45 protein-coding genes (1 of these 45 cut by a window edge) are annotated in these 57,671 nt (G+C 70.5%); 20 read left to right on the top strand and 25 right to left on the bottom strand.

Features of this window, described 5'->3' with window-relative positions; all coding sequences use genetic code 11:
• Nucleotides 1–221: 221 nt before the first annotated feature.
• Entirely contained in the window at nt 222–776 is a 555-nt protein-coding gene (locus OG587_RS39510) for a PadR family transcriptional regulator (RefSeq protein ID WP_329083950.1), read from the bottom strand.
• Nucleotides 777–1,008: 232 nt separating this feature from the next.
• On the opposite strand from OG587_RS39510, the gene OG587_RS39515 reads away from it, so the two are divergent.
• The 4 genes from OG587_RS39515 (at nt 1,009) to OG587_RS39530 (ending at nt 5,014) form a co-directional block, all read left to right on the top strand.
• Complete coding sequence (locus tag OG587_RS39515) at nt 1,009–2,151, top strand: Gfo/Idh/MocA family protein (RefSeq protein WP_329083951.1); 1,143 nt, start codon at nt 1,009–1,011, stop codon at nt 2,149–2,151.
• Nucleotides 2,151–3,290: a dihydrodipicolinate synthase family protein gene (locus tag OG587_RS39520; protein ID WP_329083952.1), complete on the top strand. Its 1,140-nt coding sequence runs from the start codon at nt 2,151–2,153 to the stop codon at nt 3,288–3,290. Before OG587_RS39515 ends, OG587_RS39520 begins: the two co-directional genes overlap by 1 nt.
• Nucleotides 3,287–4,141: a sugar phosphate isomerase/epimerase family protein gene (locus OG587_RS39525; RefSeq protein ID WP_329083953.1), complete on the top strand. Its 855-nt coding sequence runs from the start codon at nt 3,287–3,289 to the stop codon at nt 4,139–4,141. The genes OG587_RS39520 and OG587_RS39525 overlap by 4 nt, the downstream gene beginning before the upstream one ends.
• A gap of 126 nt (nt 4,142–4,267) precedes the next feature.
• On the top strand, nt 4,268–5,014 hold the full coding sequence (locus OG587_RS39530; RefSeq protein ID WP_329083954.1) for a hypothetical protein: 747 nt from the start codon (nt 4,268–4,270) through the stop codon (nt 5,012–5,014).
• A gap of 258 nt (nt 5,015–5,272) precedes the next feature.
• On the opposite strand, the gene OG587_RS39535 is transcribed toward OG587_RS39530, so the two are convergent.
• On the bottom strand, nt 5,273–6,271 hold the full coding sequence (locus tag OG587_RS39535) for a LacI family DNA-binding transcriptional regulator (RefSeq protein ID WP_329083955.1): 999 nt from the start codon (nt 6,269–6,271) through the stop codon (nt 5,273–5,275).
• A gap of 200 nt (nt 6,272–6,471) precedes the next feature.
• Between OG587_RS39535 and OG587_RS39540 the strand changes: the two genes are divergently transcribed.
• A complete protein-coding gene (locus OG587_RS39540; protein WP_329083956.1) occupies nt 6,472–7,671 on the top strand; it encodes a thiolase family protein in 1,200 nt (399 codons plus the stop codon).
• A complete protein-coding gene (locus tag OG587_RS39545) occupies nt 7,668–9,770 on the top strand; it encodes a 3-hydroxyacyl-CoA dehydrogenase NAD-binding domain-containing protein (protein ID WP_329083957.1) in 2,103 nt (700 codons plus the stop codon). Before OG587_RS39540 ends, OG587_RS39545 begins: the two co-directional genes overlap by 4 nt.
• Before the next feature lie 43 nt (nt 9,771–9,813).
• Here OG587_RS39545 and OG587_RS39550 read toward each other — a convergent pair whose 3' ends face one another.
• Nucleotides 9,814–11,268, bottom strand: a complete 1,455-nt coding sequence (locus OG587_RS39550) for an amino acid permease (RefSeq protein ID WP_329083958.1) — start codon at nt 11,266–11,268, stop codon at nt 9,814–9,816.
• 97 nt (nt 11,269–11,365) lie between these two features.
• Here OG587_RS39550 and OG587_RS39555 point away from each other — a divergent pair, with 97 nt between their 5' ends.
• Nucleotides 11,366–12,100 (top strand): DedA family protein, encoded by a 735-nt coding sequence (locus OG587_RS39555; RefSeq protein WP_329083959.1) that lies wholly within the window; start codon nt 11,366–11,368, stop codon nt 12,098–12,100.
• A gap of 90 nt (nt 12,101–12,190) precedes the next feature.
• On the opposite strand, the gene dxs is transcribed toward OG587_RS39555, so the two are convergent.
• Nucleotides 12,191–14,110: a 1-deoxy-D-xylulose-5-phosphate synthase gene (gene dxs / locus OG587_RS39560; protein ID WP_329083960.1), complete on the bottom strand. Its 1,920-nt coding sequence runs from the start codon at nt 14,108–14,110 to the stop codon at nt 12,191–12,193.
• A gap of 167 nt (nt 14,111–14,277) precedes the next feature.
• Between dxs and OG587_RS39565 the strand changes: the two genes are divergently transcribed.
• The 3 genes from OG587_RS39565 (at nt 14,278) to OG587_RS39575 (ending at nt 16,855) form a co-directional block, all read left to right on the top strand.
• Nucleotides 14,278–15,129 carry a neutral zinc metallopeptidase gene (locus OG587_RS39565; RefSeq protein WP_329083961.1) on the top strand — a complete coding sequence of 284 codons (852 nt, stop codon included), beginning with the start codon at nt 14,278–14,280 and terminating at the stop codon, nt 15,127–15,129.
• 172 nt (nt 15,130–15,301) lie between these two features.
• The gene (locus OG587_RS39570) at nt 15,302–16,084 is read left to right on the top strand and encodes a neutral zinc metallopeptidase (protein ID WP_329083962.1); all 783 of its coding nucleotides are present in this window, start codon (nt 15,302–15,304) and stop codon (nt 16,082–16,084) included.
• A 276-nt stretch (nt 16,085–16,360) separates the two neighbouring features.
• Entirely contained in the window at nt 16,361–16,855 is a 495-nt protein-coding gene (locus tag OG587_RS39575) for a hypothetical protein (protein ID WP_329083963.1), read from the top strand.
• Between the two features lie 318 nt (nt 16,856–17,173).
• On the opposite strand, the gene OG587_RS39580 is transcribed toward OG587_RS39575, so the two are convergent.
• From OG587_RS39580 to OG587_RS39615, 8 genes are all read right to left on the bottom strand, one after another.
• A complete protein-coding gene (locus OG587_RS39580; protein ID WP_329083964.1) occupies nt 17,174–17,599 on the bottom strand; it encodes a hypothetical protein in 426 nt (141 codons plus the stop codon).
• On the bottom strand, nt 17,569–25,767 hold the full coding sequence (locus tag OG587_RS39585; RefSeq protein ID WP_329083965.1) for a LamG-like jellyroll fold domain-containing protein: 8,199 nt from the start codon (nt 25,765–25,767) through the stop codon (nt 17,569–17,571). The genes OG587_RS39580 and OG587_RS39585 overlap by 31 nt, the downstream gene beginning before the upstream one ends.
• Before the next feature lie 288 nt (nt 25,768–26,055).
• Entirely contained in the window at nt 26,056–27,264 is a 1,209-nt protein-coding gene (locus tag OG587_RS39590; RefSeq protein WP_329083966.1) for an ROK family transcriptional regulator, read from the bottom strand.
• 35 nt (nt 27,265–27,299) lie between these two features.
• Nucleotides 27,300–28,547 (bottom strand): sugar ABC transporter permease, encoded by a 1,248-nt coding sequence (locus tag OG587_RS39595; protein ID WP_329083967.1) that lies wholly within the window; start codon nt 28,545–28,547, stop codon nt 27,300–27,302.
• Complete coding sequence (locus tag OG587_RS39600) at nt 28,544–29,308, bottom strand: ATP-binding cassette domain-containing protein (RefSeq protein WP_329083968.1); 765 nt, start codon at nt 29,306–29,308, stop codon at nt 28,544–28,546. Before OG587_RS39600 ends, OG587_RS39595 begins: the two co-directional genes overlap by 4 nt.
• Nucleotides 29,309–29,503: 195 nt before the next feature.
• Nucleotides 29,504–30,622 (bottom strand): sugar ABC transporter substrate-binding protein, encoded by a 1,119-nt coding sequence (locus OG587_RS39605; protein WP_329083969.1) that lies wholly within the window; start codon nt 30,620–30,622, stop codon nt 29,504–29,506.
• Between the two features lie 558 nt (nt 30,623–31,180).
• On the bottom strand, nt 31,181–33,952 hold the full coding sequence (gene acnA, locus OG587_RS39610) for an aconitate hydratase AcnA (RefSeq protein WP_329083970.1): 2,772 nt from the start codon (nt 33,950–33,952) through the stop codon (nt 31,181–31,183).
• 190 nt (nt 33,953–34,142) lie between these two features.
• Nucleotides 34,143–34,871 carry a metal-dependent hydrolase gene (locus OG587_RS39615; protein ID WP_329083971.1) on the bottom strand — a complete coding sequence of 243 codons (729 nt, stop codon included), beginning with the start codon at nt 34,869–34,871 and terminating at the stop codon, nt 34,143–34,145.
• A gap of 865 nt (nt 34,872–35,736) precedes the next feature.
• Between OG587_RS39615 and OG587_RS39620 the strand changes: the two genes are divergently transcribed.
• Together OG587_RS39620 and OG587_RS39625 are read left to right on the top strand one after the other, a co-directional pair.
• Nucleotides 35,737–36,534 carry a PadR family transcriptional regulator gene (locus OG587_RS39620; protein ID WP_329083972.1) on the top strand — a complete coding sequence of 266 codons (798 nt, stop codon included), beginning with the start codon at nt 35,737–35,739 and terminating at the stop codon, nt 36,532–36,534.
• A gap of 7 nt (nt 36,535–36,541) precedes the next feature.
• Complete coding sequence (locus OG587_RS39625) at nt 36,542–37,096, top strand: DUF1707 SHOCT-like domain-containing protein (protein ID WP_329083973.1); 555 nt, start codon at nt 36,542–36,544, stop codon at nt 37,094–37,096.
• A gap of 94 nt (nt 37,097–37,190) precedes the next feature.
• On the opposite strand, the gene mug is transcribed toward OG587_RS39625, so the two are convergent.
• The 5 genes from mug to OG587_RS39650 form a co-directional block, all read right to left on the bottom strand.
• Entirely contained in the window at nt 37,191–37,775 is a 585-nt protein-coding gene (gene mug / locus OG587_RS39630; RefSeq protein WP_329083974.1) for a G/U mismatch-specific DNA glycosylase, read from the bottom strand.
• Between the two features lie 283 nt (nt 37,776–38,058).
• Nucleotides 38,059–40,557, bottom strand: a complete 2,499-nt coding sequence (locus OG587_RS39635) for a polynucleotide kinase-phosphatase (RefSeq protein WP_329083975.1) — start codon at nt 40,555–40,557, stop codon at nt 38,059–38,061.
• A complete protein-coding gene (locus tag OG587_RS39640) occupies nt 40,550–42,328 on the bottom strand; it encodes a 3' terminal RNA ribose 2'-O-methyltransferase Hen1 (RefSeq protein WP_329083976.1) in 1,779 nt (592 codons plus the stop codon). Before OG587_RS39640 ends, OG587_RS39635 begins: the two co-directional genes overlap by 8 nt.
• 204 nt (nt 42,329–42,532) lie before the next feature.
• Complete coding sequence (locus OG587_RS39645) at nt 42,533–43,690, bottom strand: VLRF1 family aeRF1-type release factor (RefSeq protein WP_329083977.1); 1,158 nt, start codon at nt 43,688–43,690, stop codon at nt 42,533–42,535.
• A 345-nt stretch (nt 43,691–44,035) separates the two neighbouring features.
• Nucleotides 44,036–44,959, bottom strand: coding sequence for an LLM class F420-dependent oxidoreductase (locus OG587_RS39650; RefSeq protein WP_329083978.1), 924 nt, complete (start codon nt 44,957–44,959; stop codon nt 44,036–44,038).
• 148 nt (nt 44,960–45,107) lie between these two features.
• On the opposite strand from OG587_RS39650, the gene OG587_RS39655 reads away from it, so the two are divergent.
• Together OG587_RS39655 and OG587_RS39660 are read left to right on the top strand one after the other, a co-directional pair.
• Complete coding sequence (locus tag OG587_RS39655; protein WP_329083979.1) at nt 45,108–46,169, top strand: hypothetical protein; 1,062 nt, start codon at nt 45,108–45,110, stop codon at nt 46,167–46,169.
• Between the two features lie 86 nt (nt 46,170–46,255).
• Entirely contained in the window at nt 46,256–47,035 is a 780-nt protein-coding gene (locus tag OG587_RS39660; RefSeq protein ID WP_329083980.1) for a Clp protease N-terminal domain-containing protein, read from the top strand.
• Nucleotides 47,036–47,184: 149 nt separating this feature from the next.
• Here the strand turns inward: OG587_RS39660 and OG587_RS39665 are convergent, their stop codons facing one another.
• On the bottom strand, nt 47,185–47,949 hold the full coding sequence (locus tag OG587_RS39665) for a VOC family protein (protein WP_329083981.1): 765 nt from the start codon (nt 47,947–47,949) through the stop codon (nt 47,185–47,187).
• A gap of 155 nt (nt 47,950–48,104) precedes the next feature.
• Nucleotides 48,105–48,305 carry a hypothetical protein gene (locus OG587_RS39670; RefSeq protein ID WP_329083982.1) on the bottom strand — a complete coding sequence of 67 codons (201 nt, stop codon included), beginning with the start codon at nt 48,303–48,305 and terminating at the stop codon, nt 48,105–48,107.
• A gap of 345 nt (nt 48,306–48,650) precedes the next feature.
• Here OG587_RS39670 and OG587_RS39675 point away from each other — a divergent pair, with 345 nt between their 5' ends.
• Nucleotides 48,651–48,911, top strand: coding sequence for a hypothetical protein (locus OG587_RS39675; protein ID WP_329083983.1), 261 nt, complete (start codon nt 48,651–48,653; stop codon nt 48,909–48,911).
• Between the two features lie 171 nt (nt 48,912–49,082).
• On the opposite strand, the gene OG587_RS39680 is transcribed toward OG587_RS39675, so the two are convergent.
• Nucleotides 49,083–50,447: a protein kinase domain-containing protein gene (locus OG587_RS39680; protein WP_329083984.1), complete on the bottom strand. Its 1,365-nt coding sequence runs from the start codon at nt 50,445–50,447 to the stop codon at nt 49,083–49,085.
• A 101-nt stretch (nt 50,448–50,548) separates the two neighbouring features.
• Here OG587_RS39680 and OG587_RS39685 point away from each other — a divergent pair, with 101 nt between their 5' ends.
• Nucleotides 50,549–50,710, top strand: a complete 162-nt coding sequence (locus OG587_RS39685; protein WP_329083985.1) for a hypothetical protein — start codon at nt 50,549–50,551, stop codon at nt 50,708–50,710.
• A gap of 118 nt (nt 50,711–50,828) precedes the next feature.
• Here OG587_RS39685 and OG587_RS39690 read toward each other — a convergent pair whose 3' ends face one another.
• The 3 genes from OG587_RS39690 to OG587_RS39700 all read right to left on the bottom strand — a co-directional run bounded on the left by OG587_RS39690 (nt 50,829) and on the right by OG587_RS39700 (nt 53,030).
• Nucleotides 50,829–51,866, bottom strand: a complete 1,038-nt coding sequence (locus OG587_RS39690; RefSeq protein WP_329083986.1) for a TerC family protein — start codon at nt 51,864–51,866, stop codon at nt 50,829–50,831.
• Between the two features lie 332 nt (nt 51,867–52,198).
• Nucleotides 52,199–52,390, bottom strand: coding sequence for a hypothetical protein (locus OG587_RS39695; RefSeq protein WP_329083987.1), 192 nt, complete (start codon nt 52,388–52,390; stop codon nt 52,199–52,201).
• A gap of 40 nt (nt 52,391–52,430) precedes the next feature.
• The gene (locus tag OG587_RS39700) at nt 52,431–53,030 is read right to left on the bottom strand and encodes a TetR-like C-terminal domain-containing protein (RefSeq protein ID WP_329083988.1); all 600 of its coding nucleotides are present in this window, start codon (nt 53,028–53,030) and stop codon (nt 52,431–52,433) included.
• A gap of 81 nt (nt 53,031–53,111) precedes the next feature.
• On the opposite strand from OG587_RS39700, the gene OG587_RS39705 reads away from it, so the two are divergent.
• A complete protein-coding gene (locus OG587_RS39705; RefSeq protein WP_329083989.1) occupies nt 53,112–53,597 on the top strand; it encodes an FBP domain-containing protein in 486 nt (161 codons plus the stop codon).
• 99 nt (nt 53,598–53,696) lie between these two features.
• Here the strand turns inward: OG587_RS39705 and OG587_RS39710 are convergent, their stop codons facing one another.
• Nucleotides 53,697–53,936 carry a hypothetical protein gene (locus OG587_RS39710; protein ID WP_329083990.1) on the bottom strand — a complete coding sequence of 80 codons (240 nt, stop codon included), beginning with the start codon at nt 53,934–53,936 and terminating at the stop codon, nt 53,697–53,699.
• 158 nt (nt 53,937–54,094) lie between these two features.
• Here OG587_RS39710 and OG587_RS39715 point away from each other — a divergent pair, with 158 nt between their 5' ends.
• Entirely contained in the window at nt 54,095–55,306 is a 1,212-nt protein-coding gene (locus tag OG587_RS39715) for a sensor histidine kinase (protein WP_329083991.1), read from the top strand.
• Nucleotides 55,296–55,970, top strand: coding sequence for a response regulator transcription factor (locus tag OG587_RS39720; protein ID WP_329083992.1), 675 nt, complete (start codon nt 55,296–55,298; stop codon nt 55,968–55,970). Before OG587_RS39715 ends, OG587_RS39720 begins: the two co-directional genes overlap by 11 nt.
• A gap of 198 nt (nt 55,971–56,168) precedes the next feature.
• Here OG587_RS39720 and OG587_RS39725 read toward each other — a convergent pair whose 3' ends face one another.
• A complete protein-coding gene (locus OG587_RS39725) occupies nt 56,169–56,783 on the bottom strand; it encodes a TetR/AcrR family transcriptional regulator (protein ID WP_329083993.1) in 615 nt (204 codons plus the stop codon).
• Between the two features lie 210 nt (nt 56,784–56,993).
• Here OG587_RS39725 and groL point away from each other — a divergent pair, with 210 nt between their 5' ends.
• A protein-coding gene (groL, locus tag OG587_RS39730) for a chaperonin GroEL (RefSeq protein ID WP_329083994.1) crosses the window boundary here: on the top strand, nt 56,994–57,671 show its 5' end (the start). 948 nt of this gene lie beyond the right edge of the window; only the first 678 of its 1,626 coding nucleotides appear in the window; its start codon is at nt 56,994–56,996; the stop codon falls past the right edge of the window.

Raw genomic sequence — 57,671 nt, forward strand, 5'->3', positions numbered from 1 at the left:
ATTCGAGTGTAGCGGCGGCAACAGGGCCGCGCCTCCCGGATTACCGCGCCCCGCACGGAAACGCCCCGCACGAACGCCCCGCACGGGAACGCCCACGCACGAAACCGCCCGCGTGAAAACACCCACGCGCGGAGACGCTCACGCGCGGAAACACTCCGCACGGGAACGCCTCGCCGTCATCGCCGTCTCCGTCGCCGCCGTCATCGACGGCGCGGCCCCGCTCAGGACGTGCGCACGTCCCCTTCCAGGCGTTCGATCAGCCCGCGGGTCCACTCGGCGCCGCTGCCGGAGAAGTGCGTCCAGAGCCGCATGATCTCGGCGGTCGGCTCCCAGTCCCGGGAGTCGGCCTCGTCGGACGACCAGTGGCGGGCGACCTCCGAGCGCCAGCCGTCGAGGGCCGCCAGCCGCTCCCTCAGCAGCGCGATCACCTCTTCCCTGGGCAGGCAGGTGAGGAAACCCACCCCGGCCGTCAGCTCGTCGATCTTCTGGTCGTGCCTGGCCAGAGCCGTGCGCAACATGCCCAGGAACTCCGCGTCACCTTCGTCGGTGAGCTCGTACTCCACGCGGGGCGGCCCGCCCGCGGCGCTCGGCGCCATCTCGTGGGCGCGCAGCAACCCCTGCTTGGCCATCTGCCTGAGCGCGTGGTAGATCGACCCCGGCTTGGCCGTGGACCACTCGTGCGCGCCCCAGCTCTCCAGGTCGCCGCGCACCTGGTAGCCGTGCGCCCGGCCACGTTCGCGGACGGCCCCGAGCACCAGCAGCCGGATGGCCGACACCCTGCTCCCACCTCCGGACGATTCGGTGACCGGAGCCTACCGGTCCCGCGCCACGGGAGGAGCGGGGAGCGCGCGCCGCTCCCGGACCGGCCGCCGCCGGGGCCCGTACGCCCACCCCGCGCCTCCCCCTGCTCACACCTCCTTTCCCCGACCTTTCCCCCGACGCTTGCCGCAGGTGGGACGGCTGTCGTACGGTGGAGAGGAAAGCGCTTTCCTTGGAGGTCGGAGAAAGATGTCCCCGCAAAGCATCGGCGTTGTGATGAACGGTGTCACTGGCCGCATGGGCTACCGCCAGCACCTGGTCCGCTCTGTCCTGGCGATCAACGAGCAGGGCGGCGTGACACTGTCGGGCGGTGGGAGGGTCCTGCTCAGGCCGGTGCTGGTGGGCCGGAACGCCGAGAAGTTGCAGAGGCTGGCGGCCGACCACGGCATCGACGCCTGGACCACCGACCTCGACACGGCCCTCGCCGACGACGCCAACCTGATCTACTTCGACGCCCAGGTCACCCAGGCCCGCGTGAAGGCCGTGCTCGCGGCGATCGAGGCGGGCAAGCACGTCTACGCGGAGAAGCCGACCGCCGAGACGTACGAGGACGCGCTGGCGCTGGCCGAGGCCGCGACCGCCAGGGGTGTGAAGAACGGCGTCGTGCAGGACAAGCTCTTCCTGCCGGGCCTGCTCAAGCTCAGGCGCCTGATCGACGGCGGCTTCTTCGGCCGGATCCTGTCGGTGCGCGGCGAGTTCGGCTACTGGGTGTTCGAGGGCGACTGGCAGGACGCGCAGCGCCCGTCGTGGAACTACCGCGCCGAGGACGGCGGCGGCATCGTCCTCGACATGTTCCCGCACTGGGCGTACGTGCTGGAGAACCTGTTCGGCCGGATCACCTCGGTCTACGCCCAGGCCGTCACCCACATCCCCGAGCGGGTGGACGAGCGGGGCGAGAGCTACCGGGCCACCGCCGACGATGCCGCCTACGGGGTGTTCGAGCTGGAGGGCGGGATCATCGCGCAGATCAACTCCTCCTGGAACGTCAGGGTGAACCGCGACGAGCTGGTGGAGTTCCAGGTGGACGGCACGCACGGCAGCGCCGTCGCGGGCCTGCGCGGCTGCCGGATCCAGCACCGCGCCACCACTCCCAAGCCGGTCTGGAACCCCGACCTGCCCGCCACCGCCCGCTTCAGGGACGGCTGGCAGGAGGTGCCCGACAACACGGAGTTCGACAACGGCTTCAAGATCCAGTGGGAGCGGTTCGTCCGCCACGTGGCCGAGGACGCGCCCTTCCCCTACGACTTCACCTCGGGCGCGCGCGGCGTCCGCCTCGCCGAGCTGGGCCTGCGCTCCTCCGCCGAGGGCCGCCGCCTGGCGGTGGAGCCGTGATGGCCCCCCTGAGGATCGCGCTGCCCGGCGGGGAGCACACCCTGCGCGAGCCGGTCACCTGGACCAGGCCCGCCGGCCCCGCCGTGAGCCGCGTCGTCTACGCCGCCGCCCACGTGGTCGCCGACCCGCTCGGCGACAACACCCCGGGCTCCCCCGCCGCCGTCGACTGGGACGCCACCCTGCGCTTCCGGCACCACCTGTGGTCGTACGGGCTGCGGGTCGCCGACGCCATGGACACCGCCCAGCGCAACATGGGGCTCGACTGGGCGGCCACCCGCGAGCTGATCCGGCGCAGCGCCACCGAGGCGAAGGCCTTCGGCGACCCGGCGGCGCTGGTGGCCTGCGGCGCGGGCACCGACCAGGCCCCGCACGCCCGGACCCTGGACGAGGTCGTGGCGGCCTACACCGAGCAGATCGAGACCGTACGGGACGCGGGCGCCGGCGTCATCGTGATGGCGAGCCGCCGGCTGGCCGCGATCGCGCGGGGCCCGGAGGACTACCACCGGGTCTACGGCGAGTTGCTCTCCCAGGTCGACCGCCCGGTGATCCTGCACTGGCTGGGCGAGATGTTCGACCCGAACCTGGCGGGCTACTGGGGCTCGCGGGACGTGCCCGAGGCCACCGCGTCGTTCCTGTCCCTGATCCGCGACCACGCGGCGAAGGTGGACGGGGTCAAGGTCTCGCTGCTGGACGCCGAGCACGAGATCGGGCTGCGCGCGGCGCTGCCCGAGGGCGTGCGGCTCTACACCGGCGACGACTTCAACTACCCCTCGCTGATCAGGTCGGGCAGCCACGCGCTGCTGGGGATCTTCGACGCGATCGCCCCCGCCGCCGCGGCGGCCCTGGAGGCCCTCGACGCGGGCGACCTCGGACGCTACGACGAGATCATGGAACCCACGGTCCCGCTCTCACGGAAGATCTTCGAGGCCCCGACGTACAACTACAAGACGGGCATCGTCTTCCTGGCGTGGCTCAACGGCCACCAGGACGCCTTCAGCATGGTCAACGGCGCCCAGGCGGCCCGTTCCCTGCCCCACCTGGCCGAGGTGTTCCAGCTGGCCGACAGGGCCGGGCTGCTGGCCGACCCCGGGCTGGCGGTCTCCCGGATGCGCTCCCTGCTGGCGGTGAACGGCCTGTGAGCGCGACGAGGGCACAGACGAGCCGTCTCTCGCTGAACCAGTGGACCACGAAGCGGTGGTCGGTGGCCGAGGCCGTCGACGGGTGCGTGCGGCACGGCGTCGAGGCCATCGGCCTGTGGCGGCAGGACGTCGCCGCGCAGGGCCTGGAGGAGACCGTCAAGCTCGTCGCGGACGCCGGACTGCGGGTGTCGTCGCTGTGCCGGGGCGGGTTCCTCACCTCCGGCGGCCCCGAGGCCATGGACGACAACCGCAGGGCGATCGACGAGGCCGCGACGCTGGGCGCCGCCTGCCTGGTCATGGTGGTCGGCGGCCTGCCCGGCGTGGTGCCCGGCGAGCCGCCGGGCACGATCTCCCGCGACCTGCCCGCCGCGCGGGAGCGGGTCGCCGAGGCACTGTCCGTGCTGGCCCCGTACGCGGGCGAGCGAGGGGTGCGGCTCGCCCTCGAACCGCTGCACCCGATGTACTGCGCCGACCGGGCCGTGCTGTCCACTCTCGGCCAGGCGCTCGACCTGGCCGAGGCGTACCCCTCCGAGCAGGTGGGCATCGTCGTCGACACCTTCCACGTGTGGTGGGACCCGCGGGTGCTGGAGCAGATCGCCAGGGCGTCGGACCGGATCGCGAGCTACCAGGTGTGCGACTTCCTGTCGCCGCTCCCCGCCGACGTCCTGCTCGGCCGGGGGATCATGGGCGACGGCGTGATCGACTTCGGCCCGATGACCCGCGCGGTGGCCGAGGCGGGCTACACGGGGGACGTCGAAGTGGAGATCTTCAACGCCGACGTGTGGGCCGCCGACCCCGACGGGATCCTGGCCAGGGTGAAGGCCGCCTTCGCCGAGTTCGTCGGAGGTTGACGCGCGGTCCCCCGCCACGGTGTTTCGAGGCGGGGGACCGTTCCAACGGGAAGGAAAACACGTTCGCCGGGCCCGGATTACCGCTTCACGTTGGAGTGACATGGCAGGTACTCGTACGGTAGGGGTATGACGACCGCAGAAAGCGAAGCCAGCCCCGCCGTACAGCGGCCGCCGGAACATGTGATGGCCGTACTGGAAGCGATCAGGGAGTGGGAGGCCGCCAACCCCGACTCGGCCCCCTCGGGCCAGGGAGAGGCGATCCTCTGGGCCCTGGGCAAGCGGGAGCAGGCACCGATCAGCGGTCGCCCCTCCTCGGGATCCCCGCCCACCCTCGCCGAGGCGCGCGCCGAGATCGACGCCGCCGAGCGGGTTCCGCGCGAGGGCCGGGTCGTGCCGGCCGACGGGGTCATCAGCACCCTGAACTGGTTGATCGGCGCCAAGGACGGGCTGCCCATCCCCGGCCGCCGCTCCTCGGAAGGCTGGGGACACCTGGTCGGCGGGCGCGGCGTGATCCTGCGCACCGAGGCCGAGATCGGCAGGGTCGCCGAGCTGGCCCACCAGGGCCGGCCCAACGCCGCGGGCGAGTGGGAGAAGGAATGGTGCGCGGGCACCATCGCCGTGTGTGAGTGGGTGCTCGGCACCCGCAGGAAGTCCCCGGTCCGCAACACGCCCCGCCCCATCCACGGACCGACCGGCCTCAACCTCGGCATGGAGGAGAGCGCGGCCGAGGACGTGTCCCGGCAGCTCGGCCGGGGCCGCCAGCACTCCCCCGGCTACGGCGACGGGGTCATCAGGACGATCCGCTGGCTGCGCGGGCAGATCATGGTCCCGCCGGTCAACGAGCAGGGAAACCCCGTTCCCGGCATGCGCTGACCCCCTCCCCTCCCCTCCCCGCCACTCTCCGCTCTCCCCTCCCCCGCGTTCCCCTACGACACGATCGGCCCGGCCCCCCACGGGGGTCCGGGCCGCTTGTCGCGGTGGCGTCACCATGACGCGCCCGCGTGACGTGCCCGCCGCGACGGGCTCGCCGCGACCCCGCCGTCGCCACCGGCCCGCCGCGACGAAGTCGTGGCACCGTCGTGGCACCCCAGGCCGCGGACGTCCTCCCGGAGGATCACTCAGCCTGTCGTGTCACCCCAGGCCGCGGGTGCTCTCCCGGAGGATCACCTCGCCGGTCACGGTCACGGCCTCGGCCCTGCCCCCCTCGGACGGGCCGAGGGCCATCTCCAGCGCGCGGACGCCCATGTCGGCGAGCGGCAGCCGCACGGTGGACAGCGAGGGAACCAGGTCGCGCAGGGTGAAGATGTCGTCGAAACCGGCCACGGAGACGTCGTCGGGCACCCGGATGCCCCGGTCCCTGAAGGAGGCCAGGGCGCCCACCGCCATCACGTCGTTGACGGCGAAGACGCACGTGACCCCGGACACCTGGGTGGCCGCCGCGTAGCCGCCCTCCCGGTCGAAGGAACCGTGCAGGACGCGCGGCGCGGGCAGTCCGAGCTCCTCGAGCGCGCCGGCGAACCCCTCCACCCTGTCCCTGGGCGCGATCAGCCAGTCGGGCCCGGCGAGGATCGCGAAGTTCCGGTGCCCCAGCCCGGCGAGGGCGCGGGCCAGCTCGGCGGCGCCCCGGCGGTTGTCCGGCACCACCGTGTCGACGCCGAGCAGGTCCTGGCCCACGCAGGCGACCCGGCCCCCGGACTCCCGGTAGTGGTCGAGTTCCGTCCCGAGCCGCCGGGTCGTCTCCGGGTCGGTGACCCGGGAGCCGACGAGCAGCACGGCGCGGACCCGCTGGGCGTTGAGCGTCGAGACGTAGGCGATCTCCCGCTCGGGGTCGCGGTGGGTGGTGCCGATCATGACCATGAGCCCCTGGCTCTCGGCGACCCGCATGGCCCCGTCGGCGATCGCGGCGAAGTAGGGGTCGGTGAGGTCGTGGACGACCAGGCCGATCACGTTGCTGGCACCCCTGGCGAGGGTCTGCGCGGCCACGTTGGTGCGGTATCCCAGCTCGGCGGCGGCCAGTTCCACCTTGGCCCGCAGGGGGGCGCCCACCTGCCGGGTGCTGCCGTTGAGCACCCGCGACGCCGTGGCGAGCGAGACGCCCGCGTGCCGGGCGACATCCTCAAGCGTGACCACCGACAACCTCCCGGAAAGCGTTTTCCAAAGTCTGCCAGAGTTGCCTTCGCCCCGCACCCCGGGCACGGCCCGCGAGATGGGGCGTGAGCCCGCACACTCTTGGGGACAACTTACCCACCTCCCGCCCGCCCGGCCGCGCCAAGCGTTGTTACTGACGAGTAGCATGGTGGGGAAGCCATCCAGCAACGAGGAGCGAACCCGTGCCTTCGTCTCGTGACGTCGTATTCGTCGACGGTGTGCGCACACCATTCGGCAGGTCGGGCCCCAAGGGCCTGTACGCCGAGACGCGCGCCGACGACCTGGTGATCCGCGTCATCCGCGAGCTGATCCGGCGTAACCCGAATCTGCCTCCCGAGCGCGTCGACGAGGTGGCCATCGCGGCCACCACGCAGATCGGCGACCAGGGCCTGACCCTCGGCCGCTCCGCCGCGATCCTGGCCGGGCTGCCCAAGACCGTGCCCGGCTACTCGATCGACCGCATGTGCGCGGGCGCGATGACCGCGGTGACCTCGGTCGCCGGCGGCATCGCCTTCGGCGCCTACGACGTCGCCATCGCCGGCGGCGTCGAGCACATGGGCCGCCACCCCATGGGCGAGGGCGTCGACCCCAACCCCCGCTTCCTGGCCGAGCAGCTCGTGGACGGTTCCGCCCTCGTCATGGGCATGACCGCCGAGAACCTCCACGACCGCTACCCCTCCATCACGAAGGACCGCGCGGACGCCTTCGCCCTCGCCTCCCAGGAGAAGGTCGCCAAGGCGTACGCCGACGGCAGGATCCAGGAGGACCTGGTCCCGATGGCGACCAGGTCCGCGGAGAAGGGCTGGGGGCTGGCCACGGCCGACGAGGCTCCCCGCCCCGGCACCACGCTGGAGGGCCTCGCCGGGCTGAAGACCCCGTTCCGCCCGCACGGCCGGGTCACCGCGGGCAACGCCTCCGGCATCAACGACGGCGCCACCGGCTGCGTCGTGGCCGCCGCCGACGTCGCGGAGGAGCTCGGCCTCGCGCCGAAGATGCGCCTGGTCTCGTACGCCTTCGCGGGCGTGGACCCCGAGGTGATGGGCGTCGGGCCGATCCCGTCCACCGAGCGGGCCCTGCGCCTGGCCGGGCTCTCCATCTCCGACCTGGGACTGTTCGAGATCAACGAGGCGTTCGCCGTGCAGGTGCTGGCGTTCCTGGAGCACTTCGGCATCGCCGACGACGACCCCCGGGTGAACCCCTACGGCGGCGCCATCGCCTTCGGCCACCCGCTGGCCTCCTCCGGGGTGCGCCTGATGACGCAGCTCGCCCGCGAGTTCGGCGAGCGCCCCGACGTCCGCTACGGCGTGACCACGATGTGCGTGGGCCTGGGCATGGGCGGAACGGTCATCTGGGAGAACCTCGGCTGGGAGGGCGAGAAGTGACGGACATCAGCACGGGCGCCGCGGGCGCCACGGACATCACCGAGCTCTTCGCCGACGAGGTCGTCACCCGGGCGGCCGTCCGCGACGTGGAACTGCCCTACGGCGCGGGCGTCATGGCACTGATCACGCTGGACAACGGCTTCGACCACACCAAGCCGTCGACGTTCGGCCCCGGCGGGCTGACCTCGCTGGGCGAGGCCCTGGACTCGGTCGCCGGGCGCGGCGACCTGGCGGCCGTGGGCGTCGTCGGCAAGCCGTTCGTCTTCGCCGTCGGCGCCGACCTCAAGGGGGCCGCGCTGGTCTCCGAGCGGGACCAGGCGCTGCGGATCGGCAAACTGGGGCACGACGTGTTCCGCCGCCTCGGCGAGCTGGACGTGCCGTCGTTCGCGTTCGTCAACGGCGCGGCGATGGGCGGCGGCCTGGAGGTCGCGCTGCACTGCACGTACCGGACCATCTCCTCCGGCGTGCCCGCCGTGGCGCTGCCCGAGTGCTTCCTCGGCCTGGTCCCCGGCTGGGGCGGCACCCAGCTGCTGCCCCGGCTGATCGGCCCGGCCGCGGCCGTCAAGCTGATCGTCGAGAACCCGCTCGCGCAGAACCGCATGATCAAGGGCAGGGAGGCGTTCGCGCTCGGGGTCGCCGACGCGATGTTCGAGCCCGCCGACTTCCTGGAGGAGTCGCTGCGCTGGGCCGCCCAGGTGCTGCGCGGCGAGGTGACGGTCTCCCGTACCGACCACACCGGGGACGACTGGGCCAAGACGGTCGCCGACGCGCGCTTCCTGCTCGACATGAGGCTGCACGGCGCCTCCCCGGCCCCCTACCGGGCGCTGGAGCTGGTCGAACTGGCCCGCACCGCCTCGCGCGACGAGGGCTTCGACGCCGAGGACCAAGCCCTGGCCGACCTCCTCATGGGCGACGAGCTCCGCGCCGGCCTGTACTCCTTCGACCTGGTCCAGCGCCGGGCCAAGAAGCCCGCGGGCGCGCCGGACAAGGCGCTGGCCCGCAAGGTCACCAAGGTCGGCGTCGTCGGCGCGGGCCTGATGGCCTCGCAGATGGCGCTGCTGTTCGCCCGCCGCCTGGAGGTCCCGGTGGTGCTCACCGACCTGGACCAGGACCGGCTGGACAAGGGCGTCGGCTACGTCCACGCCGAGGTGGACAGGCTGCTCGGCAAGGGGCGCGTCTCCGCCGACCAGGCCAACCGGCTCAAGTCCCTGGTGACCGGCTCGCTGACCAAGGACGCGTTCGCCGACGCCGACTTCGTCATCGAGGCCGTGTTCGAGGACATGAAGGTCAAGCGGAAGGTGTTCGCCGAGGTGGAGGAGGTCGTCTCCGCCGAGTGCGTGCTGGCCACGAACACCTCCTCGCTGTCGCTGACCGAGATGGCCTCGGGGCTGCGCCACCCGGAGCGCGTCGTGGGCTTCCACTTCTTCAACCCGGTCGCGGTGATGCCGCTGCTGGAGATCGTGCGGGGTTCGGAGACCGACGACGCGACGCTCGCCACGGCCTTCTCCGTCGGCCGGTCGCTGAAGAAGTCGTCCGTGCTGGTCAAGGACGCGCCCGCGTTCGTGGTCAACCGGCTGCTGACGCGCTTCATGGGCGAGGTCATCGGCGCCGTCGACGAGGGCACCCCGCTGGAGGTCGCCGACCACGCGCTGGACGGGCTGGGCCTGCCGATGACCCCGTTCGCGCTGATGCAGCTCGTCGGCCCCGCCGTGGCGCTGCACGTCGCCGAGACGATGCACGAGGCCTTCCCGGCCCGCTACGGGGTGTCGGAGAACCTCGCCCGGCTGGTCTCGGCGGGCAAGCCGGGCGTCTACGCGCCGGACTTCTCGCTCGACCCCGAGGCGGTGGCCCTCTTCGCGGGCGGTACCTCCCCGTCGACGGCCGAGGAGGTACGGCTGCGGGCGCTGCGGGCGCTGGCCGAGGAGATCCGCCTCATGCTGGAGGAGGGCGTGGTCTCGGCTCCCCAGGACATCGACCTGTGCATGATCCTCGGCGCGGGCTGGCCGTTCCACCTGGGCGGCGTCACCCCGTACCTCGACCGGGCGGGCATCGCCGAGCCGCGCTTCCTGCCGCCGGGCGTGGCCTCGGTCCCCGCCTGACGGTTTCTCGTACGGCTCCCCCGCTCTCGCGGCGGGGGAGCCGCTAGCGCTCCGACAGCCTGCTGTGCCGGTAGCCGTACCCGAAGTAGATCAGGATCCCGAGCAGCATCCACGCCACGAACCTCAGCCAGGTCTCCACCGGGAGGTTGAGCATCAGGTAGAGGCAGGCGAGCACCGACAGGATCGGCACCAGCGGCACCAGCGGGGTGCGGAAGGACCTCGGCAGCTCGGGACGGGTGCGGCGCAGGATGACCACCGCGATCGAGACCACCACGAACGCGAAGAGCGTGCCGATGTTGACCAGCTCGGCGATGGTGGCCAGCGGCACCAGCCCGGCCAGGGCCGAGACGACGAGGCCCATCATGATGGTGATGATGTACGGGGTCCGGTACTTGGGATGCACCTTCGCCAGCCCGCGCGGCAGCAGGTTGTCGCGGCACATGGCGAACATCACCCGCGACATGCCCAGCATGAGGATCATCACGACCGTCGTCAGGCCGGCCAGGGCGCCGACGCTGATCAGCGACGCGGCCCAGGTCTGGCCGACCGCCTTGAACGCGTCGGCCAGCGGCGCGGCCTCGCTGAGCCGGCTGTAGGGCTGCATGCCGACGACGACCAGGGAGACCGCGACGTAGAGCACCGTGCAGACGCCGAGCGAGGTCAGGATGCCGATGGGCAGGTCCCGCTGCGGGTTGCGCGTCTCCTCGGCGGCGGTGGCGACCACGTCGAAGCCGATGTAGGCGAAGAACACGATCGCCGCGGCGCTGAAGACGCCCAGCACCCCGTACGCGACCGGGCTGATCCCGAACAGCACCTGGATAAGCGGCGCGGACAGCCCCTCCACCGCGGGGGTCGGCTTCGAGGGCGGGATGAACGGGGAGTAGTTGGCGGCCCTGACGAAGAACAGCCCGGCCACGACGACCAGCAGGATCACCGCGAGCTTGATCGTGACGATGACGAGGTTGAACCGGGACGACAGCTTGATCCCGATGACCAGGATCCCGGTGAGGACCAGCACGATCAGCGCGGCGGGCAGGTTGAACGCCGCCCCCTCCCCCGCGATCGCGCCGGGCAGCGTCACCCCCAGGGACGCCAGCAGCGAGGTCAGGTATCCCGACCAGCCGACCGCGACGACCGCGGCGCCGAGCATCATCTCCAGCATCAGGTCCCAGCCGATGATCCAGGCGGGAAACTCGCCGAGGGTGGCGAAGGCGAAGGTGTAGGCGGACCCGGCCGCCGGGACGGTGGAGGCGAACTCGGCGTAGCAGAGCGCCGCCAGCGCGCAGACGATGCCGGCGACCACGAAGGACAGGGCCACCGAGGGGCCGGCCATCTCCCTGGCGACCCGGCCGGTGAGCACGAAGATGCCGGTGCCGATGACGACGCCGATGCCGAAGATGGTGAGGTCCAGCGCGCTGAGATCCTTGCGCAGCCGGTGTTCCGGTGCCTCGGTGTCCGAGATCGACTGTTCCACCGACTTGACGCGCAAGACGCCCATGGCCCCTCCTCGACCGCCGGTTCTGTGTCGCAGGTCACATGCCCAGCGGATCGGCGGCCGAACGGCGAACTCGGGGTTGTTTGGGGGGAGGTCCCCGATGCCGGCCGCCGCCCACGACCGCGATCCTGGGGTCATGCTCCTGGACATGCTGCAGTCGTCGTCTCCGTATCTGGTCGGCTCGATACTTCTCGCCGTGCTGGCGTTCGCCGGCTCGCTGATACCCGGTGTCGCGGCGATCCTCGTGGCGGGGGCGGCGCTGGCGGATCCATGGGAGATCGCGGCGGTGGCGCTCGCCGGTTGTGCCGGGTGCGCCCTGTACGCCACCGGCGGCTGGCTCATCGGCCGCCGGTACGGGTCGCGGCTGCGTCGCAGCGGGGCCGGGCGCCGGATCGGCGAGCGGCGCTGGTCGCGGGCCGAGCAACTGGCCATGGGCGCGGGTTACGGCCCGGCTCTGGCAGCCGCCTGTTTCCTGCCGGTGGTCGGCTCGCTCACCCCGATCGTCGCCGGGACCCTGAGCATGCCGTACACGCGTTTCATCCGCTGGGCCCTGGCGGGCAGCGCGGTCTGGGTGACCGTCTACCTGACGCTGGGCACCCTCGCGGGTGAGGCCCTGCGGCAGAACCGGCACCTGCTGGTACCGATCCTCGTCTGCGTGGCGGTCGTGGTCGCGGGCCTCGTCGTGATCAACCACCGCGCCCGCCCGCCGCGGGAGGCTGCGGGCGCCGGCGACACCGGCGACACTGATGCCGCCGCCGACGCCGGCTCCGGTCACACGATCGGCTCCGGACACACGATCGGCTCCGACGACGCGAGCGGGAAGATCGTCGGATAGGCGGAGCGGGGCGACCCGGCTCGCGCGGGCGGAGGGGCGCCGTGGGGCGCCGGGGGCGCCGGGGGCGCTGAGGGACGCCGGGAGACGCTGTCAGCGGGTCGGGTGGTTCTCCAGGACCGGGGAGCGCTTCGCGATCGCCTCGGTGATCTGGCGGGCGATGTCCTGTGAGGTCAGGCCGATCTCGCTGAGGATCTTCGGGCGCTTGGCGTGGTCGAGGAAGCGCTGCGGGATGCCGTACGTGCGGACCGGGACGTCCACGTCGGCGTCGCGCAGCATGCGGGCGACCGCGTCGCCGACCGCGCCCACCCGGCCGTTGTCCTCGACCACCACGACCAGTTTGTGGACGCGGGCGGCCGCTGTCAGGGCCTCGTCCAGGGGCTTGACCCAGCGCGGGTCGACCACCGTGGCGGAGATGCCCTGGGCGTCGAGCAGGCCGGCGGCCTCCATGCACAGTTCGGCCATCGGTCCCACGGACACGAGCAGCACGTCGGGGTCGCCCGCGCGCAGCACGTCCATCTCGCCGAGGCGGCCGACCGCCTCGATCTCGGTGGCCACCGCCCCCTTGGGGTAGCGCACGACGCTCGGGCCGTCGTCGATCTCCACGGCCTCGGCCAGCAGCTCGCGCAGGCGGGGCTCGTCGCGGGGGACGGCGATCGACAGGCCGGGGACGACCTGCAGGATCGACAGGTCCCACATGCCGTTGTGGCTGGCGCCGTCGTCGCCGGTGACGCCCGCCCGGTCGAGCACGACCGTGACGGGGAGCCGGTGCAGGGCGACGTCCATCAGGAGCTGGTCGAAGGCCCGGTTGAGGAAGGTGGCGTAGACGGCCACCACCGGGTGCAGGCCGCCGAGCGCCAGGCCGGCGGCGCTGGTCAGGGCGTGCTGCTCGGCGATGCCGACGTCGTAGAGGCGGTCGGGGTAGGCCTCGGAGAACGGGATCAGGCCGGTGGGGCCGAGCATCGCGGCGGTGATCGCCACGATGTCGCTCCGCTCCGCGCCCAGCCGCACCATCTCCTGGCCGAAGACGTTGGTCCAGCCGTGCGGCTTCGGCTTCTCCTCACCCGTGAGCGGGTCGAAGACGCCCGGCGAGTGGAAGCAGTCCTCGTCGTGGTTCTCCGCCGGCGAGTAGCCGAAGCCCTTCTTGGTGAGCACGTGCACGATGACCGGGCGGCGGAAGTCGCGGGCCCTGCGCAGCGCGGCCTCCACGGCCTGCTCGTCGTGGCCGTCGACCAGCCCGATGTACTTCAGGCCGAGGTCCTCGAACATGACCTGCGGGGCCAGGACGTCCTTGAGGCCCTTCTTGACGCCGTGCAGGGCGTCGTAGACGGGGGCGCCGACCACCGGGACCCTGTTCAGGTTGCCCTTGACGAAGTCGAGCACGTCCTCGTAGCGCTGGTTCGTGCGCAGGGAGGCCAGGTGGGAGGCGAGCCCGCCGATGGTCGGCGAGTAGGAGCGGCCGTTGTCGTTGACCACGATGATCAGCGGCAGGTCCTTGCGCGCCGCGATGTTGTTGAGCGCCTCCCAGGCCATGCCGCCGGTGAGCGCCCCGTCCCCGATCACCGCGACGACCGTGCGGTCCGCCTCGCCGCGCAGCCGGTACGCCTTGGCCAGGCCGTCGGCGTACGACAGCGCGGTCGAGGCGTGGGAGTTCTCGATGATGTCGTGCTCGGACTCGGCCTGGCTCGGGTAGCCCGACAGGCCGCCCTCCTGGCGGAGCGTGTCGAACCGCCCGGCCCGGCCGGTGAGCATCTTGTGGACGTAGGCCTGGTGGCCGGTGTCCCACAGGATGCGGTCGCGGGGCGAGTCGAAGACCCGGTGCATCGCGATCGTCAGTTCGACGACGCCGAGGTTGGGACCCAGGTGGCCGCCGCTGCGGGCGGTGGAGGCGATCAGGAGATCCCTGATCTCTGCGGCGAGGACCGGTAGCTCGTCCGCCGCCAGGCGCTTGAGGTCCCCTGGTCCCTTGACCGACTCCAGAAGATTTCCAGGCTGCCCGGTCCGCTCGCTCACGGAATCATCCCCTCTGTCCAGTCAACGTCACGACGAGTCTAGTTGCGATGGGGGACGCAACCCCCGAGAGCGGCGATTCTGCACGTTTTATCCACACTTGCAATAACCTTTGCCCCACCATGAAAACTCTCCCCTTTAGGCAACTATCATCTCTTGTTGCCGTCTCGTTGACGTTTGCCCTGGTGACGGGCCTGGGCACAGCCAGCGCGTCCACCTCGCGGACCGCCGCGACCTCCGCCTCGCAGCAGGTCGCGCCGGTCACCGGGACGACGTCGGGCACGACCACCTCCGCCGGCTACGCCAAGGAGCAGGCACCCCCGCGCGGCCGGGCCGCCGCGACGGCCAGCCCCCTGTACCGCACCGGCACCCTGCCCACCATGCGCTGCCAGGCCGGACAGATCCGCGCGGGGAGCGCGGCCTCCTACCGGACCTTCGTCACCAAGCTCATCCGCTGCCTGAACCTGGCCTGGAAGACCCAGTTCAGGAAGACCAACCTGGCGTTCTCCCAGCCCAAGCTGCGTTTCTCCACCACCAAGGTGAACACCCCCTGCGGCCGGTGGCCCAGCAGCGCCGGGGGGCTGTACTGCTCCAGCAACCGCACCATCTACATCGGCGTCACGCGTGAGGTCCTGAAGAACGCCTTCCCGGCCAACCACGCCCAGTTCATCGCCCACGAGTACGGCCACCACGTGCAGCGCCTCGCGGGCATCATGGACTACTACGGCAACAGCATCTGGCGCGCCTCCTCGTCCACCAAGCTGGCCTTCTCCCGCCGCCTCGAACTACAGGCCGACTGCCTCGGCTCCGCCTTCCTGCGCAAGATCGCCGAAGACCTGCCGGTCGAGCCGGCGCAGTGGGACGCGATGGTCAGCTGGGTCAACGCCAACGGGCACAAGAACTGGCCCAAGAACGACCACGGCAAGGGCCGCAGCCAGGCCTACTGGATGGAGCGCGGTTACAACGCCGGATCCCCGTCCGGATGCAACACCTGGACGGCCCCCTCCGGCCGCGTCGCCTGATCCCCGGCACCGCCCGCGCGTCTCGCGTCACCCGATCCCCGGCACCGCCCACACACGCGCCTCTCGCGTCACCCGATCCCCGGCACGAACCCTCCGATATGCGGCCACGCTTCCCAAGCGTGGTCGCATATCGGCTTTACCCCCCCTTCAACCTCCCCTAGGGTTGAGAATCATGCGTATCCCCCTTATCGCACTGCTCTCCGGCGTACTCGTGAGCACGCTGCTCTCCGGTACGGCGGGCGCGGCGGTCACCACCGAGCGACTCGCGCCGGTGCCCACGGGCAAGGCCGCCCTGACCGCCAACCCGATATACAAGACGGGCAAGCTCGAGCCGGACGCCTGCCCGGAGCAGCCGGTCTACAACGACGACCTGGAGACCGCCGAGACCTATCTCAGCTTCGCCCTGGACTGCCTCAACGAGGGCTGGGAGTACCAGTTCTCCAAGACGAAGCTGCCCTTCTCCAAGCCCAGGTTCGCGGTCACCTCGCGCACCGGCGTCCCGACCGGCTGCGGCAGGTTCCCCAAGGGCGCCCAGGCGGTCTACTGCCCGGCGAACAAGAAGATCACCTTCTATCTCAGCAAGGGGATCCTCTCCCAGGCGACCGAGCTGTTCCTGTTCCAGACCCTGGCGCACGAGTACGGTCACCACGTCCAGCAGCTCTCCGGGATCATGACGGCCTTCAACACCCGGGACTACAAGAACGACAAGGCGGTGCTCGCCGAGCTGCGCAAGATCGAGCTCCAGGCCGAGTGCCTGAGCGGCGCCTTCATCGGCAGCATCTGGCGCTCCCTCAACCGTCGCGAGTCGGACTTCAGGTACGTCCTGAGCGCCGCCTACAGCACGGCCACCCACGGCACGGCCAAGAACATCGCCTACTGGGTTACCCGCGGTTTCCAGCAGGAGACCCCCGGCTCCTGCAACACCTTCACCGCCCCCAAGTCCCGGGTCTCCTGACCCCCCGACCCCCGCGACCACCCGCCGCCGTCCCACGGACGCGCGACGGGTGGTCGTTCTTTTCCACCCGGTGCAAGCCACATCCCCCACGGGATACAAGACTCACCCCCGCCCGGCGCGAGCGGTCTCCCCCCAAAACGCGACCACGAGTGGCGACGGACCCATGACGTTCAGTAACCTTGCGATGCCGCCTGAACGCCCCTCCCCGTGAGCGCCCTCCACGCCACGGAACCAGGTTCGGTCCCCCCGCTGGTCGACGGCAAGGAGAAAGACGGAATGGACACAACGGATATCCGCCTGCGCGTCCTGGAAACGGACGTCGCCGCGCTCCGCGCGCAGAGCCAGGAGAGCAAGGTGATCAACGCAGGGATCCTGGAGGTCCTGAAAGACCTGCGAACGGTGACAACGGAACTCTGGACGGAGATGACCGGGTTCCGGACTGAGATGACCGAATTCCGAACGGAGCTGAGCGAGCTTCGAACCGGACAGGACAGCCTCCGCACGGACATGGACAGCCTCCGCACGGACATGAAAGAACTCCGCACGGACGTGAACGGCCTCCGCACGGACATGGACAGCCTCCGCACGGACATGAAAGAACTCCGTGTCGAGATGCGCACCGGTCACGCCGAGCTCCGCGAGGAGATCTCCGTGGTCAAGTGCTCCGTCGGCAACCTGGAGCGCTCCATGAAGCGCGTCGAGGGTGACGTCGCCGAGCTCAAGGCCGGTCACATCGAGCTGCGCCACCTGGTCGCCGGTCTCGTCAAGTAACGTCCGCACCACCGTCGGCACCCACGACTCCGGGTGCCGACAGCGCGATGCCCGTGAAATCCATGAAATCGAACGCCTCCGCCATGGAATTTCGCAGATCGCGTTTTCGCATGTGCAAGCATGCCGGAGAAGGGCAGCAGCCAGACACCGTCTTAAGCATACTTATCTCTATATAACCCAGGCTCCAGGGCCTCCGAATACACGGATTCAATTATGGATTCAGTCCCTTCCGGGAAGGTCCATCGGGAAGCGGATCCGCCCGAGCGGACGCGCAACCGGAAAGCGAATCTCCGCGTATTGCATCAATATGCCCTGGAGTCAACTAAGCAACCAGCGCTCAAAGAACTCCCTTTGCTCCGCCACGGATCCGACGAGATCCAACCGGGCAGGGGCAAATATATCTACACTCTCCGGCCTGGCAGGACCGCGCGGAAGCGTCATCACGTACGCGCGTCGGCCACGAGTCGCCTGTCTTTGCATCTGCGATGGATAGACATCGATTCGCGCGCCGTTACACAGCAACAATGCACCCATTTCCTCAAGGCGGAGACACACTTCCTTCAGGGCTTCAAAAAGATCAGAACCGGCACCCCTGACATCAACTCCGCCATTCAGCGTAATCACGACAAAAGCATCTTCTTGCGCTGAAAATCGGACACTCACCGTCTCCCGGAGATCTCTCCACACCACATCCAGACAGGTGACCTCCATGCTCAATGCGCGCATCCGGAGTTCGGGAACCATTCGCCGGTTCCTATGTCCCAGGCCCCAGAGATATCTGACGGAGAGATTTTGCGAGGCACGGCTATCTCCTCCTCCCACGGGTATGGCGATCTGTCTCCGAATTTGGCATTAACATCGATACCCCTACCGCGAGCTTTATAAATCGACCCTTGATCCATATAGTTCTCATCGGCGAACTGTCCAGCGGCCTTCCGGGTCCTAGACGTGGATATGTATCCAGAATCTTCAGGATTCTGGTTGACGTGAGCGTCGATACTCATGTTTCCACCCTTTGACGTGAAACCGTTCTTGAAGATGTCGCTTCTGTCACGGTCATCCGCCCGGTAGATATCCCCTTCGTATTCAGGATCATCATTGTGAACGAGGACCGCCTGGTCACCGGTTACCACATGGTAGGTGTGCAGGCCGTCGACCGTCAGGTTGTGGACGCGTTGGGTGGCGGTCCACTTCTTGAGGGCGGTGATCTGGACGTGGGTGCCGGCTGAGGTGCGCAGCCACATGCCCGGCTTGAGGTCGCCGGCGTTCACCCATTCGCGCAGGGACGGGACCCAGAACGGGTGCTCGTCCGTGGCGGTGATCACATCGGTGGCGCCACCGCGGGAGCCGTCGAGGTCGACGGTGACGCGGACCAGGTCCTTGACGCCGTCGCCGGTGATCAGGGTGGTGACGGGCCTCGCCTCGGTGACACCGGAGGCGGGGTCGGTGGCCTTGACGTGGTCGCCGACCCTGACGTCCTCGATGGCCCTGGTGGAACCGTCGGCCATCAGGACCCGGGTGCCGGGCACGAAGCTGTTGGGCTTGCGCCCGCGGTCGCACGAGCCTCCCGCTCCGGGGAGGTCCACGGGCAGGTCGGGGGCGACCTCGTCGATGAGGTCGTCGACGAGGTCCTCGGTGGTGTTCTCGACGAGGTCCTCGACGACGTCCTTCACGCAGGCCCTGAAGCTGCCACAGAACTCGATGCCCAGGTCGACCGGCTCGGCGCTGCCGACGTCGCCGACCTCGTTGACGATCTCGGTGACGAGGTCGTTCTTCTGCTGCTGCCTCGCCTTGGTCGACTTGCTCTTGGGCTTCGCCTTCTTGGCGGCTGTCTTGACCTTCTTGGCGACCTTCTTGGCGACCTTCTTCGCCGTTTTCTTGGTGGACTTGGCGGTCTTCTTGGCGACCTGCTTCGCCGCCTTCTTGGCGGCCTGCTTGGTCACCCGCTTGCCGACCTGTTTGCGGGCCTGCTTGATGCCCTTCTTGACGGCCTGCTTGACGCCCTTCCTGGCCCCCTGCTTGGCCGCCTTCTTGGCGCCCTGCCTGCCCGCCTTCTTGGCCCCCTGTTTCGCCGCCTTCTTGGCGCCCTGCTTGGCCACCTTCTTCGCGGCCTGTTTCGCCGCCTTCTTCGCGGTCTGCTGAGCGAGCTTCTTCGCGGCCGCGGCGGCGAGCCGCTTGGCGGCCTCCGCCGCGAGCCGCTTGGCGGCCTCGGCGGCGACCCGCTGCGCGATCTGCCGGGCGACGATCTGCGCCGCGATCCGCACGGCGTGGAACAGCAGCGGGATGCAGATCGGGCAGTTCCCCGTCGGGTCGTCGAGCGACATCGGGTCGCCCATGGCATAGGTGTAGCGGTTGAGGTTGATCGACGGGTACGGGCTCAGCGTCACGTCGTCGCGGGAGGCGAACCCTCCGGTGCCGGGCACGTACCAGCGGGCGTGCATGTTCACCTTGCCGGTGACCGGGTCGGTGTACTCCCCCTGGTAGCCCAGCCTGGACGCCGTCCCCGTCCTCGCCGTCACCTCGCCGTACGGGTCGTAGGCGGTGGAGTCGACCAGCGCGGTGCCGGAGAAGGTACCCACCAGGTCACCGTGCTGGTCGGCCATCACCCCGACGGCGGCGGCGGCCCCCTCCTTGAGCCCGAGCAGGTCGCCGGACGGATCCCGGCCGTACCTGGCCCGGACGGTGCCCGCCCCGTCGGTCACCGCGACGATGTCGTTCTCCAGGCCGGAGTAGGCGAAGTTCTCCGTCGAGCCTCCCTGGGTACGGGAGGCCAGGCGGCCGAGGCCGTCGTAGGCGTAGGTGGCGTCCCCGTCGGCGACCAGCCGGTCGAAGGCGTCGAACGTCAGGTTCCTGGTGACCCCGCCGGTGGTCTCGGCGGCCAGCGTGCCGCGCGGCGTGTAGGTGTAGTCCGTTCCGCCGCCGGAGGTCACCCGGTTGCGCTGGTCGTAGACGAAGGTCTCGGCTCCGGCGCGGGTCCGGTTGCCCGAGGCGTCCCACTCGTAGGTGGTGACGTTCCCGTTCGGCGCCTTCCAGGAGGTCATCCGCCCGGCGTGGTCGTAGCCGTAGGTGTTGGCACCGGCGCCGGCCGTGCCGGTCGTCGTCTTGGAGACGAGGCTGTCGTCCTTGTTCCAGCCATAGGTGATCTTCGCGATCTCGGTGCCGGCGGTGTTCTTGAGCGAGTGGCTGGTGATGCGGTCCATGGCGTCGTAGCCGAACGCCTGCGTCGTCCTCGGTGTCGCCGAGGTCAGCGAGGTCAGCCGGTCGGCCGCGTCGTAGCCGTAGGTGAAGGAGCGTCCCGTCACGGGTTCGCCCGCCGTCCTCAGCCGGTCGTCGGTGTCCCAGCCGAAGGTCGCCGTCCCGGCCTGGTCCGCCCGCTGGGTCACGTTGCCCATGTCGTCGTAGGCGAACGCGGCCACCTGGGCGGTCCCCTTGGAGACCTTGGTCAGCAGTCCCCTGTCGTCGTACTCCAGGTTGTAGTCGCCGATGGCGGTGTCCCGCCCGGCCAGGTCGTAGCCGTAGACGCGCGCCGGCGTGGCGGCCTGCGCGCCCGTGCCGGTCTCCTTGACGAGCCGCCCGAGGTGGTCGTACTCCTGGTCGACGCGGACCCCGCCGGGCTGCACGACGGCCGTGGTGTTGCCGGCCGCGTCGTAGGCGGTGGTCCACGTCCGGTCGGCCGCCACCGGGTGCGCCGGCGTGACGGGCTCGGTCACCGACTCCGGCAGGCCGAGGCTGTTGTAGGCCGTCCAGACCGTGTTGCCCCGTCCGTCGGTGCTCCGGGTCATCTCGCCGTTCGCGTCGTACCCGAACGTGGTCGTGATCGAGTCGGTGGCCGTGACCGGCTCCACCAGCTCGACCATCGCCCCGGTCGCGTCGTACGAGCGCCGCACGACCCGGCCCTCGCCCGAGGTCTCGGTGACCGGGTTGCCCGCCACGTCGTAGCCGGTGCCGAACGTGCGCTGCACCGCCCCGGAGCCGTTGAGGTCCTTGACGGCGGTCTCCCGGCCGGCCAGGTCGTACTCGGTGACGGAGGCGTTGCCGAGGGGATCGGTGACCTTGACGGTACGACCGGCCAGGTCGTACTCGTACCTGGTCACGTCGTTCAGGGGATCGGTCTCGGAGATGACCTCTCCGGCGGGGTTGACCTCGTACCCGACGACTCGCCCGCCGGGTGAGGTCTCCTTGACCTTGTTGCCGGACTCGTCGTACTCCATCCGGGTGATCAGTGTCTTCAGCGTCGGCTTGCGCTCCACGATCGTCGCGGTGACCTGACGCCCGAGGTCGTCGTAGGTCGCCTGCGTCCGAGCGCCCAGGGGGTTGACACTCGCCAGCAGCTCGCCCGCGGTGTCGTAGTCGTAGGTCCACTGGCCGCCCGGCTGGCCACCCGGCCCCGGTTCGGTCACCCGCACCCGGTTGTCCAGCGCGTCGTACTCGGTGCTCCACACCGCCCCGCGGGCGTCGGTGTACCTGGTGACCCTGCCTGCGACGTCGTAGGCGTAGCTCGTCCTCGGGGTCAGTGTGCTGCCGCCGGGCGGGGTGTAGGCCGCGCCCGTCACCGAGGTGGTGCGCCCCAGCCGGTCGAAGGCCTTCGTGGTGGTCCGGCCCTCGGCGTCGACCGAGTGCGTCCTGCGGCCCGCGCTGTCGTAGCCGTACCTGAGGGTCGGGCGGGCGTCCACCGCCGCCCCGGCCTTCTCCACCTTGACCTGCGGCGCCTTGAGCTCGATCAGCTGCTCGGCGGTGTCGTAGCGGTAGGCGGTGGTGAAGTCGGCGGCGTTCGCGCCCGGCGTGTTGCCCCGCGGTTCGGTCATCGCGACGACCAGGCCGCGGTCGTCGACCGTCCAGGTGGTCACGATGTCCTGGGCGCCGTTCTCCACCGTCCTGCGCGTCAGCAGGTCGTCGGCGTTGTAGGCGGATTCGGTCACCTCCGAGCGGGTCGTCCCGGTGGCGGTCGAGGTCTCCTTGACCACGTTGTCGTTGGCGTCGTAGATGTAGGCCGTCCTGCGGGCCAGCCCATGGGGGTCGAACGTCTCGGAGGTGAGGCGGTCGGCGGCGTCGTGGGCGTAGACGGTCTCCTCGGCGCCGTCCCCGGTCCGCTGCCTGGTGAGGTTCCCCGCCGCGTCGTAGGTGTTGTCCTCCAGGATCACGTCCCTGGGCTCGGTCTCGCCGTTCAGCCTGACGTCGTCGGCGATGATCTGGGCCGGGGAGCCGTCGGGGAAGTAGGTGCGCGACAGCTTGCGGCCCATCACGTCGGTCCTGGTGGCCAGGCGGCCCTCGGGGTCGTAGGTGAAGGACTCCAGGACCAGATCCCTGGGGGTCTGCGGGTTGACCGGGCTGCCCCGCCAGTTCTTCAGGGTGCGCGAGGTCAGCTCACCCCGCACGCTGTAGGCGTAGGTCAGGACGTTGCCCAGCTCGTCGGTCGTGCCGGTGCGCGCGCCGGTGTGGTCCCAGGCGTGCCGGATCACCCCGCCCTCGGCGCCGGTGATCGTTTCCACCCGGCCGTACGCGTCGTGGGTGTAGGCGACCTTGCGCTCGGGGTCGCCCCCGGTGAGGTCGACGACGGTCTCGCTCAGCTTGAGACCGTCCGCGTCGTACGCCGAGCGCGTCTCGGTGGTGTGCGTGACACCGGTGACCTCGTTCCTCACCCCGGCCCCGGTGTGGGCCACGAGGCGACCGGCGCCGTCATAGGTGAACCTGGTCGTGATGCCTGCGGGGTGGGCCTGCGAGACCTCCTTCCTCGACGTGACCCGGCCCAGCGCGTCGTGGCCGTACGTCGTCACCAGGTTCGACGGGTCTCTCTCCTCGGCCAGGTCACCGGAGACGGTGTAGCGGTAGGTGGTCTCGTTGCCCTTGGCGTCCTTCTCCGACTCCAGCAGCCCCGCGGGGGTCAGGCCGCCGCCCACGGCGGGCTCGGTGCCGTCGGTGTAGCCGTACGTCGAGGACCGGCCGGCGGGGAAGTCCGGGGTCGGCGGGGTCGTCTCCTTGAGCAGGTCGCCGAAGGCGTCGAACTCCCAGCGGGTCGCGTAGGTGTCGTCGGTCTCCGACGCCGACCTGCCGTCGCGCGAGACAACGAGCTGGTCGTTGCGGGCGTCGAACTCGTTGGCGGCGTTCAGGTAGTAGGAGTTGTACTCGAAGGTGCACTGCGAGTATTCCTCGGACTTGGGGCACTCCGCCTCGAAGATCCGGTTTCCCCGCTTGTCGTGCGCGAAGTAGGAGACGTCCTCGTTGCGGTCGGTTTCCATGAACGGAAAGCCGCCTTCGTCGTACTGTGTGACGGACTTCTTGCCGAGTTGGTCGGTCTCGGAGACCAGGCGGTAGCCGCGCAGCGCGTCGTGCTCGTAGAGGAGCTTGCCGTTGTGCGGGTCGGTGACCGTGACCGTCGACATGCCGGTCTGCGGCTTGAACCTCGGAACGCCGACCTGCCAGGTGCCACCGTGCTGGTCGGTGTGCGTCTTGATCCGCTCCGTGGCGGCGTCGTAGACGTTCTCCGCCCAGACTCGCCCCGACGGCAGGGTGATCTTGGTGAGCTTGTACGGAACTGGGTTGCGGGCCGCGTTGTAGTGCGCGGCGACCTGGGTGGCCGTCAGCGGCGTGTCGTAGAGGGCGAACTCGTCGATCTGGCCGTTGAAGGGGAAGGGCACGTAGTCGTACGGCACCGACGGCGTGCCCGGCCAGTTGCCGGAGAGGAATCCGTTGCCCACGGTGGCCTGCCGCAGCCAGGTGTTGTCCGCCTTGCGAGCGAGAGTGCCAACCTGCTGACCGTCGAGGTAGAGCGTCTGGGTCTGCCCAGAGGCCGACAGGACGACGTGGTGCCACTGGTTGTTGTTGACCGGGGCGGCGGAGGTGATCGGCGCGACGGTTTCGTTGTCGGCGGTCAGGAACCGGCCACGGAGTTTGCCGTCGGTGCCCACGTAGATCGCGGGGACGCCGACGTAGAAGAAATCTCCGCTGAGGTCCTGGAGATTCAGGACGACGCCGTGCGAGGACGTCTTGAACCATGCCTCGACCGCCAGGTCACTGCCGAGTCGGGGAACGGCGTACTCGGGCAGTGTGACCTTGCTGATGTTCTCGTTCGCCGAGGAGAAGGTCGCGGCACCGTTGCCCGACCCGGTGAGTGCCCCGGTCTGGCCGAGGGTCACCCCCTCGTAGGTCGCGCTGGTGGCAGCCCAGCCCAGACCGGCCGCCACGGTGGGGTCCCATCCTTCGCACGCTTCGGGGAACTGCTCGCAGTCGGGCTCGGGAGGACTCGTCGGCTCGGGCTGCGGAGGGAAGGGCGACTCACCGAAGCGCCAGTATCCGGCGGGGTCTGAGTCCTGGACCATGCTCTGGTACTGCGATCCGGACCCGTAGGCGTAGGAGGTGCAGTTGGGCGCCGCGACCGGCGAGCACGCCTTGACCAGCTTGCCGCCCTCGTAGTGGTAGGTCCAGGTGAGCGGGGCGCCGTCGACGGCGTCGGTGGACACCGCGGTGACCTGAGAGCCGGTCCAGGTGAAGTTCAGCGACCTGCCACCGGCCGCGGTGACCTTGGCGAGCTTGCCGTCGCCGCCGTAGGTGAAGTCCTGGGCCCGCCCCCTGCTGTCGCTGATCCTGGTGATCCTGCCCGAGGCGTCGAAGGTGTAGGTGGCGGAGGACTTGTCCATCAACCGCCATCCACCGCCGGAGATTTCCGCGAGCGTGGCGTGCATGCCGGGCGGCGCCTGGAAGGTCCCGCCGCCGTTGGGAGCGAAGCGGAGCCTGCGCCCGTCGGGGTAGGTGACCAGCAGGGCGGTGCCCCCGTCGAACGCCTCGGTTCTGATCCCCATGTCGAACCTGGTCGACCAGCCGGCGCCGAACATGCCGGTGGTGCGGGGGTCCTGACTGTTGTAGGAGCGCGTCACGTTGAGCTGGGGGCCGGCGGTCTTGACCGACGCGTCCACGAAGGCCGTCGTGTAGTTCCCGGCCAGCTGGTGGAACTCCTGGCCGTTCGCCCCGCGCGCGGTGAGCTGGGAGGTGATGCCGTGCTGGCGGACCCCGGTGGTGAACGTCAGGCTCTGGGAGTTCGCCGAGTCGCCGCTGGCGGGATCGGTGGCGGTGACGGACCAGACGTAGTTCTTGCCCCATTTGAGTCGGCCGGCGGGCACCCGGACGGTGTTGACCCCGACGGGCAGCAGGCCCGAGGACCAGCACCACTCGTCCTCGTCGGGCGGGATGGGAAAGGGGAACTCCCCGGGCTCCTCGTTCTCGTAGCTGCGACAGACGTCGAAGGTGTAGCGCAGCGGGTTCTCACCGGTGGCGTGGGCCACCAGCAGCGGGATCACCGAGGAGACCGAGGCTCCGTCGTCGGGGAACATGTCCACCATCTCGACGCTGCTCCCGCCGCCCGCGGTGGCACAGGGCCCCATATCCAGCCAGTAGGGGGAGCTGTTGTTCGGCGTCACGCCCCTCGCCGGGATGACGACGGACCAGTCGCGACCGCTGTAGGAGACCCAGTCCCCGGTGGTGTAGGAGGCGAAGGCCGACCAGGGGGAGTACAGGCAGCCGTCCGCGGAGGACGCCGCCGTCTTCCGCGGGGCGTCTGAGGGTTTCGCGGGCGTGGGAAGGGGCCGCGGCGGCCTCTTCGGTTCCCGCTTCACGGCAGACCGAAGGCGCGGGGGACGCGAGTCCGGGCGCAGTGCCCTCTTGGGCCACTTGGGCTTCACCACGGGACCGGTCGGCCTGCCCGGCTTCGCCGTGGTCGCGCTCGCGTCCGTGAGGGTGGGGCGGCCCTGTGCCGACCCTGTCATCTGCACCGGGGCGACCGGCTGTGGCGGGGGGGCCGGTTCCGCCCTGGCGGGTTCCGCCGTCAACTGGACCAGTCCGGGGACGGCGAGGAACAGTGTCGCCATCACCGCCCAGCGCAGCAGGCGGGCGTTTCCGAGCAGCCAAGCAGAACGGCCCATGTGCCGTCATCCTCCGACCCGTCGACAATCAGGGAGCCCTGTTCGGGCGCGCGAGACCGCCAGGCGAGGACGTTTTACAGGAAGCTCCCAGCCCGCTCACAGATGATCGTCAGGAATGTAACCCGCTCCCCCCATAAGCCACAAGTACTACTTGAGCCACCAAAAACCCCAAATAGTCGCAATACACCGCAAATCACTAAATTTCATGATTAAAAGTACATGGCCGGATGTGGTCAAAAGATAGATCCACGCGCGGGTTTGGGATCGGAGACCGGGAGCCGCGCGGGATCAGGAGCCCGCGCGGGCGAGGACTTCGAGGGGGTCGGCGAGGACCTGGGAGAAGGCCAGTTCGGCGGCGCCGACGAGGGTGGCGTCATCGCCGAGGGCCGAGGTGCGCAGGCGCAGCTGCTCGCGGCACGGGGGCAGGGCGTCGACGGCGAGGCGGCTGCGGACCTGCGCGGCGGAGCCGAGGTAGATCTCCCTGAGCGTGCCCCCGAAGACGACCATCTCGGGGTTGAACAGGTTGACGAGGTTGGAGACGCCCAGGCCGAGCCAGTCGCCGACGCGACTCAAGGCCGCCTGCGCGACGACGTCTCCCCGGTCGGCGGCGTCGACCACGGCGCGGACGGCGTCCCTGCCGACCCGGGAGCCGAAGCGGCCCGCGGCCTCCAGGAGGGCGCGCTCCCCGACCTCCGCCTCCAGGCAGCCGTGCGAGCCGCACCCGCAGAGGCGGCCCTTGTCAGGGTTGACGATCATGTGCCCGACCTCGCCGCCGAAGCCCAGGTGGCCGCCGAGCAGCTGGCCGTTGACGATCACTCCCCCGCCGATGCCGACGTCGCCGTGGAGGTAGACGAGATCGCGGCAGCCGACGCCGACACCCCGGGTCTGCTCGGCGAGGGCGGCGAGGTTGGCGTCGTTGCCGACGGTGACCGGCAGGCCGAAGGCCAGCCGGCGGGTCATCTCGTCGGCGAACGGCACGTCGTTCACGGTGACCATGTTGGGCCCGAACCTGATGACCCCGTCGCCGCGGCCCACTCCCCCGGAGAAGGCCGCCGCCACCCCGACGCACACCGTGTCGGGCCGGGTCCTGCGGTGCATCTGCCGGGCGAAGGCGGCGAGCGGGCCGACGATCTCCTCCAGCGAGAAGTCCCCGCGCCGCCGTACCGTCTCGCGGCGGTCGAGGATGGTGCCGCCCAGGCCGACGCGGGCGGCGACCAGCCGGTCGACACCCACGTCGAGGGCGAACACGTAGACCCGCGCCGACTCGGGGCGGACCACCAGGGACGGACGCCCGGCTCTGCCCGTCTCCCTGGGGAGCTCCTCCCTGACCAGCCCGGCGGCGGTCAGATCGGCGGTGAGGGCCATGATGGTGCTGCGATTGAGGCCCATCCGGTTGGTGAGCTCCGCACGCGAGGTGGGCCCGCTCAGATGGACGTGCCGGAGCAGGGCCCCAAGGTTGTGACGCCTGATCTCCTCTTGGGAGGGGCCTGCCCGCATGGCGTGGTGTTCCTTCGGTGAATCGGAGTCGCTGATCACCTTAGACCAGTGGCGGCCGCCCGCTTGCGGGACAGCGCGTCCACCATGGCGGCCAGCAACAGCACCGAACCGGTCACCATGAACTTCACCCCGGAGCTGTAGCCCATCAGGCCCATGCCGTTCTCGATGACCGCGACCACGGCACCGCCGAGGATGGCGTCCAGCACCCGGCCCTTGCCGCCGAACAGGCTGGTGCCGCCGATGACGGCGGCGCCGACCGCGTAGAGCAGCACGTTGCTGCCGCCGGTGTTGGGGTCGACGGAGCTGGCCCGCGAGGCGGCGATGACGCCGCCGACGGCGGCCATGGAGGAGCAGATCACGAAGGCGCTGATCTTCATCCGGTCGACGTTGATGCCGGCCCGGCGCGCGGCCTCGGCGTTGCCGCCGACCGCGTACAGGTGGCGCCCGTACGCCGTGCGGCGGAGCACGAACGTCAGGATCAGCAGCAGGACCACGATGATGGGCACCACGAGCGGCACGCCCGCCAGGGAGACGACGGCGGCGTTGCGGCTGCGCTCGATGTTGAGGAAGTAGACGGCGAGGCCGCCGAGCAGCGCGAGGGCGCCGACCCTGACCGCGATCAGCGAGATCGGGTCGGAGGTCAGGCCCCGGGCGGCACGCTTGCGGGAACGCACCAGCTGGAGCCCGGCGTAGGCGGCGACGCCCACGGCCAGCAGGATCCAGCCCAGCGTGGGCGGGAGGTTCTTGTTCGCGATCGAGAGGATGGTCTCGTCGCGGATGGCGATGATGGTGCCGCCCTTGACGAGCAGCAGGACCAGTCCCTGGAAGGCCAGGAAGGCCGCGAGCGTCACCACGAACGACGGGATGCCGAGTTTCGCGACGACGGCGCCGATCGCGGTGCCGATCACCACACCGGTGAGGATCGCCGCGCCCACCGCCACGTACCAGGGCAGTCCCTGGCTGCTGAGCATGATCGCGAGCACCGCGGCGCAGACACCGCTGGCGAAGCCCGCCGACAGGTCGATCTCACCGAGGAGCAGCACGAAGACCAGACCCATGGCGATCACGGTGACCGCGGCGCCCTGGGTGAACAGGTTGGCGAAGTTTCCCGAGGTCAGGAAGGAGGGCCGCAGGATGGCGAAGATCGTGCAGAGCACCACGAGGCCGAACACCGCGGGCAGCGCACCCATGTCGCCGCCGCGTACCCTCTCGGCGTAGCCTCGGACGTTGGTCCTGATCGAGGGTGCCTCGTGTACGGTCTTCGGCGAAATCGTGGCGGTCATACGGTGACTCCGTTGGTGAGGCCGAGGTCCCCGCTGCGGCCAGAGGTGATCAGTTCGACGACCTGCGCGTGGGTGACGTCCGAGGTCTTGACCTGGGCCGCCATCCGGCCCAGGTAGAGGGTGGCGATCCGGTCGGACACCGCGAAAACATCGTTCATGTTGTGCGAGATGAGTACGACGGCCAGGCCCTGGTCGGCCAGGCGCCGGACCAGTTCCAGCACCTGCGCCGTCTGGGCGACGCCGAGGGCGGCGGTCGGCTCGTCGAGGATGACGACCTTGCTGTTCCACAGCACGGCCTTGGCGATGGCCACCGTCTGGCGCTGGCCGCCGGACAGGCTGGCGACGAGCTGGCGGATGGACTTGACGGTCCTGACCGACAGGCTCTCCAGGGTCCTGGCCGCCATCTCCTCCATCGTGTCCTCGTCGAGGATGAGGCCGCGCTTGTGCTCGCGGCCGAGAAACATGTTCTGGACGATGTCGAGGTTGTCGCAGAGCGCGAGGTCCTGGTAGACGATCTCGATGCCCAGGTCGGCCGCGTCGCGCGGGCTGCTGATCTGGACGGGCTTGCCGTCGAAGAAGTACTCGCCGGAGTCGATCGGGTGGATGCCGCCGACACACTTGACGAGGGTGGACTTGCCTGCGCCGTTGTCGCCGACCAGCGCGGTCACCTCTCCGGCGTACGCGGAGAGGGAGACGTCGTGCAGGACCTGTACGGGACCGAAACTCTTGTCGATCCCGCGGAGTTCCAGTGCGGGGGTCATGGGGTTGTGCTCCCTGTGTTCATTTCGCGCGGCGAAGCTCGCGCGGCTCGGGCGCCTGCGGGCGGCGTCCTGCCCTGTCGCCGTCACCGGGAGACGCTCACCTGCCGCGTCTCCCGGCGTCACAGGGTGGGGTGTGCCGCGATCGAGCGCGAGGGTGCGGCCGGCCGGAGGACGACCGGCCGCACCCTCCGCGCCTTACTGGATTCCGGCCTCGGTGCACTTGGCGGCGAACTCGCCGGTGCACAGCTCGTCCTTGGTCACGAAGCCGTCGGCGACGACGTCCTTGACGCTGTCGAAGAAGATCGGCTGCGGGTCGAGGAGGACGGCGGGCACGTCGGCGCCGCTCTCGGTGTCCTTGACCGTCCCGGTCGCCGCGGGCTTCTCGCCCTTGGCCAGGCCGATGGCGAGCGCGGCGGCCGCGTCGGCCTCCTTCTTGATCGCCTTGTAGACCGTCATGCACTGGTCGCCGGCGAGGATGTTCTGCAGGCCCTGCACGGTGGCGTCCTGGCCGGTGACCGGGACCTTGCCGTTCAGGCTGTTCTTCTTGAGGACCGCGATGGCGGCGTTGCCGAGACCGTCGTTGGCGGCCAGGACGCCGGCGATCTTCGGCTGCTCGGTGAGCATCTGCTCGAAGATCGTGCCCGCCTGGGCGTTGTCCCAGTCCGGGACCGACTGGTCGGGACCCTTGACGTAGTCGCCGGAGTCGTACTTGGCCTTGAGCACGCCGTCGTAGCCGTTCTTGAACAGCGTGGCGTTGTTGTCGGTCGGCGAGCCGTTGAGCTCGGCGACGATCGGCTTCTCGGCCTTCTTGTCGGTCAGGCACTTCACCAGGCCCTCACCCTGCAGGGTGCCGACCTTGGTGTTGTCGAAGCTGACGTAGTACTGGGCACCGCCGTTGAGCGTGAGGCGGTCGTAGTCGATGGTGGCCACGCCCTGCGCCTTGGCCTTGTCGAGCACGGCCTTGCCGGTGCCGCTGTCGAGGTTGACGATCATCAGGACCGTGGCCCCGTTGGTGATCATCTGGTCGGCGATGGTCTGGAACTGGGTCTTGTCGCCCTGGGCGTTCTGGATGTCGTAGGCGACACCCGCGGCCTTGAAGGCCTCTTCCAGGTACTTGCGGTCCGCGGTCTCCCAGCGGGCGGAGGACTTGCTGTCCGGGAGGATGACGCCGACCTTGCCCGCGGCGGCCGCCGTGCTCTCCGCGGGAGCCGCACTGGTCTGGGCACCGGTGTCAGGGTTGTCGCTCCCGCAAGCGGTGAGGCCGAGAGTCATCGCCGCGGCGGCGGCGGTAAGGCTGAGGATCCCCTTGCGCATGGTGCACGGGTCCTTTCTTCGAAAGTGGGGGGTACGGACGTGCGGCATGCCGAATTCGCGGGTACGGCTATGCCGGGTCTCGGCTCACCGTTCCGTTGAATGTTGTTTGCGGCAACGTATTCCGCCGTTGGCCTGGAGCGCCAGACCCTCCAGAGGTAAAGTTTGTTGTGGCCGGTAACAATCCAGAAACGCGCTCTTAACCGTCCCGGGTCCATCCGGCCCTTTGCCCGCCCGATACCCCCACCGTTACGGGGATCGCGGCTCTGACCTGCCCGTTTCCCGAGTCTGCACGGCGCTCTCCCTCCCGGTCGCGGCCCCTTGCCCCCGCGACGCCCTCCGGAACCCCCGGGACCCCCGTGATTCCCGTGATCGCCGTGACTCCCGTCGGCTCCCGTGACCTCTGGGACCCTCGTGAACCCGTGACCACGGAACCCGCCGGCAACGCGGAAGCCCCCGGAAAGCACGGAACCGCCCGGCGGGATGGTGTCCCGCCGGGCGGTTCTCGTCTGGGGTGTGCCCCCAAGCGGGCGAGGCCGGCGTGCGGCCTCGCCCCCCTGCTCAGCTCTTGGCGAGCAGGGAGCGCAGGACGTACTGCATGATGCCCCCGTGCCGGTAGTAGTCGGCCTCTCCGGGGGTGTCGATGCGCACGACCGCCTGGAACTCCTTGCCGTCGGCCCTGACCGTCACGGTCTGCGGGACGCCGCCCACGTTGAGCGCCTCGACGCCGACGACGTCGAAGGTCTCCTCGCCGGTCAGGCCCAGCGACCGCGCCGTCTCACCCTCGGGGAACTGCAGCGGCAGCACGCCCATGCCGATCAGGTTGGAGCGGTGGATGCGCTCGTAGGACTCGGCGATGACGGCGCGGACGCCGAGCAGCGCGGTGCCCTTGGCCGCCCAGTCGCGTGAGGAGCCCGAGCCGTACTCCTTGCCGGCCAGGACCACGAGCGGGACGCCGGCGGCCTGGTAGTTGGCCGAGGCGTCGTAGATGAAGGACTGCGGCCCGCCCTCGAGGGTGAAGTCGCGGGTGTAGCCGCCCTCCACGCCGTCGAGCAGCAGGTTCTTCAGCCGGATGTTGGCGAAGGTACCGCGGATCATGACCTCGTGGTTGCCTCGGCGCGAGCCGTAGGAGTTGAAGTCCTTGACCCCGACGCCGTGCTCCTTCAGGTAGTCGGCGGCGGGGGTGCCGACCTTGATGGCGCCCGCCGGGGAGATGTGGTCGGTGGTGACCGAGTCGCCCAGCTTCGCGAGCACCCGGGCCCCGGAGATGTCGGTCACCGGCTCCGGCTCGGGCGGCATGCCCTCGAAGTAGGGGGCCTTGCGGACGTAGGTCGAGTCCGGGTCCCACTCGAAGGTGTTGCCGGTCGGGATCGGCAGCGAGCGCCAGGTCTCGTCGCCCTTGAACACGTCGGCGTAGTCGTGCAGGAACATCTCCTGGTCGATCGAGGAGGCGACGACCGCCGCGATCTCCTCGGGCGCCGGCCAGATGTCGGCGAGGAACACCGGCTCGCCGTCCGAACCCGTCCCCAGCGGCTCGTTGTTCAGGTCGATGTCCATGGTGCCCGCGAGGGCGTAGGCGACGACCAGCGGCGGCGAGGCCAGGTAGTTCATCTTGACGTCGGGGTTGATCCGGCCCTCGAAGTTGCGGTTGCCCGACAGCACGGCGGTGACCGCGAGGTCGTTCTCCTGGATGGCGGCGGAGATCTCCTCCTGCAGCGGCCCCGAGTTGCCGATGCAGGTGGTGCAGCCGTAGCCGACCAGGTTGAAACCGATCTTGTCGAGGTACGGCTGCAGGCCGGAGCGCTCGAAATAGCCGGTGACGACCTGCGAGCCGGGGGCGAGGGAGGTCTTCACCCACGGCCTGCGGGTCAGGCCCTTCTCGACCGCGTTCCTGGCGAGCAGCGCGGCGCCCATCATGACGTACGGGTTGGAGGTGTTGGTGCAGCTGGTGATCGCGGCGATGGTCACCACGCCGTGGTCGATCTCGAAGCCGGTGCCGTCGGCGAGGGTGACTCGCACGACCTTGTGCGGGCGCTCGCCGTTGAGACCGGCCGGGTGCGGCTTGTCGCCGTTGTCGTCGCGGGAGACCGCGGGGGAGTCGGAGGCGGGGAACGACTCGCCGGACGCCTCGTCGAGCGGGCCCTGCTCGCTCGACACGTAGTCCTTGACGGCCGCGCGCCAGGCGCTCTTGGCGTCCGACAGCGCGATGCGGTCCTGGGGCCGCTTGGGGCCGGCGATCGACGGGACGACCGTGGACAGGTCCAGCTCGATGTACTCGGAGAAGACCGGCTCCTCGGCCTCGGGGTCGAGCCACATGCCCTGGGCCTTGGCGTAGGCCTCGACCAGGGCGACCTGCTCGGCGGGGCGGCCGGTCAGCGTGAGGTAGTCGGTCGTCTGGCCGTCGATCGGGAAGATCGCGCAGGTCGAGCCGAACTCGGGGCTCATGTTGCCGATCGTGGCCCGGTTGGCCAGCGGCACGCTGGAGACGCCGTCGCCGTAGAACTCCACGAACTTGCCGACGACGCCGTGCTTGCGGAGCATCTCGGTGATCGTGAGGACCAGGTCGGTGGCGGTGGCCCCGGCGGGGAGCTTGCCGGTCAGCTTGAAGCCGACCACGCGCGGGATGAGCATGGAGATCGGCTGGCCGAGCATCGCGGCCTCGGCCTCGATGCCGCCGACGCCCCAGCCCAGGACGCCGATGCCGTTCTCCATCGTGGTGTGGGAGTCGGTGCCGACGCAGGTGTCAGGGTACGCCTTACCTTCGCGGACCATCACGACCCGGGCCAGGTGCTCGATGTTGACCTGGTGCACGATGCCGGTGCCCGGCGGGACGACCTTGAACTCGTCGAAGGCGGTCTGGCCCCAGCGCAGGAACTGGTAGCGCTCGCGGTTGCGCTCGTACTCCCTGTCGACGTTGCGCTGGAAGGAGTCGGCCCCGCCGAAGAAGTCAACGATGACCGAGTGGTCGATGACCATCTCGGCCGGGGCGAGCGGGTTGATCCTGGCGGGGTCGCCGCCGAGGTCGCGGACGGCCTCGCGCATGGTCGCCAGGTCGACGACGCACGGGACGCCGGTGAAGTCCTGCATGATCACGCGGGCCGGCGTGAACTGGATCTCCACGTTCGGGGCCGCCTTCGGGTCCCACTGGCCGATCGCGCGGATGTGGTCGGCGGTGATGTTCGCGCCGTCCTCCGTGCGGAGAAGGTTCTCCAGAAGGATCTTCAGGCTGTACGGGAGACGCCCCGAGCCCTCCACGGCGTCCAGCCGGTAGATCTCGTATTCCGCGTCACCGACGCGGAGCGTGTCACGGCTGCCAAAGCTGTTCGCGGACACGGTTCGCCTCCCTCATCACCTGATGTCTGGCGCGCCGGCACATAAGGCGCGATTGAATCCTGCCGCACCGCCCGGGCACCCCGAACTGTTAGGTCTGCCTAACTTCCAGGTCACCCACAGGCTGCGGCGAATGTCTCGACATCAAGATATCCCTCCGGGTATCTCGACATCAAATTACTCACCAGTATGATCACTGTGGAGCGAGACGGAGGTACAGCAGCCCGAGAACGACGACGGAAAGTACCGGGGCGAGAAACTTCTGCTCGAAGGCGCGGCCCGTCTTGATGCCGATCTTCCACGGCAACAGCCACTTCTGCCGCATCGGCCACAGCACCGGGCAGCCCTTCTCGGTGCAGCAGTCCCCCAGAACGTGGGTCAGGCACCCGATCGCGACCGCCAGCCCCAGCCAGGCGTATTCCACGTTGTCGCTGCGGAACACCACGAACAGCCCGGCCGTCATGCCGACGTTGAGCATCGCCGAGGCGAACTTCTTGCCCGGGATGCCGATGCCGATCGACCGCAGCGCCAGGCCGATGAGCAGGACCACCAGGATGTCGCGGCCGATCGGATAGGTGTTGGCCAGGTAGTGCGCGCCGAAGCCCATCGCGATCGCGAACACCAGCGAGTGGGTGGCGTTACGGTGTCCTCCGGCGAGCCACGAGACCGCCTTGCTCAGCCCCCAGGTGACCGGCCCGAACGTCTGCGCGATCGTCGCGCTCGGATGGTCGAGGTCCGGCAGCATCGCGGCACCGGCGCAGATGATGGCCCCGGCGACGAACTCGGCCGGATTGAGCGCGTTGACCATGACGCCGGTCTCGATGAACCTGGACGTCTCGGTCAGCAGGGGCAGCGCGGCCAGCGCGGGAGCCACCCCCAGCCAGGCGATCGCACCCGTCAGCGCATGCGTATGCCCCATCATCGGTCAAACACCCCCATCAAGATCACCTCGGGAGACTGTACGTCAAAGCCTCCCCCTGATGGAGGACCGTGCCATTTCACGCCATCGGCGTGTCGCGGGGGCGGGATGGCCCAGGCGCGCGAGCGCTGATCGTTTCCGGCCGATTCCAGGGTCGCCCGAGGGTGACGACGGTCCGCTTCGATCTCCCCGTCCCTTCACGAAAAGGTGACTGCCATCCGCATCTTCCTACGAATGCGGAACGGATGGAACGGGCGAATGGTGCCTGGCACGTCGGCCGGAGAGCGTCGCGGCGGAGCGATCGCCCCCATGGGGCGGGTCTCGCACGGGGAGCCCTCCGGGGCGTCTTCACCGGCAGGCCCGGACGCGCACCCGGGAGGGTCGCGATCAAGCGGGGACGTGCGAAAACAACAGACGGGACCGTTCCGCGCCGAAAGCACCCCCCAGCCCTTCCGGCGCGGAACGAATCCCGTCTACGTCCTTTGTAACGTGCAGGTCTCAGCACTTGTTCCAGAATCCGGCAAGAATTACGTGATCTGCCTCACTTCTACGTAGGGTAACGACTTCCCACTCTGAGTAACGGGCGACAAAAGGGATCCAGGGGGCGGCAAAGCGAGTCCTCCGAGACCCCGCGCCGGACCCGACCGCCCCGGCCACTCCGACCCGTCCACGGAAAAGTCCCAGCTCAACGGCGTGCAGATCCGGCGCGTACTGGGAAGCGCGCTCCCAAAAACCTCTAATGATCAGATACGCCCCAGATCACTCAGAACCCTTATTTCGTGACATGAGGTTGCCGTCAGAATGTTCTCGATATATCTTTGAGGCATCGAGAGCGATCAAAAGACGATCGCGACACGGAGGTAACGAAATGACATCATCCAACGCGATGGGCGGCCCCTGGGCCGGATTCGGATCCCCGGAGGTCAGGCGCGAGATGAAGCGCGCGGCCAGGGAGGCATGGCGGCAGATGGCCACCGGATGGCACGAGGGCGGCCCGGAGCACGGTCCCCGCGCGCCGCACCACACGCACCACGAACACCACGAGGGCGGGCCCCACGGGCACCGGCACCGCGGCCACCGCGGCCCCTTCCCCTTCGGCGGCGGGTTCCCCTGGGACCTCGGCCGGGGCGGCAAGGGGGGCAGAGGCCCGTTCGGCGGGGGACCCTTCGGCGGCGGGCCGCCGTTCGGGCGCGGGCGCAAGGCGAAGCGCGGCGACGTCCGCGCCGCGATCCTCGCCCTGCTCACCGAGTCCTCGCACAACGGCTACCAGATCATCCAGGAGATCGAGCGGCGCAGCGAGGGCGGCTGGAAGCCCAGCCCGGGAGCGGTCTACCCGGCCCTGCAGCAGCTCACCGACGAGGGCCTGGTCCTGGCCGAGGAGAACGAGGGCCGCAAGACCTTCAGCCTCACCGACGCCGGGCGCGCCTACGTGGCCGAGCACTCCGACGAGGTGCGCGCCCCGTGGGAGGAGATGACGCCCGAGGTCGACGACAGCACCTGGGAGCTGATGGACATCACCCGCCAGTCGGGGTTCGCCATGCTCCAGATCCTGCAGACCGGCAGCGACGCGCAGATCCGGCAGGCGAAGCAGACCCTGGTCGAGACGCGTCGCAAGCTCTACCAGATCTTGGCCGACGGCGACCCCGGCGACACCGGCGAGGAGTGACCCGACCATGACCCCCCGAGACGACCTCCGCATCGGAGACGCCGAGCGTGACGTGGCGATGGAGTCCCTGCGCGAGCACTACGTGCAGGGCCGCCTGACCCGCGAGGAGCTCGACGAGCGCCTCGAACTGACCCTGTCCGCGCGGACGGGCGGCGAGCTGGCCCGGGTGAGCGCGGACCTTCCCGGCCCGCGCGACCCCCGGCCGGAGGAGTCCGAGAACACCTGGGGTCCCTGGGGCGCGGGAGCCCCCTGGGGCCCCGGCGGGCCGTGGGGTCCTGGCCGCGGGCACCGCGCGCACGCCCACCCCTGGGGCCCCCACCGGCCCGGAGGCCGCCGTCACCACCAGGGCTGGAGCCACCACCACATGGGCCACCGCGGCGGGCCGCCGTTCTTCCCCCTGATGATCCCGGTGCTGGTGGCCGGGATGCTGATCGGCGGGTTCGGGGTGCTCAAGTTCCTCTTCCTCGTCTGGCTGGTGGTGGCCGTGCTGGGCATGCTCCGCCGGGGGCGGGGGCGCTCCAGGACGCGCTCCGGCCGGATCGGCCCCCCGGCCGCGTTCTGATCCGCTCCTGACCCGTCTCCGATCGGCTCCGGGCGAGCGTGACCCGCCGCGCTCGCCCGTCGCCGTTCCCACGCGGCGCGCTCGCACCGGCCGGTCAGACGAGCGACTCCCGCAGCCGCCGCATCTCCTCGGCGATCCCGTCCAGCGTCCAGTGCGCGTTCAGGCCGCTCGGGTTGGGCAGCACCCACACCGCCGCGCCGCCGATCCGGGACTCCTGCGGCCCGATCATGGCCTTGGGCACGCCGAACGCCTGCCGGTAGGCGGTCACCCCCGCCACCGCCAGCACCTTCGGCCCGACCTCGGCGACCAGTCTCACCAGCCGCTCCCCGCCCGCGCGGAACTCCTCGGCGGACAGTTCCGCCGCCTGCGCGGAGGGCCGTCGCACCACGTTGGTGATACCCAGCCCGTACGAGGGAAGCAGGTCCTGCTCGGCCGGGGACAGCAGCCGGGGGGTGAAGCCCGAGCGGTACAGCGCGGGCCAGAAGCGGTTGCCGGGGCGGGCGAAGTGATGGCCGGTGGCCGCGGAGTACAGGCCGGGGTTGATCCCGCAGAACAGCACGTCCAGCGAGGGTCCGAGAACGTCCTCGATCGTCGTGTCCCCGGCCGCCTCGAGCTCGGCGCGGGTCGGCCGGGCCGTGGCCCGCGCGGGCGGGATACTTTCCTGTTCCTGGGACGGCACGAGGCGAACCTAGCCCATCTCCTCGAGTGTTCGCCCCTTGGTCCCCCGTACCTTGAGGCTGTCAGGCCTGGAGCCCGAGCGGCTCGTTGTCGACGTCGTCCCCGCTCCGCGATCGCGTGGTCGGCCGGCTGGGAGACCGCGGTGTCCGGCACGATCGCGAGCTGCTGGAAGGAGCCGTGCCGCCCCCGGTGGGCGGGCGGCGCGGCTCCTCCGAGCCGGAGGGGTACGTACGGGGTGATCGTCGCCTGTGATCCCCGGCGTCGGCGGAACCGGTCGCCGGGGACTACAGGCGGGGATCGACCGGTTCGGACTCCAGGGCCAGCACGGCGAAGACCGCCTCGTGCACCCTCCACAGCGGCTCCCCCTCGGCCAGGCGGGAGAGCGCCTCAAGACCCAGCGCGTGCTCGCGCAGGGCGAGCGAGCGCTTGCGGCCCAGGAACCGGTGGCGCAGGACGTCCAGGCTCTCGGTGTAGTCGGGACCGTAGATGATCCGCAGGTACTCCCGCCCGCGTACCTTGACCCCGGGCTGCACCCGGCTCCGCCCGTCCGGCTGCTCCAGCGGCTTGACGACCATGCCCTCACCGCCCTCGGCGGTCAGCGCCGACCACCAGGCCGTGGCCGCCTCCGTGGACTCCGGCGAGGCAGGATCCGCGAACACGTGCCGGGTGGGCGCGATCAGCGGGTCGTCGAGCCGGGACAGCAGGTCCAGGTGCCAGGAGTGCGGCTCCTGGATCGCGGTCGCCCGGCCCTCGCAGGCGAGGATCTGGAACGGTGCCAGGCGAAGGCCCTCCAGCCCGGAGACAGGCCAGCAGTAACGTGCATATGCCTGCCTGAAACGGGCAGCGTTGGTGGAGCGGCGTCGGGTGCGGTCCAACAGATCGCCCACATCCAAACCGCGCCCGGCCGCCGCTTCCAGCACGCCGACCGCCTCGGGCAGCACCGTGCGGGCCGCGGCGCCCACCGACGCGTACTGGCCGCGGATCAGCCCCTCGGCCTTGGCCGACCAGGGCAGCAGCTCGCAGTCGAGGGCGAGCCAGCCGGACCCCAGCTCCTCCATCAGCGGCGCGCACACCCGCCTGAGCCTGTCGACCAGCTCGGTGGTGTCGGCGAAGAACGGCCTCCCGGTACGGGTGTAGACCGCCCCGGCGGTGCCGTCGGTGATCCCGAACCGCGCCGCCGCCACCTCCGGGTCGGCGGCCAGCACGGCCACCGCCCGCGAGCCCATGTGCTTCTCCTCGCACACCACCCGGGTCACCCCGGCCGCCGCGAACTCGGCGAACGCCTCGGCCGGGTGCTCCAGGTAGCCGTCGAGGCGGGAGGTCTCCGGGGGCGCCATCGTCGGCGGGAGGTACACCAGCCAGCGCGGGTCGACCGCGAACCGGCTCATGATCTCCAACGCGGCGGCCGAGTTCTCCTCGCGGATCTTGATGCGGCCACCGCCGTGGCGCACCTCGATGTGCCGGGTGCCCCGCACGTCGTCGACGGAGAGCAGGCCGGGGTCGCGGTGGCCGGGGGCGGTCAGCGGCTTGACCGGCTCGTACCAGACGCGCTCGGCGGGCACCGAGACGATCTCCCGCTCCGGGTAGCGCAGCGCGGTCAGCCGCCCGCCGAAGACCACCCCGGTGTCCAGGCAGATCGTGTTGTTGATCCACTCGGGCTCGGGAACCGGGGTGTGGCCGTAGACGACCATGGCCCGGCCCCGGTACTCACGCGCCCAGGGGTAGCGCACCGGCAGGCCGTACTCGTCGGTCTCGCCGGTGGTGTCGCCGTACAGCGCGAAGGAGCGGACCCTGCCGGAGGCGCGGCCGTGGTAGGCCTCCTTGAGCCCGGCGTGGGCGACGACGAGCCTGCCCCCGTCGAGCTGGTAGTGGCTGATCAGCCCGTCCATGAAGGCCAGCGCCTCCCGCCTGAACCCCTCCGGCTCGGCGGCCAGCTGGTCCAGCGACTCCTGGAGGCCGTGGGCCACCCTGACCTTGCGGCCGTTGAGCGCGCGGGCCAGCTTCTGCTCGTGGTTGCCCGACACGCACAGCGCGGTCCCGGCCGCGACCATGTCCATGACCAGCCGGAGCACGCCCGGTGAGTCGGGCCCCCGGTCCACCAGGTCGCCGACGAACACCGCTGTCCTGCCCTCGGGGTGGATCGCACCCGCGCCGCCGGGGCCGACCTCCCAGCCGAGGTCGCGCAGCAGCGCCTCCAGCTCGGCACGGCAGCCGTGTACGTCGCCGACGATGTCGAACGGGCCGGTCAGCTCGCGCCTGTCGGTCCACGCCCTCTCGGTGACGACCGTGGCGGCCTCGATCTCCTCGGCCCCGCGCAGCACGTGGACCCGGCGGAAACCGTCACGGGAGATCTTGCCCATCGAACGGCGCAGGTCCTTGCGCTGCCTGGTGACCACGCGAGCCCCGAAATCCCGGTCGGGCCTGGTCTCGTTGCGCGCGATCGCCAGCTCCTCCGGCACGTCCAGGACGATCGCGTCGACCAGTACGTTGTGCGACTTCGCGAGCTCGACCAGCGTCTTGCGCGCCTCCCACTGGACGTTCGTGGCGTCCACGACCGTGAGCAGCCCGCGCCGCAGGCGGGTGCCGACGATGTAGTGGAGCACGTCGAAGGCATCGGGGGTGGCGGCCTGGTCGTTCTCGTCGTCGGCGACCAGGCCCCGGCAGAAGTCGGAGGAGATCACCTGGGTCGGCGCGAAGTGCCTGGCGGCGAAGGTCGACTTGCCGCTGCCGGACACCCCCACGAGCACGACCAGCGACATCTCCGGTACGGCGATCTCAGTCATCTCCACCTCCCGTGCCTCCCGCGCCCACCGGCCCATCCATCCTCACGGAACCTCCCGCGCTCACGAGACCTCCCGCGCTCACGGGTTCCGCCGTGCCCGCGGAGCCCTCCGCACTCCCGGGGTCGCCTGGCGCGCCCGTGGGATCGCCCGCGCCCGCGAGGCCGAACAGGGCCATCTGGGTGGGCGGGCCCACCTCGGGGTCGTCGTCGCCGACCGGCAGGAACTCGACGCGGTAGCCGTACTCGCCGCACACCTTCGCCGCCCACGCGCGGAACTCGGCGCGGGTCCACTCGAAGCGGTGGTCGGGGTGGCGCATGCCGCTCAGGAACTCGTAGCGGACGTTGTGCTCGGCGTTGGGGGTCGTGACGATCACGTGCCCCGGCCGGGCGGCTCCGAAGACCACCCGCTCCAGCGCGTCCAGGCGCGGCGGATCGACGTGCTCGACGACCTCCATCAGCACCGCGGCGTCATACCCGGCGAACCGCGCGTCGGTGTAGGTCAGCGCGCCCTGGAACAGCTCCAGCCGCTCCCTCCGGCGCTCGGGCATCCGGTCGAGCCTCAGGCGCCTGGCCGCGAGCGCCAGCGCCTGGGCGGACACGTCCACCCCGGCCACCCTGGTGAGGCGGGGCCGTTCGAGCAGCGCCCCGACCAGGCGGCCGGAGCCGCACCCGAGGTCGATGACAGTGCTCGCGCCCAGCCTCTCCAGCGTGGCGAGCACGGCCTCCAGGCGCAGGGTGTTCAACGGCCGCCTGGTGGCACCCGCGGGCCCTGCCTGCGCCTCCCCCTCGGCGGGGGACTCATCGGCCGGGAGGACCTCGTCCGGCGCGCCGGTCCCGCCGAAGGCGGTGGCGGGCGCCCCCGCGACGGAGCCGTCTCCCGGTACGACGGAGGTCCCCGCCACCGCGGAACCCCTCTCCGCGGTGCCTTCCCCGGCGAAGGCCCCCGCGACGGGACTCTCGTCGGCGGAACCCTCGATGGCGGGGTCGGCCGCGGGGTCCTCCTCGACGGGGGGTTCGAGGTCCTCCTCCACGTCGTCGCCGATCTCGGCGAGGCGGGCGAAGGCGGTGCGGGTGAGGGCCCAGCGACGGCCGAGGTAGCGGCGGGTGATCAGCCCCCGGTCGGGGTGGGCGGCCAGCCACGACTCGCCCGCCCTGATCAGCTTGTCCACCTCGTCGGGGGCCACCCAGTAGTGCTTGGCGTCGTCGAGCACCGGAAGCAGCACGTAGAGCTGGTTGAGCGCGTCGGCCAGACGGACCTCCCCGCGCAGCACCAGCCGCACGTAGCGGGAGTCGCCCCACTCGGGGAACTCCTCGTCCAGCGGCAGGGCGGTCGCCTCGACCCGCCAGCCCAGCGGTTCGAACAGCCGGTGCGCGAGCTCGGGACCACCCTTGCACGGCAGCACGGGCAGGGTGATCTCCAACGGGATCGGACCTGCGGCCAGCTCGGGACGGCTGTCACAGCGTCCGGTGCGCGCCGTGCGGAACACGTCGGCCAGCGCCACGGCCAGCAGCGACGACGCGGCGTAGGGCCGGTCGTTGACGTACTGGCCCAGCGTGTAGTCGGGCGTGGACCGGTCGCGCGAGCGCACCAGGCGGATCGGGTCGACGTCGAGCATCAGCGCGGCCGTGCAGCGCTCCTCGCCCGCCTCGGGATAGAGAACACGTGCCACGCCGTACGACTGCCCGAACTCCTGGACCCGGTCGGGATGCTTGTGCAGCAGGAACCCTAGGTCCGTGGCGGGTCGCAAGGTGGTGGAGATCGTCAGCAACACCCGGTTCAGTGTGCCGCACGCCCGCCGGGACGGCCATCGGTTAACGGCCCGAACCCACCCGACACGGCCACCGGCTGTGGACGGCACGATCCGGGTCGTCGCGGGAGGTCCTCGAAGGGACGAGCCCGCGGTCGGCATCGCTTCCTTCTCGGGTTCCCTGGGTGACACCGGATGCCACACCCAGGTCGTCGCCGGAGGCGGGGGTCACCAGCGCAGGATCGCTCCGACCCCGTCGACGTCGGCCAGGACCTCCGAGGCCTCCCTGTCCAGAACGATCACTTCGGCGTCGATGTCCAGGACGCGCTCGATCATGCGCTCCCCCATCCTGTGCTCCTCGACGAGCGTCAATCCCTCCGGCGGGGTCTCGTCGGGCGGGTAGAGCAGCCCTTCGGCGGCACGCCCGCCGCGCCACTCGCGGCATTCGTCCAGCAGCAGCCGCGCCACCCGGCTCTCGTTCAGCGCCTTGGTCGTGTCCCGCAGGCCGAGCGCGCCGCGCCCGCCGGACAGCGCGGCGTCCCTGGCCCGGATCGCCAGGCCGGTGCCGAACCGTGTCCGGGCGCCCCGCAGCTGCGGTTCCACGTACTCGGCGACCTTCGCCGCGGACAGCGAGTCCACCACCGCGTCGACCTGGATGACGTCGCCGGTCAGCTCTTCGGCCAGGATCTTGGTCAGCTGGACGTCGCCGATCAGCACGACCACGGTCCAGTCGCGGGTCGTGGCCTGCTCGGTGACGCGCGGCGCCGCCCCGCGCACGATCCTGGCGACGTTGTCCTCGACCCGGCGTTCGAACCTGTCCCGCTGCGACGGACCCTGCTGGGAGAACTCCGAGAGCGCGGGACCGCGCGTCTCCCGCCAGTCCTCGGAGGACACGTCGAAGTACGCCCTGCCGGCCTCCTGGGCCTGGCCGTACCGGTAGTCGATGATGCGCACCCCGTCCCTGGAGACGACCACGAGCCCGGCGGACGGCGCCGTCTCGACCGTGTTGACCAGCGGGCGCACGTAGGCCGTCGGCTCCAGCACGATCTGGTCGGCGACCGGCAGCTGGAAGGAGAAGACCCGCGTCTCGTCACCGCTCACGGGGGCGAACATCACCCGCCCCACCCCGGTCTCGTACGGGTTGAGGAGCAGCCGGAAGTCGGCTTCAAGATCCTCCAGCCGCTTCAGGACGGCCGTCCGCCGCGTCCGGTCCTGGTCCGCCGTGACCCGCTCCCGCAGGTCGGCCAGCTCGTTGCCGAACCGGATCCGGCAGGCGGGCCGGGACTGCGTTTCCTCATGCGGGTCGACGTTCACGTAGAACGACAGCACCCCCAGCTCGTCGCCGATGGAGACGACTTCCCGTAGAGCATCACGATCGAATCTCACGACGTTCCCCTCTATTGGTCCGCGTTTCAAGCCTAGGGACCTACGCGGAAGGGGCCATCGTCACAATCGGGAAAATGCCTTCCTCCTTCACCTGTCTTTACCCAAAGATCGCAGGCGCGGGCTCCGGGACCGCGAGCGCCCGCCGGGACGGCTCGCGGCCGGGTGCGAGCCGGTCCGCGACCGGCTCGCCCGTGAGCGGCGCGCACGCCCGCCCGAGCCGGTCCACCGGTGACGGGCGCACCCCGCCGAGCCGGTACACCGGTCCACCGGGTCGCCGATGACGTGGTGACGTGGGCATCGGGGAGGAGCGGCCTGCCCGTGAGCGGCGACGTCGAGGCCCGCGGCCTACACGTGGGACAGGATCTCGTCCGCGATGAGCTCCAGGTGGTCGAGGTCGTCCAGGTCCAGCACCTGCAGGTAGATCCGCTCGGCGCCCAGCTCGGCGAACCGGCCGATCTTCTCGGCCACCTCGGCGGGGGTGCCCGCCAGGCCCGTCGCGCGCAGCGCGGCGACGTCCTGCCCGATCCTCTCGGCCCGCCGCGCGATCTCCGCGTCGTCGGAACCGACGCAGACGACCTGCGCGGCGGAGAGCACGACCGGCTCCCTGCCCTCCGCCTCGCACGCCTTCCTGACCCGGTCGAAGGCCTCCGAGGTGTCCTCCAGGGTGCGGAACGGCACGTTGTACTCGTCGGCGAACCGGGCGGCCAGGCGCGGGGTGCGCGTGGCGCCGGTGCCGCCGATGATGATCGGCGGTTTCGGGCTCTGCGCGGGCTTGGGCAGCGCGGGCGAGTCGGCCAGCCTGTAGTGGGCACCCTCGAAGGAGAACGTCTCGCCCACCGGCGTGGTCCAGAGCCCGACCAGTATCTCCAGCTGCTCCTCGAACCGGCCGAACCGCTCGCCGATCGGCGGGAACGGGATGCCGTACGCGATGTGCTCGGCGTCGTACCAGCCGGTGCCCAGGCCCAGCTCGACCCGCCCGCGGCTCATCTGGTCGACCTGGGCCACGCTGATCGCCAGCGGGCCCGGCAGCCGGAAGGTGACCGGCGTGACCAGGGTGCCGAGACGGATCGTGGAGGTGTCCCTGGCCAGGCCCGCCAGAGTCGTCCAGGCGTCGGTGGAGCCGGGCCCCGGGCCGCCGGGCCAGATCTGCATGTAGTGGTCGGAACGGAAGAAGGCGTCGAACCCGAGCCGCTCCGCGGCCAGCGCGACCGCCAGCAACTCGTCGTACGTGGCACCCTGCTGCGGTTCAGTGAAGATCCTCAACTTCATGAGAACCATTATCCGGGCACTCCGGACGGCATCCGTAGAAAGCCCGCGCCGTGGCGGGAACGCTTGCTAACGTTCTGCCCTCTGACGCAACGGGTAGCGGATCGACCACTCATAGCGATCACCCCTTGGCCGTCGAGGAGGGGATCCCATGCCTGTGGCGACCGACCGCCCCGACACCCGCCGGACCCGCGAGCCCGGCACTCCGCCCCGGCCTCTCGTCGTGCTCGCCTCGATCGTGCTCGCCACGGGCACCGGGACCGCGATCTGGCTGCTGCCCTCCAGGGCGCAGGGCGAGTGGGCCGCCGCCGACCGGGCCGGGTCGAGGGCGACGCCCTCGGGCCCGGTCTCGGGGCCCTCGGCCGGGCCGTCACCCGCACCGGTCGTCGCCCGCCCGTCGGGCTTCGTGACGTTCGTGGACGCGGTCCGCGAGCCGCGCTTCAACCTGTCCAGGGAGGCCAGGAGGAGCCACGTGCGCTGGTTCACGCTGGGCCACCTCACCGCCGGGCAGAAGGGCTGCGTGCCCAAGTGGGGCGGGCTCCAGGAACAGGGCGGCAACCCGGTCGCCAACCGGCTCGCCCCGTTGCGCGCCGCGGGCGGGAACGCGGGCCTCGCCTTCGGCGGTCCCACGGGGCGCGAGCTCGCCGCGGCCTGCTCCGATCTCGCCAGGCTCACCGCCGCCTACCGCCGGGCGATCGGCACCTTCGACGCCACCTACATCGACTTCGAGGTCCATGCCCCGGCGGGTGAGGCCACCGTGCTGCGGCGGGCCAGGGCGATCGCGGCCCTGCAGCGCGAGGCCGCCCGCGAGGGTCGTTCCCTCACGGTGAGCTTCACCCTCCCGGTCACGAGGACCGGCCTGTCCTCCGGCGATCAGGCGATGCTCAGGGCCACCCGGTCGGCGGGCGCCGAGATCGCCGCCGTCAACCTCCTGGCGCCCGTCGACACCGCCTCGGGCGCCGGAGGCCGCCTGCGCCCCGTCGCCTCGGCCGTCCGCGCCGCGCACCCGCAGATAGCCCGCTCCCTGGGCGAGAGCGCCGCCTGGAACCGGATCGCCCTGACGCCCGTGCTGGCCGGGTCCGGCGACCTCACCCGGCTGGAGGCCCGCAGGCTCGCCGCCTTCACCAGCCGCAACCACCTGGCATGGCTCTCCACCAGGGGCGCCGTCCTCTCCCCCGGCATCACCCGCTTCCTCACCGGCGCGACGCGCTAGACGGGGACGGACAGTCGCTGGACAGGCGCCTCCTTTGAGGTTATTAATGGGTTATAACCCTCCTGTAACCCCATAGGGGAGATGCGATGCCGAAGATCAATGTCTACCTGCCGGACGAGCTGGCCGAGGCGGTGAAGAGGGCGGGCGTGCCGGTCTCCGCCGTGTGCCAGCGGGCTTTGGAGCAGGCTGTACGGCGGGTGACCGCCATCCGCGAGACGGCGCTCGGCGCCCCCGACCTCGACGACCTGACGGCGCGCCTCACCCAGTTCACCCCGCGGGCCCGGGACGTGGTGAAGCTGTCGGTGGAGCAGGCGAGGGCCCTGGGCGCGGCCGAGGTCGGCACCGAGCACCTGCTGGGCGGCATGCTCGCCGAGGGGGGCAATCTGGCGCTCCAGGTTCTCGGCGCCCTGGAGATCGACCCCGAGGAGGTGCGGCGCCGCCTGGACCGGCTCGGCCTCGACGCACCGGCACCGGCCACGGCCGGTGCCGCCGAGGCCGAGCTCACCTTCGGGGGGCCCGCGGCGGCGGCCCTGGAGATGACCGTCACCGAGGCCACCTCGCTCGGCCACAACTACGTCGGCTGCGAGCACCTGCTCCTCGGGCTGATCGCCGAACCGGACGGGGCGGCCGGGCGCATCCTGCGGGAGCTGGGCGCCGAGCACCGGCTGACCCGCCACGCGGTCTCGGCCGCACTCGCCGGATACGTCCACCTGCGCGCGCAGACGCGGACCGCCGCCCCCCCTTCCCCCGCCCTGCCCGCCGGCGCGGCGAGCGCCCTGTCGGCGGCCGTACGCGAGGAGCTGCGCCCCGTCCTGCTCAGGCTCGAACGCCTGGAGGAGCGCCTCGGCCCGGCGGACGAGGCGTAGCCGGCGCGGCTGCCTCCAGCCGTCTTCGACCGACAGGCGGCATCTGCCGGGGTCGTCCCCCACGCTGACGAACAGCGCGGTCAGCATGGGGGCGCCGTGGTCGAGCATCTGGCGGGGCAGGGGGCCCTGCCCGGATCAACCTGCCCGGGTCAGCCGACGCTGGTGATGACGGCGAAGCGTGCGCCACGGGGGTCGGAGACCACGGCGAAACGGCCGACGCCGTCGATGTCCACGGCGGGTGCGACGAGGTCGCCGCCGAGCTCCCGCACCCGGACGGCGGACGCGTCACAGTCGGCCACCTCGAAATACGGCAACCAGCTCGGCCTGTCGCCCGCCCGGAGCGGCATGACGCCCCCCATGTCCGGCCTCTCCCCCTCGGAGGTCGACAGCAGGAGGTAGGGCATGTCACCGAACGAGACATCGTCGATCCTCCAGTCGAAGACCGCCCGGTAGAAGGAACGGACGGCGTCCGGGTCGGGGACGTACAGCTCCAGCCAGGCCAGGGAGCCGTCCTCGGTGACGAGGTCCAGGCCCTTGGTCGTGCCCGGCTGCCAGACGGCGAACTCCGCGCCGCCGGGATCGGTGAAACCGGCCATCCGCCCATTGGTGAAGACATCGTCCGGCGCGACGCGCACGGTTCCGCCCGCCTGCTCGACCGTCTTCGCGGTGGCGTCGGCGTCGGCGGTCTGGAAGTAGGGCGTCCACCCGGAAACCGCTCCCTCCTCGGTGAGCGGCCCGACCGCCGCGACGGTCTTGCCGTCGAGCTGGAAGAAGCCGTAGCCGCCCGAGTGGGGACCGGCCGACTGGAAGCTCCAGCCGAACAGGGGGCCGTAGAAGGCGACGGCGGCCTCGGTGTCGGGCGTGCCCAGGTCGATCCAGTTGGGGGAGCCGGGGACATATCGGGTGGTGAGCATGGCCTCTTCCTTCGGTGCGTTCACGTGCCGGTGACCCGTCCTCCGGGCTGCCGCACGCAGGGGCGAACCCGTTGAGCCGGTCGCCCGTCAGCCTGGCAGAACCCACCGACAGTTCCCGGCTCGTCCGCGCCCGGCCGGAAGCGCGGAAGACCGCCTCATCCGGCCGCATGGGCGGGCCGTCCAGCGCTCACCGGTTCGGGGGCGGTGGTTCGCCAGGCGTACCAGCCGCGGCACAGCACATAGGCCAGTCCTGCCGTCAGCACGACGCCGAGGTCGATGAGGCCGGTCGTCCGCACGTCGGGCACGTCGCCGACCGCGAAGGCGAACACGGTGATCGCGGTCTTGTGGAGGAGCACGAGCTCCCACACCCCCCGTTGCCCACGCGGTCGTCAATTCCGGTGTTCGCGCAGGTGAACGCGTAATAAGCATCGATGGACGCGAACTGCGGACCCGCGCCCTCTCCCCCGGTCGGGGCCGGTGACGCGTTTCCGCAAGAGCGTCACAAGGACTCCACAAGAGCGTCACAAGAGTCCGCGTGCAATATCTGCCGTAGCCGGGTGATGGTCCCGGACGGCCGCGGGTCCGGCACGGGGTGAACCGCTCGCGCCGGTGGAGTGCTCATCGCTCCTCGGTGACGGCGCCTGTCCTACGGCACATCTTGCAAGCACGAACACGCCTGCATTCGGTGCCCCATCCTTCAGATGGATCCCCACCAGCGGCCCCGTCTCCTGGAGATCATCCAGAACCTCCGCGAGCGCATCACCGAAGCCCGCGGAAACGGCTGGCTCGGCGAGGTCGAAGGGCTCCAGGTCAGCTTCGACGCCGCGATGGCCAAGCTCAACAGCCTCAAGCGGGCCCCGACCGATGGGCGGCCCCAACTGGTCGACCTCGGCATCCCAGTCTTCACCGACCACGCACTACCGCCTCAGTCAGAAACGGGAGAAACCGGACTCCAGGCTTGACCCTCCTGCACCACCGATACAGCCACGGGCCCCGTTCCAGGCGGGGCCGCCTCATCTCCTACGCAGGCTGAGTAGCTGTGATGAAACTACGCGATCTCGGTGAGGTGAACAGAAGGGGTGATAGTTGGTATGGGCCTTCACATCAGAGCGGTCGTGGGAACAGGAACAGCCTCACGAGCGGACCTCTTTGATCGTGCCCCACTCTCTGCACTCGGGACAGCGCCCTTTCCATTTCGGTGAACCCGCTCCACAGGCCGCACATCGATAAGCAGGCGCGATCCCTGTCGCCGTCGATCGCGCGGGGACCTCCTCGATGGTGCCCCACTCTCTGCACTCGGGACAGCGCCCTTTCCATTTCGGTGAACCCGCTCCACAGGCCGCACATCGATAAGCAGGCGCGATCCCTGTCGCCGTCGATCGCGCGGGGACCTCCTCGATGGTGCCCCACCCTTTGCACTCGGGACAGCGCCCTTTCCATTTCGGTGAACCCGCTCCACAGGCCGCACATCGATAAGGAGACTGAGCAGCTGTGGCGGGTTGGGTCTCCGGCAAGGCATGCGTTTCAGGAATCGTAGGCAGACCGGGCGGCCCTGGTTCAGCGGGCCGCAGATCTTGGACGGCCGCTTCGCGGCGGCCTATCTCCTTGGCGAGCGGCGCAGGCAGCCAGCCGTCGAAGTCGTACAGTTGCCGCTCTGCGGCCTCCGCGGCCTCCGCGCACTGCTCGGCGAGCGCGGCGGGCGCCGGACGCTGTCCCGGATCCACCGACAGACAGGCATCCAGCAACGACCGCAACGGGTCTGGGTAGCCGCTCAGATCCGGGGGTCTCAGCTCGGTGTTGGCAATGCTCGCCGCAATGGAGATGCCCCGGCCCTCACCGTAGGGGTGACGCCCGGTGGCCGCCACGGCCGCGAGCAGACCGAGCGCGAAGACATCGGTGGCCGGAGTGACCTTCTGCCCCAACGCTTGCTCGGGCGACATGAATTGCGGCGTGCCGATGACCCTGCCGGTACCTGTGAGCTGCGTGGTGTCCGCCGCCCGCGCGATGCCGAAGTCGATGACCCACGGCCCCTGCGACCCCAGCAGGATGTTGCCCGGCTTCAGGTCACGGTGGATCACCGACGCCGCATGCACATTGCCCAGCGCCTGCGCCACACAGCCGACCAGCTCAAAGACGGCGGGCAGCGGCAGCGGCCCGTACGCCGTCAGCGCCTCCCCCAGCGGCACTCCGGGCACGTACGCGCTTGCGATCCAGGGCTCCTCGGAGTCCACGTTGTGGTCCACGACCGGCACGATGTGATAGCCCGACACCCGCCGCGCCGCCAGCACCTCCGCCTTGAACCGCGCCCGGAAATCAGGATTCCTCGCGAACTCCCGCCGGATCAGCTTGAGTGCTGCCGGCTGCCCGCCTCGTGTGTGCGTGAAGTACACCGCGCCCATGCCGCCCTCACCGATTCTCGCGGTGAGCCGGTAGCCGGAGACCTCCCGCAGATCGTCCGGCCCCAGCGGCTTCAGAAACGCCTCATGGTCGTCAGACACGGATCCCCTCGCTCGTACGTCGAAAAAGGGCTTCCCCTGCCGACGGTGGTTGGTCCCTGTGAATCCTAGGTTTCCGGTAACGGCGACAGAAAGGCTGCCGAATGAGCGTTCGTGACAAGCAGATGCTTTGCTGGCAACAGTGCATCCTTGCGATCGAGGCGATGGTGCCGCCTGCTGAACTCGATGCCTGGCCCACCATCGTCGAACCCGAGCTCGCACGGCTCCTGCTGGAGTTCCAGAAGGCGAGTATCAAGCACACCTAGCGACTTCAACATCAACACCACAACGAGCGGCCCCGTCACCGACGGGGCCGCTCTCTTGTCGAAGGAGCCTCCACCTTGATCGTTTCCTTAGTCCGGAAAAGCCGGCGGGTCCCGTCCGTCAGTGCCCCGGCCGCGAGCGGGGTTCGCGGCCGGCGGGTGAGGGGGCGGGCTTCGCGTCGCGGCGGTTGGCGTACGCGCTCGTGATCGTGACGGTGATCAGGACGGCGACGATGACGCCCAGCGAGATCGGGGTGGGAATCTCCGGGACCCACGCCCAGACGCCGTGCGCCCAGTGCAGGACGAGCTTGGTCCCGATGAAGGCCAGGATGACGCTGAGCCCGTGGTTCAGGTGCCGCAGCTTCGTCAGGACGCCCAGGAGCACGAAGTAGAGCGCCCGCAGGCCCAGCAGGGCGAAGGCGTTGGTGGCGAAGACGAGGAAGGGGTCCGAGGTCACGCCGTACACCGCGGGCACCGAGTCGACGGCGAAGACGATGTCGGTGGCGAAGACGGTCACGATGGCCAGCGTCAGCGGGGTCAGAGCGCGGCGGCCGTCCTCGCGGACGACCAGGTGGGAGCCTCGGTAGTCGTCGGTGATCGGCATGAGACGCCGCAGCAGCCGGATCGAGCGCATGGCGGAGACGTCGACCTTGTGCTCCTCCCCGCCCAGCGCGTCCTTGAGGATCTTCCAGGCGGTGACGATCAGTATCCCGCCGAACAGCAGGAACGCCCAGGTGCCGCTCCGCAGGACGGCCGCCCCCAGCGCGATGAAGATCGCGCGCAGCACCAGCGCCCCGACGATGCCGTACAGCAGGACCCGCTGGGCCAGCACGGCCGGGACCGCGAAGGCGGACAGCAGCAGCATGAACACGAACAGGTTGTCCACCGACAGCGACTTCTCCACCACGTAGCCGGTGAGGAACTCCATCGCCACGCCGGATCCGAAGACCCCCCACAGATAGAGGCCGAAGATCAGAGGCAGTGTCAGGTAGAAGACCGACCAGCCCACCGCCTCGCGCATCCGCACCTCGTGCGGGCGCCGGGTCAGTGTGAAGTCCACGGCCAGCAGCGACATCAGAGCGGCCACGGTGATCGTCCACAGTTTCGGCGAGCCGATCGTTTCGAGATCGGCCGCCGACAGGACCGTCTCGGCGGACATGCCCCCTCCTCGAACGCGCTCGGCTGTTCGAGGTCTCCTTCACCTGCGCCTGCGGGCGGCCGCCCGGGGACGTTGCGAAACGTCCGTACTGACCGGATCGGCTCTTGGGAAGTACTCCCCTCGTCGTTCCAGGTTAGGCCGGTCCCCGGGCGGCGCCCCACCTCAGGGGGCGGTTTGACCAGGGCCTGGGCCGCGCGGATAGTGGAACCAACACGGAGGGGAGTACCCGCCGTCCGACACCCCGATCGTCATCACGGTCCCCGTGCGCAGGGAGACCCGGCGGGGTGGCCCCCGGGTGACCCGGGGGTGCGGGAAGACCTTCGTCCTCGTGGTCACCTGACCACGGCGAGGCCGAGGGAGGACTCGATGTCGACCACCGCGCTTCTCGAAATCCTGCTTGGCGTCCTGCTGACGATCTCCGCGATCGCCACCGTCGCCGTGCTGTGGCCGGGGAGGTCACGGCCCCGGCCGCCGGCCGCCCCCGGACCGCCCCCTCCGTGGCGTCCCGATCGCGGGTCGGGCACCGGACCCGTCCGGCCACGCGGTCGCGTCCGTGTTCCGCCGTCACGGCGTGCGGCTCGCGCCGGCGTCGCCCGCACCCGCCGGCCAGCCGCGGAGCGCGACGTCGAGCGTGTCGAGCACCCGGCCCCAGGATTCGTCCGCGCCGCGTGGGTGATGGCGGAAGCCACCCGCCTGTTCCAGGCTCACGAACCCGTGAAAGACGCTGCCCAGCAGCCGGACCGCATCGGTCTGGTCGGGCTCCACCAGTGCGTAGCCGCGCAGGATGGCCCGCGTCATGTCCGAGTGCCGGCGCGCCGCGCTCGCCTTCGCGGTCTCCGGGTCGAGCTCGACCTGCGTCGCCGCGTACCTGCCCGGATGCTCCTTGGCGTAGTCGCGATAGACGTTGGCGAAGGCGACCAGCGCGTCCTTGCCCGCCCGGCCGGCCAGCGCCGCCGCGCCCCGGTCGGCGAGCTCGGCCAGCGCCAGCACGGCCACCCGGGCCCGTAGCTCGTGCGCGTTCCTGATGTGCGAGTACAGGCTCGCGTCCTTCACGCCGAACCTGCGCGCGACCTCCGAGACGGTCACGTTTCCCAGCCCCACCTCGTCGGCGAGCTCCGCCGCCGCCTCGGCCAGCCGTTCGACGGTCACTCCGGCACGCGCCATGCGCCATCCCCTCTTCCTAGGAGCCCTAGGAAAAAACTTAATGGCTTGCTGTTATAGCATACTAGAGCTAGCTTTCCAGCTATGAGAGCGATTTTCGAGCGCGAGATCCGTGCCTCTTTCGTCAACTGCACCAAGGGCGAGGTCAAGCGCCTCGCCGTACCCAGGGACCTCGACGCCCTGCCCTGGGACGACCTGGACTTCCTCGGCTGGCGGGACCCCTCGTCCCCCGGCCGCACCTACCTGGTCGCCGAGCACGGCGACCGGCTGGTCGGGGTGGCGCTGCGGCGGGCCTCCCCGCATGCCGGGCACGCACGGCGCAGCATGTGCTCGCTCTGCCTGACCACGCACACCGGCGACGGCGTGTCGCTGATGACCGCCCGCCGCACCGGCGGCAACGGCGATTCCGTGGGCGCCTACATCTGCACCGACCTGGCCTGTTCCCTCTACCTGCGCGGCAAGAAGGACGTCGGGCCCGGCGGGCGGATGCCCGAGTCGCTCACGCTCGAGGAAAAGATCGACAGAACCGCGGCCAACGTGGCCGGGTTCCTCCAGAAGGTGACCCAGTGAATCGAACCGATCGGTACGACATGTGAAGACAGCAGACGATCGAACCGATCGGTACGATCTGCGCGTGCCCGCCGGAGGGTGCTTCTCACACCCCTGCGGTCACTTGCGGCCGCGCCGGGTGACCGCGTCGCCGGCCGCGCCCACCGCGAGGCCGAGGACGATCATGACGACGTAGCTGTAGATCTCGTAGCCGCCGGGGACGAGGAAGCGGACGAAGCCCATGAGGTGGATCCAGCCGAACCACTCGTGCAGGAGGCCGCTCGCGCCACCGACGACGAGGACGAAGCAAAGCAGGCCGGACAGGGTCGCCAGGAAGGACTTCGGGGTGGTGGAGGTCATGGCCCGACGGTAGGCGCGCGGTGCCGGGCACGGAATCGGGCTCAAGATGGCCGGGCGGCGACCGAGGTTGGCCGCCGGCGGGCTCGACGTCGTACTTAAGTATCGGGTCGCGGCACGAACGCCCGGTCGCGGGCGGGGGCCGCGTAAATTTCTGGATTATGCGCCGTATCCACCGCACCCGCCGCGACTGGGTCGCCGACGTGGCGCTGTTCCTCTTCGCCGCCTGCTTCGCCGCCGTCAGCTCGCAGTCCGTACCGGTTCCCGAGGACCTCGATCCCGTGTGGCGGGACGTCGACCAGGTGGTCGGCGGGCTGGGGTGCGCGGCGACACTCCTGCGGCGGCGCTGGCCGGTGCCACTGGCGGTGGCGCTGCTGCTGGTGGGCACCTGGGCGCACTACCTGACCGGCCCGGCGATGGTGGCGGTGTTCACGGTGGCCGCGACCCGGCCGTGGCGGGTCACGGCGTGGGTGGTGGCGCTGGCCTTCGCCCCGCTGCCCGTCTTCCTGTGGCGGGTGGCGGAGCTGTCCGAGGAACGGGCGGGTTCGGCGCTGACGTACTTCGCGCTGATCGCCGGGGCCATCGGGTGGGGGCTGTTCCGGCGCTCCCGGCAGCAGCTGATCGCCTCGCTGCGCGAGCGCGCGGAACTCGCCGAGGCGGGCGCGGAGTTGCGGGCCGAATGGGCCCGGCGGGAGACGCGGGAGGAGATCGCCCGCGAGATGCACGACGTGCTCGGCCACCGGCTGTCGATGCTGAGCGTGCACGCGGGGGCGCTGGAGTTCAACCCGGACGCGTCCCGGACGGAGATCGCGCGGGCCGCCGGGGTGATCCGGGAGAGCGCCCACCTGGCCCTGCGCGACCTGCGCGAGGTGATCGGGGTACTGCGGGCCGGGCCGGAGGAGGGTGAGCGACCGCAGCCGGAACTGGCGGACCTGGCCCGGCTGGTGGCGGAGGCGCGGGCGACGGGCGGCCGGATCGAGCTGACCGGGCCGCCGGACGGACCGGTGCCACCGCCCCTGGTGGGACGTACGGCGTACCGGATCGTGCAGGAGGCGCTGACCAACGCGCGTAAGCACGCGCCCGGCGCGGCGGTCGCGGTGGAGGTGAGCGGGGACCCGGCCGGCAGGCTGGCGGTGGAGGTCCGTAACGCACCGCCGCCGGGACCGGCTCCGGTCTCCGGCGCGGGCGAGAGCGCGGGCGCGGGCGGCGGGCAGGGACTGATCGGGCTGGCCGAACGGGCCCGGCTGGCGGGCGGCGAGCTGACGGCCGGCCCCGCCGACGGCGGCTTCCGGGTGCGCGCCTGGCTCCCCTGGCCCACGACGGACATCGCACCCACCGCACGAACCGGGTCCGGCGGCCAGGATGGGGAATGAGGTGATCCGCGTCCTGCTGGTCGACGACGACGCGATCGTGCGGGCCGGGCTGCGCCTGATGCTGGGTGGCGCCCCGGACATCGAGATCGTCGCGGAGGCCGCCGACGGGGCCGAGGTGCCCGCGCTGGTCACCGCGTACGGGCCCGACCTGGTGTTGATGGACATCCGGATGCCGGGCGTCGACGGGCTGGCCGCCACCGAGAGGCTCCGGGCCCGGCCCGGCGCCCCGGAGGTGCTGGTCCTGACCACCTTCCACACCGACGCGCACGTGCTGCGGGCGCTGCGCGCCGGCGCGGCCGGGTTCCTCCTCAAGGACACCCTGCCGCAGGACATCGTCACGGCCATCCGGACGGTGGCCGCCGGAGATCCGGTGCTCTCCCCCGCCGTCACCAGGCGGCTCATCGAGCAGGTGGCGGACGGCTCCGGGCGGGACGACCGGGCCGCCGCCGCGCGGGCCCGGCTGGCGCTGCTGGCCGAGCGGGAGCGGGAGGTGGCCCTGGCGGTCGGGCGCGGCCGCTCCAACGCGGAGATCGCGCGGGAGCTGCATCTGGCGCTGCCCACGGTGAAGACGCACGTGTCACGGATCCTGACCCGGCTGGATCTCAACAACCGGGTCCAGATCGCCTTGCTGGTCCACGACGCGAGCGCGCCGGATTACCGGTAGGACCACCGGTCACATCGTCGGGTCACCGGTAGGACCGCTGTCACACCACCGGCCTCACCCGCGCCCGGACGAGCCGTTCACCCCCTCATCGGCACCGAAGTCCGCGACGATCCGCTCCTCGTCCCGCTCCGGGACCACGGCCACGCGGCCCCGCCCGGCAACGTCGCTCCTTTCGCCAGGCGATGTCTCGGACGCCGGTCACCGATCCCGCGGGCCTTCGGGCGGCGTGCCGGGAAAGACGCAGGAAAGGGCGCGGCGCAGGGTGGTGGCGAAGGACTCGGTGTTTCCGGGTTCGAGCCAGTGCCGCCCCGCCACCCGGATGGCGCCGGCGACCGCGGCGGCCGTGACGGCGGGGAACAGGTCGCGTCCGGGGTCGGTGCCGGTGCGCGTCGCGATCGCCTCGGCGAGCGGGCCCTCCGCCATGGTGAACGCCTTCAGCGCCTCGCCCTCCAGCTCGGGCGTCGACATGATCATGCGCAGGCCGGCCTTGTCGGGCTCGGGGTCGGTGTAGAGCTCGACCACGGCCGCGACGACGGCCTGGTCGAGCGGCTCGTCGGCGGGCCTGGAGCGCAGCGCCTGCCCCGCGCGCCCGGCCTGGTCGGCCTGGAAGGCGCAGATCGCCTCCGCCCTGCTGGAGAAGTAGTTGTTGTAGGTGCGAGGGGAGACTCCCGCGGCCGTGGCGATGTCATGGACGCGGACAAGGGCCAGCCCGCTGGGGCCCTGCTCGATGGCGAGACGCAGCGCGGCATGGCCGATCGCCTCCCGGGTGGCCTGGCTGTTGCGTGCCCGGAGGCCCATGGCGTCGTCGTTCATGGGGCAACCCTACTAGATATTGCGTGCCGCGCACTATGTGCGTGACACGCAAGTTGTGGGTAGAGTGCGATGGAACGCCTGGCACTCACGCCTGGAGAGTGCCAGGCATGTGCCGGGACGGCGAGGTACGTCGTCGGGTTGGCCTCCCGCCGGTGGACCGTCCGTCGCGGGCGCCGTCCCGGATAACCCCCATCGACAGCAGGAGCAGGAATGACTTCGAAAATGATCGCGTTCAACGAGGATGCCCGGCGCGGTCTCGAGCGTGGCATGAACCAGCTCGCGGACGCCGTCAAGGTGACCCTCGGCCCCAAGGGCCGTAACGTCGTTCTGGAGAAGAAGTGGGGCGCTCCCACGATCACCAACGACGGTGTCTCCATCGCCAAGGAGATCGAGCTCGAGGACCCGTGGGAGAAGATCGGGGCCGAGCTCGTCAAGGAGGTCGCCAAGAAGACCGACGACGTCGCGGGTGACGGCACCACCACCGCCACCGTGCTCGCTCAGGCTCTCGTACGCGAGGGCCTTCGCAACGTCGCCGCCGGCGCCAACCCGATGTCCCTGAAGAAGGGCATCGAGGCCGCCGTCGAGCGCGTGTCGGAGGAGCTGTCCAAGCTCGCCAAGGACGTGGAGACGAAGGCGCAGATCGCCTCCACCGCATCCATCTCCGCGGGCGACCCGCAGATCGGCGAGATGATCGCCGAGGCGATGGACAAGGTCGGCAAGGAAGGCGTCATCACCGTCGAGGAGAGCAACACCTTCGGCCTCGAGCTTGAGCTCACCGAGGGCATGCGCTTCGACAAGGGGTACATCGCCCCGCTCTTCATCACCGACCCCGACCGGCTCGAAGCGGTGCTGGACGATCCGTACGTCCTGATGGTGAGTGGCAAGGTC

The sequence above is a fragment of the Streptosporangium sp. NBC_01469 genome (genome assembly GCF_036227305.1).
In the GTDB taxonomy this organism is placed as follows: Bacteria; Actinomycetota; Actinomycetes; order Streptosporangiales; family Streptosporangiaceae; genus Streptosporangium.

What these genes read in the sequence shown, in the direction of transcription:
- OG587_RS39615 (WP_329083971.1), bottom strand. Translation starts at nt 34,871, where the DNA reads ATGATGGGGCATACGCATGCGCTGACGGGTGCGATCGCCTGGCTGGGG.
- OG587_RS39575 (WP_329083963.1), top strand. Translation starts at nt 16,361, where the DNA reads ATGGACACAACGGATATCCGCCTGCGCGTCCTGGAAACGGACGTCGCC.
- OG587_RS39620 (WP_329083972.1), top strand. Translation starts at nt 35,737, where the DNA reads ATGACATCATCCAACGCGATGGGCGGCCCCTGGGCCGGATTCGGATCC.
- OG587_RS39570 (WP_329083962.1), top strand. Translation starts at nt 15,302, where the DNA reads ATGCGTATCCCCCTTATCGCACTGCTCTCCGGCGTACTCGTGAGCACG.
- OG587_RS39700 (WP_329083988.1), bottom strand. Translation starts at nt 53,030, where the DNA reads ATGGCGCGTGCCGGAGTGACCGTCGAACGGCTGGCCGAGGCGGCGGCG.
- OG587_RS39585 (WP_329083965.1), bottom strand. Translation starts at nt 25,767, where the DNA reads ATGGGCCGTTCTGCTTGGCTGCTCGGAAACGCCCGCCTGCTGCGCTGG.
- OG587_RS39715 (WP_329083991.1), top strand. Translation starts at nt 54,095, where the DNA reads ATGCGCCGTATCCACCGCACCCGCCGCGACTGGGTCGCCGACGTGGCG.
- OG587_RS39720 (WP_329083992.1), top strand. Translation starts at nt 55,296, where the DNA reads ATGGGGAATGAGGTGATCCGCGTCCTGCTGGTCGACGACGACGCGATC.
- OG587_RS39530 (WP_329083954.1), top strand. Translation starts at nt 4,268, where the DNA reads ATGACGACCGCAGAAAGCGAAGCCAGCCCCGCCGTACAGCGGCCGCCG.
- OG587_RS39660 (WP_329083980.1), top strand. Translation starts at nt 46,256, where the DNA reads ATGCCGAAGATCAATGTCTACCTGCCGGACGAGCTGGCCGAGGCGGTG.
- OG587_RS39580 (WP_329083964.1), bottom strand. Translation starts at nt 17,599, where the DNA reads ATGGTTCCCGAACTCCGGATGCGCGCATTGAGCATGGAGGTCACCTGT.
- OG587_RS39685 (WP_329083985.1), top strand. Translation starts at nt 50,549, where the DNA reads ATGAGCGTTCGTGACAAGCAGATGCTTTGCTGGCAACAGTGCATCCTT.
- OG587_RS39520 (WP_329083952.1), top strand. Translation starts at nt 2,151, where the DNA reads ATGGCCCCCCTGAGGATCGCGCTGCCCGGCGGGGAGCACACCCTGCGC.
- OG587_RS39635 (WP_329083975.1), bottom strand. Translation starts at nt 40,557, where the DNA reads ATGACTGAGATCGCCGTACCGGAGATGTCGCTGGTCGTGCTCGTGGGG.
- OG587_RS39515 (WP_329083951.1), top strand. Translation starts at nt 1,009, where the DNA reads ATGTCCCCGCAAAGCATCGGCGTTGTGATGAACGGTGTCACTGGCCGC.
- OG587_RS39605 (WP_329083969.1), bottom strand. Translation starts at nt 30,622, where the DNA reads ATGCGCAAGGGGATCCTCAGCCTTACCGCCGCCGCCGCGGCGATGACT.
- OG587_RS39665 (WP_329083981.1), bottom strand. Translation starts at nt 47,949, where the DNA reads ATGCTCACCACCCGATATGTCCCCGGCTCCCCCAACTGGATCGACCTG.
- OG587_RS39550 (WP_329083958.1), bottom strand. Translation starts at nt 11,268, where the DNA reads ATGGGCGTCTTGCGCGTCAAGTCGGTGGAACAGTCGATCTCGGACACC.
- OG587_RS39655 (WP_329083979.1), top strand. Translation starts at nt 45,108, where the DNA reads ATGCCTGTGGCGACCGACCGCCCCGACACCCGCCGGACCCGCGAGCCC.
- OG587_RS39595 (WP_329083967.1), bottom strand. Translation starts at nt 28,547, where the DNA reads ATGACCGCCACGATTTCGCCGAAGACCGTACACGAGGCACCCTCGATC.
- OG587_RS39675 (WP_329083983.1), top strand. Translation starts at nt 48,651, where the DNA reads ATGGATCCCCACCAGCGGCCCCGTCTCCTGGAGATCATCCAGAACCTC.
- OG587_RS39725 (WP_329083993.1), bottom strand. Translation starts at nt 56,783, where the DNA reads ATGAACGACGACGCCATGGGCCTCCGGGCACGCAACAGCCAGGCCACC.
- OG587_RS39590 (WP_329083966.1), bottom strand. Translation starts at nt 27,264, where the DNA reads ATGCGGGCAGGCCCCTCCCAAGAGGAGATCAGGCGTCACAACCTTGGG.
- OG587_RS39650 (WP_329083978.1), bottom strand. Translation starts at nt 44,959, where the DNA reads ATGAAGTTGAGGATCTTCACTGAACCGCAGCAGGGTGCCACGTACGAC.
- OG587_RS39625 (WP_329083973.1), top strand. Translation starts at nt 36,542, where the DNA reads ATGACCCCCCGAGACGACCTCCGCATCGGAGACGCCGAGCGTGACGTG.
- OG587_RS39705 (WP_329083989.1), top strand. Translation starts at nt 53,112, where the DNA reads ATGAGAGCGATTTTCGAGCGCGAGATCCGTGCCTCTTTCGTCAACTGC.
- OG587_RS39690 (WP_329083986.1), bottom strand. Translation starts at nt 51,866, where the DNA reads ATGTCCGCCGAGACGGTCCTGTCGGCGGCCGATCTCGAAACGATCGGC.
- OG587_RS39710 (WP_329083990.1), bottom strand. Translation starts at nt 53,936, where the DNA reads ATGACCTCCACCACCCCGAAGTCCTTCCTGGCGACCCTGTCCGGCCTG.
- OG587_RS39555 (WP_329083959.1), top strand. Translation starts at nt 11,366, where the DNA reads ATGCCGGCCGCCGCCCACGACCGCGATCCTGGGGTCATGCTCCTGGAC.
- OG587_RS39600 (WP_329083968.1), bottom strand. Translation starts at nt 29,308, where the DNA reads ATGACCCCCGCACTGGAACTCCGCGGGATCGACAAGAGTTTCGGTCCC.